Origin of the sequence: Achromobacter sp. ACRQX, assembly GCF_022346505.1 — a bacterium.
Lineage (GTDB): Bacteria > Pseudomonadota > Gammaproteobacteria > Burkholderiales > Burkholderiaceae_B > Achromobacter > Achromobacter animicus.
Map to the genome: position 1 here is coordinate 56,155 of NZ_JAKRML010000004.1, position 56,027 is coordinate 112,181.

At 66.7% G+C, this 56,027-nt stretch carries 53 protein-coding genes and 6 tRNA genes (2 of these 59 only partly in view); 42 read left to right on the plus strand and 17 right to left on the minus strand.

What is annotated here, in order from left to right:
* The 3 genes from ybeY to lnt form a co-directional block, all read left to right on the plus strand.
* Positions 1-25, plus strand: the 3' end of a protein-coding gene (ybeY, locus tag MHZ91_RS05565) for an rRNA maturation RNase YbeY (RefSeq protein ID WP_175124530.1). Its footprint begins 449 nt before the window's first position; the window shows 25 of its 474 coding nt (coding positions 450-474); its start codon lies off the left edge, out of view; it ends in the stop codon at positions 23-25.
* A gap of 170 nt (positions 26-195) precedes the next feature.
* Entirely contained in the window at positions 196-1,086 is an 891-nt protein-coding gene (locus MHZ91_RS05570; protein ID WP_175124529.1) for an HlyC/CorC family transporter, read from the plus strand.
* Entirely contained in the window at positions 1,083-2,711 is a 1,629-nt protein-coding gene (lnt, locus tag MHZ91_RS05575; protein WP_239212848.1) for an apolipoprotein N-acyltransferase, read from the plus strand. The genes MHZ91_RS05570 and lnt overlap by 4 nt, the downstream gene beginning before the upstream one ends.
* A gap of 73 nt (positions 2,712-2,784) precedes the next feature.
* Here the strand turns inward: lnt and MHZ91_RS05580 are convergent, their stop codons facing one another.
* Positions 2,785-3,792 (minus strand): aldo/keto reductase, encoded by a 1,008-nt coding sequence (locus tag MHZ91_RS05580; RefSeq protein ID WP_175186273.1) that lies wholly within the window; start codon positions 3,790-3,792, stop codon positions 2,785-2,787.
* 55 nt (positions 3,793-3,847) lie between these two features.
* On the minus strand, positions 3,848-4,078 hold the full coding sequence (locus MHZ91_RS05585) for a hypothetical protein (protein ID WP_239212849.1): 231 nt from the start codon (positions 4,076-4,078) through the stop codon (positions 3,848-3,850).
* Between the two features lie 146 nt (positions 4,079-4,224).
* On the opposite strand from MHZ91_RS05585, the gene MHZ91_RS05590 reads away from it, so the two are divergent.
* The 9 genes from MHZ91_RS05590 to MHZ91_RS05630 all read left to right on the plus strand — a co-directional run bounded on the left by MHZ91_RS05590 (position 4,225) and on the right by MHZ91_RS05630 (position 8,948).
* Positions 4,225-4,300 (plus strand) — tRNA-Ala (locus tag MHZ91_RS05590).
* A gap of 32 nt (positions 4,301-4,332) precedes the next feature.
* Positions 4,333-4,408, plus strand: a tRNA-Glu gene (locus MHZ91_RS05595).
* A 64-nt stretch (positions 4,409-4,472) separates the two neighbouring features.
* A tRNA-Asp gene (locus MHZ91_RS05600) sits at positions 4,473-4,549 on the plus strand.
* A 105-nt stretch (positions 4,550-4,654) separates the two neighbouring features.
* A tRNA-Ala gene (locus tag MHZ91_RS05605) sits at positions 4,655-4,730 on the plus strand.
* Between the two features lie 48 nt (positions 4,731-4,778).
* Positions 4,779-4,854 (plus strand) — tRNA-Glu (locus MHZ91_RS05610).
* Between the two features lie 80 nt (positions 4,855-4,934).
* A tRNA-Asp gene (locus MHZ91_RS05615) sits at positions 4,935-5,011 on the plus strand.
* A 257-nt stretch (positions 5,012-5,268) separates the two neighbouring features.
* Positions 5,269-6,804 (plus strand): helix-turn-helix transcriptional regulator, encoded by a 1,536-nt coding sequence (locus MHZ91_RS05620; RefSeq protein WP_239212850.1) that lies wholly within the window; start codon positions 5,269-5,271, stop codon positions 6,802-6,804.
* Between the two features lie 252 nt (positions 6,805-7,056).
* Complete coding sequence (gene bioB, locus MHZ91_RS05625) at positions 7,057-8,076, plus strand: biotin synthase BioB (protein ID WP_239212852.1); 1,020 nt, start codon at positions 7,057-7,059, stop codon at positions 8,074-8,076.
* A complete protein-coding gene (locus MHZ91_RS05630) occupies positions 8,073-8,948 on the plus strand; it encodes a DMT family transporter (protein WP_239213006.1) in 876 nt (291 codons plus the stop codon). Before bioB ends, MHZ91_RS05630 begins: the two co-directional genes overlap by 4 nt.
* A 7-nt stretch (positions 8,949-8,955) precedes the next feature.
* Here MHZ91_RS05630 and MHZ91_RS05635 read toward each other — a convergent pair whose 3' ends face one another.
* Positions 8,956-10,530 (minus strand): MFS transporter, encoded by a 1,575-nt coding sequence (locus MHZ91_RS05635; protein ID WP_239212854.1) that lies wholly within the window; start codon positions 10,528-10,530, stop codon positions 8,956-8,958.
* Between the two features lie 86 nt (positions 10,531-10,616).
* Positions 10,617-11,120 carry a peroxiredoxin gene (locus MHZ91_RS05640; protein WP_056326595.1) on the minus strand — a complete coding sequence of 168 codons (504 nt, stop codon included), beginning with the start codon at positions 11,118-11,120 and terminating at the stop codon, positions 10,617-10,619.
* A gap of 247 nt (positions 11,121-11,367) precedes the next feature.
* Here MHZ91_RS05640 and MHZ91_RS05645 point away from each other — a divergent pair, with 247 nt between their 5' ends.
* On the plus strand, positions 11,368-11,790 hold the full coding sequence (locus MHZ91_RS05645) for a hypothetical protein (protein ID WP_175138166.1): 423 nt from the start codon (positions 11,368-11,370) through the stop codon (positions 11,788-11,790).
* A gap of 400 nt (positions 11,791-12,190) precedes the next feature.
* On the opposite strand, the gene MHZ91_RS05650 is transcribed toward MHZ91_RS05645, so the two are convergent.
* Both MHZ91_RS05650 and MHZ91_RS05655 read right to left on the minus strand, forming a co-directional pair.
* A complete protein-coding gene (locus tag MHZ91_RS05650) occupies positions 12,191-13,072 on the minus strand; it encodes a dienelactone hydrolase family protein (RefSeq protein WP_191576051.1) in 882 nt (293 codons plus the stop codon).
* Between the two features lie 69 nt (positions 13,073-13,141).
* Positions 13,142-16,849, minus strand: a complete 3,708-nt coding sequence (locus tag MHZ91_RS05655; protein ID WP_239212856.1) for a DUF748 domain-containing protein — start codon at positions 16,847-16,849, stop codon at positions 13,142-13,144.
* A gap of 166 nt (positions 16,850-17,015) precedes the next feature.
* Between MHZ91_RS05655 and moaC the strand changes: the two genes are divergently transcribed.
* Genes moaC through glp form a run of 5 tightly spaced genes read left to right on the plus strand, consistent with a single transcriptional unit; the run spans position 17,016 to position 19,952 of the window.
* Positions 17,016-17,504 carry a cyclic pyranopterin monophosphate synthase MoaC gene (gene moaC, locus MHZ91_RS05660; RefSeq protein ID WP_175124515.1) on the plus strand — a complete coding sequence of 163 codons (489 nt, stop codon included), beginning with the start codon at positions 17,016-17,018 and terminating at the stop codon, positions 17,502-17,504.
* Positions 17,485-17,736, plus strand: coding sequence for a MoaD/ThiS family protein (locus MHZ91_RS05665; protein ID WP_239212857.1), 252 nt, complete (start codon positions 17,485-17,487; stop codon positions 17,734-17,736). Before moaC ends, MHZ91_RS05665 begins: the two co-directional genes overlap by 20 nt.
* A gap of 4 nt (positions 17,737-17,740) precedes the next feature.
* Entirely contained in the window at positions 17,741-18,223 is a 483-nt protein-coding gene (locus tag MHZ91_RS05670; protein WP_239212858.1) for a molybdenum cofactor biosynthesis protein MoaE, read from the plus strand.
* Complete coding sequence (moaB, locus tag MHZ91_RS05675; RefSeq protein WP_239212859.1) at positions 18,220-18,741, plus strand: molybdenum cofactor biosynthesis protein B; 522 nt, start codon at positions 18,220-18,222, stop codon at positions 18,739-18,741. Before MHZ91_RS05670 ends, moaB begins: the two co-directional genes overlap by 4 nt.
* A 5-nt stretch (positions 18,742-18,746) precedes the next feature.
* On the plus strand, positions 18,747-19,952 hold the full coding sequence (gene glp / locus MHZ91_RS05680; protein ID WP_175124511.1) for a gephyrin-like molybdotransferase Glp: 1,206 nt from the start codon (positions 18,747-18,749) through the stop codon (positions 19,950-19,952).
* On the opposite strand, the gene mobA is transcribed toward glp, so the two are convergent.
* Genes mobA through MHZ91_RS05695 form a run of 3 tightly spaced genes read right to left on the minus strand, consistent with a single transcriptional unit; the run spans position 19,937 to position 22,782 of the window.
* Complete coding sequence (gene mobA / locus MHZ91_RS05685) at positions 19,937-20,557, minus strand: molybdenum cofactor guanylyltransferase MobA (RefSeq protein WP_239213008.1); 621 nt, start codon at positions 20,555-20,557, stop codon at positions 19,937-19,939. The two genes, glp and mobA, sit on opposite strands and share 16 nt — an antisense overlap.
* Positions 20,558-20,564: 7 nt before the next feature.
* Positions 20,565-21,665, minus strand: a complete 1,101-nt coding sequence (gene moaA, locus MHZ91_RS05690) for a GTP 3',8-cyclase MoaA (protein WP_239212860.1) — start codon at positions 21,663-21,665, stop codon at positions 20,565-20,567.
* Positions 21,666-21,672: 7 nt separating this feature from the next.
* Positions 21,673-22,782 carry a substrate-binding domain-containing protein gene (locus MHZ91_RS05695; protein WP_239212861.1) on the minus strand — a complete coding sequence of 370 codons (1,110 nt, stop codon included), beginning with the start codon at positions 22,780-22,782 and terminating at the stop codon, positions 21,673-21,675.
* 158 nt (positions 22,783-22,940) lie between these two features.
* Here MHZ91_RS05695 and MHZ91_RS05700 point away from each other — a divergent pair, with 158 nt between their 5' ends.
* The 10 genes from MHZ91_RS05700 to MHZ91_RS05745 all read left to right on the plus strand — a co-directional run bounded on the left by MHZ91_RS05700 (position 22,941) and on the right by MHZ91_RS05745 (position 36,480).
* Complete coding sequence (locus MHZ91_RS05700) at positions 22,941-23,498, plus strand: formate dehydrogenase subunit gamma (protein WP_239212862.1); 558 nt, start codon at positions 22,941-22,943, stop codon at positions 23,496-23,498.
* Positions 23,495-25,075 (plus strand): NADH-quinone oxidoreductase subunit NuoF, encoded by a 1,581-nt coding sequence (locus MHZ91_RS05705; RefSeq protein WP_239212863.1) that lies wholly within the window; start codon positions 23,495-23,497, stop codon positions 25,073-25,075. The genes MHZ91_RS05700 and MHZ91_RS05705 overlap by 4 nt, the downstream gene beginning before the upstream one ends.
* Before the next feature lie 13 nt (positions 25,076-25,088).
* Positions 25,089-27,965 carry a formate dehydrogenase subunit alpha gene (gene fdhF / locus MHZ91_RS05710; RefSeq protein ID WP_175137748.1) on the plus strand — a complete coding sequence of 959 codons (2,877 nt, stop codon included), beginning with the start codon at positions 25,089-25,091 and terminating at the stop codon, positions 27,963-27,965.
* A 26-nt stretch (positions 27,966-27,991) separates the two neighbouring features.
* Entirely contained in the window at positions 27,992-28,813 is an 822-nt protein-coding gene (fdhD, locus tag MHZ91_RS05715) for a formate dehydrogenase accessory sulfurtransferase FdhD (protein ID WP_239212864.1), read from the plus strand.
* A 17-nt stretch (positions 28,814-28,830) separates the two neighbouring features.
* Positions 28,831-29,088, plus strand: coding sequence for a formate dehydrogenase subunit delta (locus MHZ91_RS05720; protein WP_239212866.1), 258 nt, complete (start codon positions 28,831-28,833; stop codon positions 29,086-29,088).
* A gap of 128 nt (positions 29,089-29,216) precedes the next feature.
* The gene (locus tag MHZ91_RS05725; protein ID WP_191576062.1) at positions 29,217-30,884 is read left to right on the plus strand and encodes an OFA family MFS transporter; all 1,668 of its coding nucleotides are present in this window, start codon (positions 29,217-29,219) and stop codon (positions 30,882-30,884) included.
* A gap of 141 nt (positions 30,885-31,025) precedes the next feature.
* A complete protein-coding gene (locus MHZ91_RS05730) occupies positions 31,026-32,150 on the plus strand; it encodes a class I SAM-dependent methyltransferase (RefSeq protein WP_239212868.1) in 1,125 nt (374 codons plus the stop codon).
* 180 nt (positions 32,151-32,330) lie between these two features.
* On the plus strand, positions 32,331-32,843 hold the full coding sequence (locus MHZ91_RS05735; protein WP_175137744.1) for a sigma-70 family RNA polymerase sigma factor: 513 nt from the start codon (positions 32,331-32,333) through the stop codon (positions 32,841-32,843).
* A complete protein-coding gene (locus MHZ91_RS05740; RefSeq protein WP_239212870.1) occupies positions 32,840-33,823 on the plus strand; it encodes a FecR domain-containing protein in 984 nt (327 codons plus the stop codon). The genes MHZ91_RS05735 and MHZ91_RS05740 overlap by 4 nt, the downstream gene beginning before the upstream one ends.
* A gap of 182 nt (positions 33,824-34,005) precedes the next feature.
* A complete protein-coding gene (locus MHZ91_RS05745) occupies positions 34,006-36,480 on the plus strand; it encodes a TonB-dependent receptor (RefSeq protein ID WP_239212872.1) in 2,475 nt (824 codons plus the stop codon).
* Positions 36,481-36,560: 80 nt separating this feature from the next.
* Here MHZ91_RS05745 and MHZ91_RS05750 read toward each other — a convergent pair whose 3' ends face one another.
* From MHZ91_RS05750 to MHZ91_RS05760, 3 genes are all read right to left on the minus strand, one after another.
* Positions 36,561-37,805, minus strand: a complete 1,245-nt coding sequence (locus MHZ91_RS05750; RefSeq protein ID WP_239212874.1) for an arsenic transporter — start codon at positions 37,803-37,805, stop codon at positions 36,561-36,563.
* 15 nt (positions 37,806-37,820) lie between these two features.
* Entirely contained in the window at positions 37,821-39,059 is a 1,239-nt protein-coding gene (locus tag MHZ91_RS05755; protein WP_239212876.1) for an MFS transporter, read from the minus strand.
* A gap of 210 nt (positions 39,060-39,269) precedes the next feature.
* Complete coding sequence (locus MHZ91_RS05760; RefSeq protein WP_239212878.1) at positions 39,270-40,208, minus strand: GlxA family transcriptional regulator; 939 nt, start codon at positions 40,206-40,208, stop codon at positions 39,270-39,272.
* Positions 40,209-40,472: 264 nt separating this feature from the next.
* On the opposite strand from MHZ91_RS05760, the gene MHZ91_RS05765 reads away from it, so the two are divergent.
* The gene (locus MHZ91_RS05765) at positions 40,473-41,231 is read left to right on the plus strand and encodes an SDR family oxidoreductase (protein WP_239212880.1); all 759 of its coding nucleotides are present in this window, start codon (positions 40,473-40,475) and stop codon (positions 41,229-41,231) included.
* A 52-nt stretch (positions 41,232-41,283) separates the two neighbouring features.
* Positions 41,284-42,513, plus strand: a complete 1,230-nt coding sequence (locus MHZ91_RS05770) for an MFS transporter (protein WP_239212882.1) — start codon at positions 41,284-41,286, stop codon at positions 42,511-42,513.
* 18 nt (positions 42,514-42,531) lie between these two features.
* Here MHZ91_RS05770 and MHZ91_RS05775 read toward each other — a convergent pair whose 3' ends face one another.
* From MHZ91_RS05775 to MHZ91_RS05785, 3 genes are all read right to left on the minus strand, one after another.
* Complete coding sequence (locus MHZ91_RS05775; RefSeq protein ID WP_239212884.1) at positions 42,532-43,320, minus strand: DUF1345 domain-containing protein; 789 nt, start codon at positions 43,318-43,320, stop codon at positions 42,532-42,534.
* A 69-nt stretch (positions 43,321-43,389) separates the two neighbouring features.
* Positions 43,390-43,914 carry a chromate transporter gene (locus tag MHZ91_RS05780; RefSeq protein ID WP_218343089.1) on the minus strand — a complete coding sequence of 175 codons (525 nt, stop codon included), beginning with the start codon at positions 43,912-43,914 and terminating at the stop codon, positions 43,390-43,392.
* Positions 43,911-44,486 (minus strand): chromate transporter, encoded by a 576-nt coding sequence (locus tag MHZ91_RS05785; protein WP_175186300.1) that lies wholly within the window; start codon positions 44,484-44,486, stop codon positions 43,911-43,913. The genes MHZ91_RS05780 and MHZ91_RS05785 overlap by 4 nt, the downstream gene beginning before the upstream one ends.
* 139 nt (positions 44,487-44,625) lie before the next feature.
* Between MHZ91_RS05785 and MHZ91_RS05790 the strand changes: the two genes are divergently transcribed.
* The 12 genes from MHZ91_RS05790 to MHZ91_RS05845 all read left to right on the plus strand — a co-directional run bounded on the left by MHZ91_RS05790 (position 44,626) and on the right by MHZ91_RS05845 (position 55,049).
* Positions 44,626-45,555, plus strand: coding sequence for a LysR substrate-binding domain-containing protein (locus MHZ91_RS05790; protein ID WP_175124492.1), 930 nt, complete (start codon positions 44,626-44,628; stop codon positions 45,553-45,555).
* Between the two features lie 149 nt (positions 45,556-45,704).
* Positions 45,705-46,523 carry a glutamate racemase gene (murI, locus tag MHZ91_RS05795; protein WP_239212886.1) on the plus strand — a complete coding sequence of 273 codons (819 nt, stop codon included), beginning with the start codon at positions 45,705-45,707 and terminating at the stop codon, positions 46,521-46,523.
* Positions 46,524-46,610: 87 nt separating this feature from the next.
* Positions 46,611-47,036: a universal stress protein gene (locus tag MHZ91_RS05800; RefSeq protein ID WP_175124490.1), complete on the plus strand. Its 426-nt coding sequence runs from the start codon at positions 46,611-46,613 to the stop codon at positions 47,034-47,036.
* Between the two features lie 9 nt (positions 47,037-47,045).
* A complete protein-coding gene (locus MHZ91_RS05805) occupies positions 47,046-47,474 on the plus strand; it encodes a universal stress protein (RefSeq protein WP_239212888.1) in 429 nt (142 codons plus the stop codon).
* A gap of 9 nt (positions 47,475-47,483) precedes the next feature.
* A complete protein-coding gene (locus MHZ91_RS05810) occupies positions 47,484-48,800 on the plus strand; it encodes a sorbosone dehydrogenase family protein (protein WP_239212891.1) in 1,317 nt (438 codons plus the stop codon).
* 79 nt (positions 48,801-48,879) lie between these two features.
* On the plus strand, positions 48,880-49,584 hold the full coding sequence (locus MHZ91_RS05815; RefSeq protein ID WP_239212893.1) for an SDR family oxidoreductase: 705 nt from the start codon (positions 48,880-48,882) through the stop codon (positions 49,582-49,584).
* 144 nt (positions 49,585-49,728) lie between these two features.
* Positions 49,729-51,279 carry a DUF1800 family protein gene (locus MHZ91_RS05820; RefSeq protein WP_239212895.1) on the plus strand — a complete coding sequence of 517 codons (1,551 nt, stop codon included), beginning with the start codon at positions 49,729-49,731 and terminating at the stop codon, positions 51,277-51,279.
* Entirely contained in the window at positions 51,276-52,652 is a 1,377-nt protein-coding gene (locus tag MHZ91_RS05825; protein ID WP_175137730.1) for a DUF1501 domain-containing protein, read from the plus strand. Before MHZ91_RS05820 ends, MHZ91_RS05825 begins: the two co-directional genes overlap by 4 nt.
* 95 nt (positions 52,653-52,747) lie before the next feature.
* Positions 52,748-53,212, plus strand: a complete 465-nt coding sequence (locus MHZ91_RS05830; protein WP_239212897.1) for a GNAT family N-acetyltransferase — start codon at positions 52,748-52,750, stop codon at positions 53,210-53,212.
* Between the two features lie 101 nt (positions 53,213-53,313).
* Positions 53,314-53,682, plus strand: coding sequence for a hypothetical protein (locus tag MHZ91_RS05835; RefSeq protein WP_239212899.1), 369 nt, complete (start codon positions 53,314-53,316; stop codon positions 53,680-53,682).
* 24 nt (positions 53,683-53,706) lie between these two features.
* A complete protein-coding gene (locus MHZ91_RS05840; RefSeq protein ID WP_175124480.1) occupies positions 53,707-54,237 on the plus strand; it encodes an RNA polymerase sigma factor in 531 nt (176 codons plus the stop codon).
* Positions 54,234-55,049, plus strand: coding sequence for an anti-sigma factor (locus MHZ91_RS05845; RefSeq protein WP_239212901.1), 816 nt, complete (start codon positions 54,234-54,236; stop codon positions 55,047-55,049). Before MHZ91_RS05840 ends, MHZ91_RS05845 begins: the two co-directional genes overlap by 4 nt.
* Positions 55,050-55,093: 44 nt before the next feature.
* Here the strand turns inward: MHZ91_RS05845 and MHZ91_RS05850 are convergent, their stop codons facing one another.
* A complete protein-coding gene (locus tag MHZ91_RS05850) occupies positions 55,094-55,822 on the minus strand; it encodes a GntR family transcriptional regulator (RefSeq protein WP_217481052.1) in 729 nt (242 codons plus the stop codon).
* On the minus strand, positions 55,819-56,027 hold the 3' end of the coding sequence (gene uca, locus MHZ91_RS05855; RefSeq protein WP_239212903.1) for an urea carboxylase. The gene runs 3,430 nt beyond the window's last position; 209 of the gene's 3,639 nt are visible here — the last part of the coding sequence; its start codon lies beyond the right edge, outside the window — the gene reads right to left on this strand; its stop codon occupies positions 55,819-55,821. Before uca ends, MHZ91_RS05850 begins: the two co-directional genes overlap by 4 nt.

Consider the following 56,027-nt stretch of genomic DNA (forward strand, 5'->3'; position numbering starts at 1 on the left):
TGCCGATCCGTACGTGGCCGACTGACCGCCGCCGCCCGCGTGCCGGCAGCCTCGGGACAACCCTGAGAAAATGCCGGCAAATGGCGTGCAGCAAGGCGCAGATCGCGTCCATTGCAGCCATTTTCCGGGCCGGCGTTAGAAACGAAGGGCCAGTATCGGTTATGCTGGCTCCTCCCTAACTTGTCCTCCCGGACGATGTCTGACCCTTACCCTGCTCCCGAAGCGACGCCTGCTCGCTCTACCAAACCCGCCACCAAATCCCTCCTAGACCGCCTGCTTTCCCTTGTGCGCAAAGAGCCCGAGGACCGCGAAGGCATCAAGGCCGTCCTCGAAGCCGCGCACGAACGCCAGTTGCTCGACGCGGAGTCGTACAAGATGATCAAGGGCGCGCTCGCCGTGTCCGAGGGCACTGTCGGCGACATCATGGTCCCGCGCTCGCGCATGGATCTGCTCGATGTCACGCAGCCCATCCCGTACCTGGTGGCTTCGGTGATCGAAACCGCGCATTCGCGGTTCCCCGTCTACGAGGGCGATCGCGACAACATCATCGGCATCCTGCTGGCCAAGGATCTGCTGCGCTGCATGCTCGAGCCCAACATCGAAATGCGCACGCTGGTCCGCCCCGCCGTCTTCATTCCCGAATCCAAACGCTTGAACGTGCTGCTGCACGAGTTCCGCGCCAGCCGCAACCACCAGGCCATCGTCATTGACGAGCATGGCGGCATTTCGGGCCTGGTGACGATGGAAGACGTGCTGGAACAGATCGTCGGCGACATCGAAGACGAGTTCGACGAGACTGAAGAAGATTCCATCTTCCCCGAAGGCGAGAACCAGTGGCGCGTGCTCGCGGCCACCGACATCTCGCACTTCAACGAAGTGTTCGGCTGCCAACTGCCCGACGACGAGTACGACAGCGTGGGCGGCTGGATGGGCGGCCAATTGGGCCGTATTCCGCGCCGCGGCGACCACGCCGATTTCGACGGCCTGCGCCTTGAAGTGGCGCGCGGCGACGCCCGCCGGGCCATCTGGCTGCGCGTCAAGCGCCTGGCCACACCCCAGACCGAAGCACCCGCCACCGACGCATGACCAGCACCCCGCGCGGCCGACTCCTGCGTGGCGCCGCCGGCCTCGTGCTGGCGGGCGCCGTCCACGCCCTGACCTTTGCCCCCGGCCCGCTGCCCGGGTGGGCGCTGGCGTTCACCCAGATCGCCGCGCTGGCCGTGCTGGCGCGCGTCACGCTGTATGCGCCGTCGGCGCGTCAGGCGTGGCTACGCGGCTGGCTGTTCAACTTTGCCAGCTACGCGCTCGGGTTGTATTGGATCTTCATCAGCCTGCACCGCTACGGCGATCTTGCCGCACCGCTGGCTGTCGCGGCCGTGCTGGCGCTGTCGGCATTCCTGGCCCTGTTTCCCGCGACCGCCAATGCGCTGGCGCGCCGCTACGCGCCGCTGTCCGCCGATTCCCCCCCGTCCCGCATCCTGGCCGCCACGCTGGCCTGGGCTGCGATGTGGGGCGCGTTCGAATGGCTGCGTTCGGTGCTGCTCACCGGCTTTCCGTGGCTGAACATCGGCTATGCGCAGGTCGACAGCCCCATTGCAGGCTGGGCGCCGCTGCTCGGCGTGCACGGCATGGCATTCCTGGCCGCATTCGTCGCGGCGGCGGCGGCAAGCCTGTGGCAGCCTTCGCGCACGGCCGGCATGGGTCCGCGCCACGCGCTGGCCGCTGGCGTCGCGGTGGCGCTCGCTGCGGCGGGCTGGCCGCTGTCCCGCATCGACTGGTCGGCGCCGGTAGGCGACCCGCTCAACGTGCGGCTCGTGCAGGGCAACATCGGACAATCGCAGAAATTCGATCCTGCGCTCCTCGAGCAAAGCCTGCGGCGCCATCTGGAGCTGACGGCCCTGCCCGCGGCGCCCGGCGTACCTGCGCCGCAATTGGTGATCCTGCCGGAAACAGTGGTGCCCATCTTCCAGGACCAGCTCGATCCGCGCGTCTGGGAAGTCTGGCGCGACCTGGCCGGCCAACGCAACACCGTCATCGCGATGGGCGTGCCGCTGCATGACCGCGTCAACGGCCGCGAGCGCTATACCAACAGTGTCATCGGTTTTGACGGCGCCACGCCCGTTGAACAGCTGGTGCGCGGCAACACTGCCATGCGCTACGACAAGCGCCACCTGGTGCCGTGGGGCGAATACGTGCCGCCCGGCTTTCACTGGTTTGTCGAAATGCTGAACATCCCGCTGGGCGACTTCGATCGTGGCGGCGAACGCCAGACCCCGTTTGCCGTCGGCGGCCAGCACATCGCGTTCAACATCTGCTACGAAGACCTCTTCGGTCCCGACCTGCTGCCCGCGTTGCAACCCGGCCCCAACGGCGAGCCCGGCGCGACCATCCTGGTCAACGTCAGCAACCTGGGCTGGTTCGGCGATAGCTGGGCGCTGCGGCAACATCTGCAGATCGGCCGGCTGCGCACCATCGAGACCGCGCGCCCGATGCTGACCGCCACCAACACCGGCATCACCGCCGCCATCGACGCAAAGGGCCAGGTTGCCGCCCAACTCGCGCCGTTGCAGGCGGGTGTGCTGCCGGTATCGGTGCAGGGCATGACGGGGCTCACGCCCTACGCGCGTTTTGGGGACAAGACCGCGCTGGCGCTGATCGGTCTGGCGCTGATCGCGGCCGTGGGCAGCGCCCGCCGCCCGCGCCGCGGCTGATTCCACTTCCCGGCTGATTCCACGCAGCACCGACGTCCCCGCGCGACTGATTTCCCGGCGCGGCTGACTTCCTTCAGGCAAACAGGTTCGCGGGCAGCGAGCCTGTTTCGTCGGGCGGGCGCAGCGGGCCGTTCCCCGCTCCCGTGACTTCAATCGCGTCTGCAATCGCCTGCATGTCGTCGGCATCCAACTCCAGCTCGGCCGCGCCAATCAGTCCGTCCACCTGCGATGCGCTGCGCGCCCCCAAAATGGCGCCCGTCACACCCGGCCACGCCAGCGTCCATGCCGCTGCGGCGGCGGCCACGGTGGCGCCGTGCCGCTCCGCAATGGGCTTGAAGGCATCGGCCAGCGCCAGGTTGCGCTCCAGCTCGGGCGACCGGAAATCCGCGTGCCGCGCCCGCCAATCGTCCGGCGGCAAGGCCCGTGCACGCTCGGCGCTGAACTTGCCGGTCAGCAAGCCCGAATTCATGGGGCTGTAGACGATCACGCCCGTGCCATTTGCCGCGCACCAGGGAATGAGGTCGATAGCCGCGGCGCGCTGGATCGCCGAGAACGGCGGCTGCAGGGTGTCTACATGCCCCAGGTGTTCCGCGGCCTGCAACTGCGCAAGGTTGTGGTTCGACAATCCCACCGCGCGGACTTTCCCGGCCTGCTTCAGATCCAGCAATTCCTGCCAGTACGCCTCCAGCGGCGTGCCGTCTCCCGCAGGCCAGTGCATCTGATAGAGGTCGATGCGCTCGACGCCTAATCGCCGCAACGACCCTTCAAGCTCTCGGCGAATGCTGGACGGCGCGCCGGTGCGCCGCGGCATCGCCTGTGGCTGCTCGGGCGACCAGGTCAGGCCGCATTTGGTAAACACGTACGGACGTTCGCTGGCGGGCATCTGGCCCAACGCCTGCCGCACGATGTCCTCGGAATGGCCCAGGCCGTAAACCGCGGCGGTGTCGATCCAGTTGATGCCGCGGTCGATCGCGTGCCGGATCGCCTTGATGGATTCGGCGTCGTCCTGCGGCCCCCAGCCCACCGCCCACCCATTGCCGCCCATGGCCCAAGCGCCCAGGCCGATGCGCGTGATGTTCATGTCCGTGCGCCCCAGGGCGACGGTGGGAAAGCCTGTGCTGCTCATGGAGAAGTGCTCATGTGTCGATTTCCTTGCCGATCCGCGTCAACTTTCCGCGCTGCCTTCGCGTGGAAATTTCCACACGCCGAAAAAATTTTTCCCATCCACGATAGCACCAGCACAAGTCTTTGATTTCATTGATTTCTGCATCAATCGAAGGCTCGCTCGGCAACCTATACAGCGCTAAATCCGCCCTCAAAATGCCCATCCAACCCTCTTTTTTCGCAACTTTTTTGCTTTTTGCCATGAAGCGACTTGCACGCCCAATTTAGTTCGTGCATAATCTCGTTTCTTCGCCAACGGCACTAAACAAAACCGGCAACGAAACAGCAAAAAACGCGCTCTAACCGGCGCGTTTCAAGCGAAAACGTTGAAGGAATTGATTAGAGAAACGGGGGTATAGCTCAGCTGGGAGAGCGCTTGCATGGCATGCAAGAGGTCAGCGGTTCGATCCCGCTTACCTCCACCAGTCCAAAGCGAAGAGCAGTACAGCAAGTCCAAGTCCCCTTCGTCTAGAGGCCTAGGACATCACCCTTTCACGGTGAGTACAGGGGTTCGAATCCCCTAGGGGACGCCAGTCTACTGGCATGCAGTATTAGTGATGCAGTTGAAGTGATTATGTAGTTGAGTTAAGCCGCTGCGGAGCGGTAGTTCAGTTGGTTAGAATACCGGCCTGTCACGCCGGGGGTCGCGGGTTCGAGTCCCGTCCGCTCCGCCAAAAGCTCTCTCGCTCAGAGTCTTTCAAGAGCTCCGTTTTCGGGGCTTTTTTGTTTTATAAGTGTGAGACCTTGTTGTTTGAAGTTTGGAAACAGCAGGACGCCCTGGGGGTATAGCTCAGCTGGGAGAGCGCTTGCATGGCATGCAAGAGGTCAGCGGTTCGATCCCGCTTACCTCCACCAGTGCAGTTCAGTAGTAACGCAGTACAGTAGTAAACTTGTTGGTTCCAGGTCCCCTTCGTCTAGAGGCCTAGGACATCACCCTTTCACGGTGAGTACAGGGGTTCGAATCCCCTAGGGGACGCCAGCTTCATCTGGCATGCAGTACAAGCTGTCTTGACACCACAGCCGTAGTGAAGAAAGTTGAAGTCATCAGTAAGCCGCTGCGGAGCGGTAGTTCAGTTGGTTAGAATACCGGCCTGTCACGCCGGGGGTCGCGGGTTCGAGCCCCGTCCGCTCCGCCAAGCACTTTGCGCTTACCGAACGCTGCTCGCAGCACGCACTTGAAATGCACGCATTTGAAGTACACGCATCTTAAGCTCCGGATTCCGGAGCTTTTTGCTTTTGTGCTTTTGATTTCTGCAATTTTGATTTTGCTTTCGCATATGCTTTTGCATGGGCTGTCCGGCGCCGCCATTCGCGCGGTGCAATCCCCTCTCGTTGTACCCCTTCCGCGAGACTCCTCCCTTTTGACCTCTGGACAGCACCGGCGCGCGGCTTCATGCTTGCGCGTACACGCCATGCGAAGAAAAAAGAGGCCTACGTGACCCCCAACGACGCCGCACCCCAAGCACATCGCCAACACCTGCAGAGCATCATCGCGGGCCTCAACGAAGGCATCATCCTGCTTGAGGCCGATGGCTCGATAGCCTGGGCCAACGCCAGCGCACTTGCGCTGCACGGCGCCGAATCAATGGAAGACCTGGGCGGCACGCCCGCGGGCTTTCGCAAGCGATATACGCTCACCTATCGCAACCATCATCGCGTGCCGGCGCGACAGTATCCCTTGGACCGGCTGGCGGCGGGCGAAGAATTCGAAGACCTGCTGCTCGATCTGACCCGTAAAGACGACGACGAATTCACGCGCAACCTGCTTGCGCGCGGCCTCAATCTGGACGATGGCGGCCCCATGCCCTATCGCGTCCTGATCCTGCACGACCAGACCGCGCAGATCAACGCCGAGGAACGCTTTGAACGCGCCTTCTCGGCCAATCCGGCTCCCGCGTTGATCTGCCGGCTGTCGGACCTGCGCTACGTCAAGGTGAACCAGGGGTTCCTGGAAATGACCGGCTACTCGCGCGACGCGGTGCTGGGCAAGTCGGCCTATGAAATCGATGTGCTGGACGGGAGCGACGACAAAGAAACGGCTGTGGCTCGGCTCAATGAAGGCGAGACCATTCCGCAGCGCGAGGGCGTGCTGAAGCTGCCCGATGGCACCTCCAAGTTCGTGGTGGTGGCAGGCCAGCCCATCGACATGCACGACGAGCCCTGCATGCTTTTCACGTTCATCGACCTGGAGGGCCGCAAGCGCACCGAAGAGGCCCTGCGCGAAAGCGAAGAGCGCTTCTCCAAAGCCTTCCAGCTTGCCCCGGTGCCGATGGCCGTCTGCGACGGCGTCACCTTGAACGTGCTGAACCTCAATGACGCCTTTGCCGCCGCCACGGGTCTGACGTTGGACGAGAAGGCAGAGCAGGACCTCGTCGAACTGGGATTGCGGCCGTACGAAGGCATGCTGGCCGCCCTGAAGCGTGGCGAAAGCGTGCGCAACCGCGAAGCCGTGATGATTGCGCGCGACGGCGGCGAGCTCGACTGCCTGGTGTCCGCCGAGCCCGTCATGATCGGCGGGCTGCGCCGCGTGTTGATCGTGATCCAGGACATCACCGAGCGCAAGCGGTCAGAGACCGAACTGCTGACGGCCATCGAGGCGGTCATGCAGGACACCTCGTGGTTCAGCCGCGGCATCATCGAAAAACTGGCGCAACTGCGCCAACCCGCTCCCGCGACGCGCGACGTGGCAGAACTGGCGCAGCTTACGTCGCGCGAGCGCGAGGTGCTGGGCCTGCTCTGCCAGGGTCACGATGACGACGGCATTGCCAAGGCGCTCAAGCTGTCGCGCAACACCGTGCGCAATCACGTGGCCACGATCTACAGCAAGATCGGCGTGCACCGACGCAGCGCCGCCATCGTCTGGGCTCGTGACCGCGGCATCACCGGTCACGAAAGCGCGCGCAACCGGGACAAGCAAGGCAAGTCCTGACTGGCTTGCTCCGGTTTTACAATTTGAATCAAAATATCCTGCATCTTCGCGTCGCCGAAGATGCCGCCGCGCTAGGACGACTGGCCGCTCAAAAGCGGCCATTTTCTTTGAATAGGTTCCCAACCGTCCGCTAAATCCGGCGATATCGAACGCATTGCGCAAATACGCCGCCCCTTCTTACGATCCGCCGATCCAGCCCAGGCCATCAGGCCAGCGGCGAGATCCCCGGCACGAACGAAGGAGCCACCGACCATGCAGACTGCGTACATTCCCGTCCCGACATCGCCCAAGCGCCTGCCGGCCTCGGCCTGGAGCGCCGACGCCATCATGGCGCTCTACGAGCTGCCGTTCATGGACCTGATGCACCGGGCGCAGCAAACGCATCGCGCCCATTTCGATCCGAACGTCATCCAGTTGTCGAGCCTGCTGTCGATCAAGACTGGCGGCTGTCCCGAAGACTGCGCGTATTGTCCGCAGTCGTCGCACTACAACACCGGCGTGGACGCCGACAAGCTGATGCCGCTGGAAGACGTGGTCGCCGCGGCCCGCGCGGCGCAGGCTGGCGGCGCGCAGCGCTTCTGCATGGGCGCCGCGTGGCGCAGTCCCAAGCCGCATCACCTGGACGCCGTGGCCGAAATGGTCAGCGCGGTCAAGGCGCTGGGCCTGGAGACCTGCGTGACGCTGGGCATGTTGCGGGACGGCCAGGCCGAGCAATTGAAGAACGCGGGCCTGGACTACTACAACCACAACCTGGATACCTCGCCGGAGTTCTACGGCAAGATCATCTCCACACGCACGTACCAGGACCGCCTGGACACGCTGGACCGCGTGCGCGACGCCGGCATCAGCGTGTGTTGCGGCGGCATCGTGGGCATGGGCGAATCGCGCCGCGAACGCGCCGGCCTGATCGCCCAGCTTGCCAGCATGGAGCCTTATCCCGAGTCCGTGCCGATCAACAACCTGGTGCAGGTGGAAGGCACGCCGTTGTCCGATGTCGAAGCCCTCGATCCCTTCGAGTTTGTGCGCACTATCGCCGTGGCGCGCATTGCAATGCCGCGCGCCGCCGTGCGGCTGTCGGCCGGGCGCGAGACCATGGACGATGCGATGCAGGCGCTGTGCTTTCTGGCGGGCGCCAATTCCATGTTCTACGGCGACGCGCTGCTGACCACCGCCAATCCGCAGATGGCGGCCGACCAGCGCCTGCTCGACCGATTGGGCATGCGGGTCGACGCCGCCGCGCACGACCGCCATGAGGAGGCGGCATGCCGTTGACGCCCGGTCTTCTGTATTTGACGGCCAGCGTGGCCTGCAGCGTCACGGTCGCCGTGATGCTCAAGCTGGCGCGACGTTGGCAGATCGACGTGCGCCAGGCGATCGCGATGAACTACGCCGTGGCCGCCCTGCTCTGCTGGCTGGTGCTGCGCCCCGATCCGGCGCGCCTGCTGGCGCCGCAAACGCCCTGGCTGGTGCTGGCCGCGCTGGGCGTGCTGCTGCCGAGCGTCTTTTTGGCGATGGCGGTCGCGTTGCGGCATGCCGGCATCGTGCGCAGCGACGCCGCGCAGCGCCTGTCGCTGTTCATTCCGCTGCTGGCCGCGTTCGCGCTGTTCGGCGAACCGGTCACGGGACGCAAATTGGCGGCCATCGCGCTGGCCTTCGCCGCCCTCTTCTGCCTGCTGCGCCAACCGCCGCGCATTCGTTTATCCGAAGCCACGGCGGCCGAGGACCGGCGCGCGATGTGGCTCTGGCCGCTGGTGGTCTGGGCGGGCTATGGCGTGATCGACATCCTGTTCAAGCAGGTTGCCCGCACGGGGACCGCATTTGCGGGCAGCCTGTTGCTGACGTTCCTGATGGCGGGCGCGCTGATGCTTGCGTATCTGTTGTGGCGCCGCGTACGCTGGCAGGCGCGGCATCTGGCCGCGGGGGTGGCGCTGGGGCTGGCCAACTTCGGCAACATCCTGACCTACGTGCGCGCGCACCAGTCGCTGCCCGAGCACCCCGCGCTGGTGTTCGCGTCGATGAATATGGGAGTGATCACGCTGGGCACCCTGGTGGGCGCCCTGGCGTTCCGTGAACCGCTCACGCGTGTGAACGTGCTGGGCATTGCGCTGGCGTTGTCCGCCATTTTGCTGATGACGCCCTGGTAGGGGCGCTTCAGGTGCCGGTGCGGCGCTGGCGTTCGGGGGGGTTCGCGTCTGATGCGGCGTCTGATGTGGAGTCCGATGTGGCGGTCGATGTGGCGGTTGATGCTGCGGTCGATGCAGCGTCCAATGCGGCAGTCGATGCGGAGCCCGACACACGGTCTGGTGTCTGGTCCGACATCGAATCCGGCATCGTGTCGGATCCGCCTCCCGCTCCCGCAGCCGTATCCGCCGTCTCGTCCATTCCGCCCTGCCCCGCCGCGGAATCCACCGATGCGCCCTCGGCCACCGGCTCCGGCGGCGCCGGCGCCGCGGACGGATCCGGCTGCACCATTTCCATGGCGATGTCGTTCTCGGGATCCACCCGCGGATCCAGCACCGCCGCCGCGGGCGAACTTTGCAGCGTGTCCGGCATCGGTACGAAATGCGTCGGCGCCTCGTCGACCTGGTGTGCGCCGGTGACGCGCGTGGGCCGCACCTGCCAGACCAGAATCACGGCGCACGCCGAGATGAACACGTAATACATGGCGGGTCCGCCCAGCGACATCATGAAGCCCGCGATCATCGGCCCCACACAGGCGCCCAGGCCATAGGTCATCAGCAACACCGCCGACAGACTGACTCGTCTTTCCGATTCAACGTGATCATTGGCAAAGGCCGCGCCCAACGGGTACAGCGTGAACTGCAGGATGCCGAAGACGCAGGACATGGCGACCAGCGCCCAGAACGGCAACGCGATCCAGCCCCACATGACGGCAGGCAGCAGGACCAGCAACAACGCGTTGAAGCGGATGAGGCCGGCGCGGTTGATGCGGTCGGACAGCCAGCCCATCGGCCACTGCGACAACAGACCCGCCGTCACGGCGGCCGCGACGAAGATGGCGGCCTGCGATGTGGACAGGCCATTCTTGGCGCCATACACCGCGGCCAGGCCGTAGAACGCGCCGGACAGATTGCCCGCTACGAAGAGCACGGTCATGGACAGCGGCACGCGCCGCATGAAGAACTTTACGTCCAGCGGCGCGGGCAGCGGCGTGGGCGGGTGGGACCGGGCTGTGACGGCAAGCGGCACCAGGCACAGCACGAGGCACATCGCGACGAGGGTAAGCGGGCGCAGGTCCAGCGTGGCGTAGGCGGTGAGCGCCAGTTGGCCCAGCACGGTGCCCAGGCCGGAGACGACCATGTAGACAGAGAAAACGCGGCCGCGCTGGTGGTTTTCGGTCTGTTCGTTGAGCCAGCTCTCGATTACCATGAACTCGGTCACCATGACGATGCCGGAGACGATACGGAACACCAGCCACAGGGGCATGAATTCGACCAGCGTCTGCGCCAGGATCATGCTGGTGGCGATGGCCGCGCAGGCGACGAACGCCCGGATGTGGCCGACGCGGATGATGAGCTTGTGCCCAAGCCGCGCGCCGCACACGAGCCCGAGGTAGTAGCCGGCGATCAAGGTGCCGATCCACACTTCGCTGACGGACTGGGCGGTCAGTTGCAGGCCCATGTAGGTGTTGAAGAGACCTGTGCCGATAAGCATCAGCAAGGTCGCAAAATAAAGCGACGAAAACGATGAGATCGTGGAGAGCATGGCGTCGACAACCGCTGCTGGCTTTCAGCGCCGCGGGCCGCCTGGGCGGCCCGCAACACTGGGGGTAAAACAGGAACCTGCGGGGATCAGGCTTGCGAGAGCATGGTGGCCGCGTCGCTGACTTCAAACTTGCCAGGCGCTTCCACGTTCAGTTGCTTCACAACGCCGTCGACGATCAGGGCGGAGTAGCGCTGCGAGCGCACGCCCATGCCGCGCTGGACGAGGTCCAGTTCCAGGCCGAGTTCCTTGGTCCACAGCGCGGAGCCGTCGGCCAGCATGCGGACTTTGCCGTCGGTCTTCTGTTCGCGTCCCCAGGCGCCCATGACGAAGGCGTCGTTGACGGACACGCACCAGATTTCGTCGATGCCCTTGGCCTTGAGGGCAGCGGCCTGTTCGACATAGCCGGGCAGATGCTTGGCCGAGCAGGTGGGCGTGAAGGCGCCCGGCACGGCAAACAGCGCAATCGTCTTGCCGCGGGTCAGGTCGGCGACCTGGAACGCGTTGGGACCGAGCGAGCAGCCGGCGGTTTCGGTTTCGATGAATTCGGTCAACGTGCCATCGGGCACGCGGTCGCCGACTTTGATCGTCATGTAGATCTCCAAAATGAAAGGGGGCAATGCATTGAGGCAGGACTGCCTCACAGCCCCCATCATAGTTCGAGCGCGGCCGGCTTGCTGCCTTTGGCGGAAGGCGAAAAGAAGATGAACAGTTCGAAACGACTCCACACGGCGAGCACATGGAGATGAAACGCGCGGTTGCCATAATGCCGTGGTAGACAACGCCCGCCGCAGCCGCGAGAGGCTGACCGCTGCGGAGGGCTTCACCGGGAGACTTTCGATGCGCAAATTCCTGACCGGTCTGGCATTGACGCTAGCCGCTGCTGCCCCGGCGTGGGCGGCTCCCGATGCGGCAGAGCAGGCCCAATACGACTCTTTCGTTATCGCCGCTGGCGCGTCCAATGGCGCGGCGCGTGCTTGTGGGGCTTCAGAGCCTGACTTGGCGCAGCATCAGGAGACGGCTCGGAAGAATCTCACGCGCTATGCCGAGGAATATGGATTCCCGACGGGCGGCTTCGATGCGGCCTTTGCAAAGGGGCAGGCCGATGGTACGACGATGATGGAGGAGATGAAGCGGTCTGGGGTGGATGGGTGCCGTGGGGTGCTGGGCGGGTTTCAGAGCGAGCGGGTGATGAAGTACGAGGACATGAAGCGGGCGCTGGCTGAGGTTAGTGATGGGCTGCCGGGGGAGAAGGCTCGGTAGGGCTTTGGTTCTTGTGCGGCGTGATTTGAGTTCTTTAGACGCCCGGCGCGCCGGCCACCTGGGGTGCGCGGGGCCACGATTGCGGTCCGGAGCCTTCGCTCCGGACTGCCCCGTCGTCATCTTCGTCACCGCCTTCGGCGATTCCTTCAGATTCCCTCGGGCTTATCGACGCCCCGCGCACCCCAGGCGGCCGGCACACCAGGCTGCATCTTTGAATCTTTGCGGTCGTCGGGCCGGGTTGGGTTCTTGAGGTTCTTCTCACGGGTGGTGCGTGATGGAAGATCTTGCGGTGCCCGCCCCCGGTCGGCCGCGCGGGCGGCCTTCGGGGGCTTACGCAGTGTCTTGCGTCGGCGTGTTGCCGCTGCGCGTGTAGGGAGCTTTGCCCGCGGGCTTGGGTCTTTTACAGCCCGTTTTGCTTGAACCAGTCCAGCATCCGCGTCCACGCCTGTTCGGCTTCCGCCTTGCGGTACGACGGGCGATAGTCGGCGTGGAAAGCGTGGCCCGCTTCGGGGTAGATGTCGATGCGAGACGCCTTGGCGGCCGCGGAGCCCTTGGCGAGTTCGACGCGCATGCGGTCGACGTCGGCCTGGGAGATGCCGGCGTCCTTGCCGCCGTAGGCGCCAAGCACCGGGGCCTTCAGGTCGTTGACGATGGCCAGGGCCGACTTGGGTTTCAGTTCGGTGGGGTCACCCGCCAACTGGCCGTACCAGGCGGCGCCGGCCTTGAGTTTGGGGTTGTGGGCGGCGTAGAGCCAGACCTGGCGGCCGCCCCAGCAGAAGCCCAGGATGCCCAGACGGTCGGGGTTGCCGCCGTTGGCGGCGGCCCAGGCGGCGGTGGCGTCCAGGTCGGCGATGACCTGTTTGTCGGGGACCTTGCTGACGATTTCGGCCTGCAGTTTGGGGATTTCGGTGTACTTGGACGGGTCGCCCTGGCGCGCATAGAGTTCCGGCGCGATGGCGAGGTAGCCCTGGTGGGCGAGGCGCCGGCAGACGTCCTGGATGTATTCGTGCACGCCGAAGATTTCCTGGACGACGATGATCGTGGGCAGGTTCTTCTTGCCATCCGGCGCGGCGCGGAACGCGGGGATCTTGCCGTCGGAGGTGGGGATTTCGATCCTGCCGGCCACGAGGCCCTTGGCGTCCGTGGTGATGGCGGTTTGCGCCACCACGGGGCCTGCTGCCAGCGAGAAACCTGCCGCCGCGGTGGTGGCAAGGAAGCCTCGCCGGTCCAGCCGCAAGGGCGGGAGCAGGCTGTCGAAATGCGCGTCGTCCTGGTCTTTCATCGAAAAATCTCCTGGTAAAAGACGGGCATGGCGGGACGCGCCTCGCGTCCCTGCCCTGGCCTGCCGAGTTCACTTCAGGGAGAAGTCCACGCGTGAGGGTTGCCCCTCGTCCTTGATGCCATCGGCGTCCAGCTGCGGCGCAACGATGAACACGCGGTCCGCGAGTCCTTCCTGGGCTTGCAACTTCTCATATACCGCCTGCGCGCGGGCATCGGCCAGTTGGCGCAGTTGATCCTCGCCGACCGGGGCGGCCGCGCGGAGCATTGCTTCCATCTGTGCGGCCGGGACGGACTTGGCCATGCCGATGAAATTGCGCGGTTTGTCCTTGAGGTCTGCGTCATCGTAGACGTCTTCGAGGTACTTGGCACGTTCGGCGGCGGAGACCGTGACACCCTTGGGGTCGGGCTTCTTGCCGCGCGGGGCGACGTCGGCGGCCTTGGCGGCGCGGATCTGGGCGTCGACCCAGGCCTGGCGCAGGCCTTCCGAGTCGGTCTTGGGGTCGGCGCGGCCGCTGATGTCCATCTTGAGGGCCGGGCGGTCGGTGAGCGCCTTGGTAAGGGTATCGATGCGCTGGATCGTGTTTTCGGTGAGAACGGCGCTGCCGGGCGCGAATTCGACGTAGGACAATTCTTCGCCCCCGCCGAACGCGGACGCGAGCAGGCTGAAGGGCGAGGTCACGGCTTTGACGACCAGGTTCATCAGCACGCGCACGACGATGCCGCCGACCGAGAACTCGGGGTCGTCGAGCGAGCCGGAGATGGGCAGGTTAATGTCGATGTTGCCGCGCGAGTCCTTGAGCAGCGCGACGGCCAGCAGCACGGGTAGCTTGGTGGCGTCGGGGCTGTTGGTCTTGTCGCCGAAGGTGAGCTGGTTGAGCACGACGTGGTTGGTGGCCTGCAAGGCGCGGTTCTTGATCTTGTATTCCAGGTCTACGGAGAGCTTGCCGCGCTTGATGGGGTAGCCGACGTACTTGGCCGAATAGGTGTTGAAGCGTGGCAGGTCGACGCCCTTGGCGGACGCCTTGAGGTCCAGGGTCAGGTATTGGGCGAAGGGCTGCACGACGCCGCTGATGGAGAGCGGCGCGGTGGTGTAGACCCGCCCCGTGACCTTGACCTTGGCGGGCTGCGGGTTGGAGGAAGAAACGGCGGTGATGCCGCCTTCGATGCTGGACAGCTCGGCGACGTAGTTGGGTTTGACGAAGCGGTCGGTGAAGGTCATGCGTCCGCGAGTCAGCGTGACGCTGTTGACCGAGATGTCCGGCATGGCGCTTGCCCGGCTGCCCTTGGCGGACGGCGCAGGCGCCGCGGGTGCAGGCGGCGCGGCGGGTATATCGGCGCTGCGGCCTGGGGTCTGCGTGTCCTGCGTGATGGAGCCGCCGGCCTGTCCAGGCGCGGCCACCAGGTCCATGACGTTGAGCCGGCCTTGCGCATTGAGCAGGATGCGGCCGTAGAAGTCTTCGAGCGCGATGTCGCCCAGTTTGGCGCCGATCTTGTCGCCCGCCACGGAGATGTCCATGCCGGTGAAGCCCAGGCGCTTCCAGTTCAGGAAGTCGTCCTTGTTGACGCGGTCTTGCAGATCCAGGTCGGTGACGTCGACGGCGCCCTTCCAGGCGGCCTTCATTGGGGCGTTGCCGGCGGCGGCAATGAATTCGGCGTTGCCCTTGGCGCCCAGCGTGACGGCGCGGACGGTGGCGTTCAGGCTGGAGGCGAAGTACGGCGCGAAGCTGGCGACGTTCAGGCCGGAGAGGTCGACGGCGGTCTTGAGGGTAAGCGGCTGCGGGGTGAAGACGCCTTTGAGGTCCAGCTTGCCGTCGCCCTGGACGCCGGCAGCGGCCAGGGTGAAGTTGCTTTGGCCGGGGCCCATGGCGAGGCGGTCGGCGGTGATGCGCAAGGACTGCATTGCGATGTCGAGCGCGGGCTTGAGCGATTCGTCACGGGCCTTGAACTGTGTCAGGTCGGCTTGCACGGCCGTGGCGGATGCGTCGATCGCGCCGCCTTTTTCGCGCACGTGGACCTGCGCGGTGGCGCCCAGTCGGCCGTCAAGCAGGCTGATCGGCGCAGCGCTACGCACGGCGGGCGCCAACGGCGCGAGCGCCACATTGCCCAGGCGCACGTTCATGTCGAGCGACAGCGGATTGATGACGAGCGGCCCTTTGGCGCGCAGCCAGCCGCCATCGGTGCTGTTGTCCATGGTCAGCCACAGGTTGATGGGCCGGTCCGGCTGCTGCGGCAGTTCGACGCCTTCAACAGTGGCGGCCAAGCCGGTCATCACGTAGTCGAGCTTGCTGACCGCGTCGGTGACGTAGACCTCGCCTTCGTGGAGGTTGAAGGCGTCGAGGGTGACTTGCCATTCGGCCGGTGCGGGGGTGGGCGCGCTAGCGGCGGCAGTGTCGGCGGCCGGGGCAGCGCCAGCCGTCGGGGTAGCGCCAGCCGTCGGGGTAGCGCCAGCCGTCGGGGCAGTGCCGGCCGGGTCAGCGGGGCGTGGCGCGCCTGACGCTGGTCCGGTGGGCGCTTGCGCCGTTGACCCCGTCCCGGCGTCTGCCTTGGCGACGGGGGCCGAGGTCGAAGGCGATTGCGTACCCGGCGCCTGCGCACCTGCCGCGGCAGGTGTCCCCGCCGATGCGGGCGCCCCGCCCGCAGCCAGCGGCTTCAGCCCGCTGGCCTTGCGCATTTCATCGCGGACAGGCGTGGCGGTCGGCTCCACGCCGCCCAGCGCCTTCAGTCCGGCGACGACATCCTGCCAGTTCAAGTGCTCATTCGCATGACGCCGCACGTGGATCTGCGGCGCCCACAGGCCGACCTCGCCGATATACACCTGCCGCGCGATCGGCTCCAGTTCCAGCCGGCTGACGGTCAACGCACTCCACGCGGCCAGACTGCCGCCGGACGGATCCCGCACGTCCAGACGGCGCAAGCCCAGATCGCCGACGACGCGGATCTTGGGCGGCGCGTCCTTGGGTTGTTCGAAAACGACCTGCAGGTTCGAATCCAGCAGCGCGCTCTCGACCTTGAACGGCAGCGGCATGGGCCAGACGTCCGCCCACTTTTCCAGTTGCAGGCCGTCAAAGGCCACGCGCAAGGTGGATGAAGGCACCACGTCAAACGGACGCGCCACGCCGGTCAGGTCGAACGGACTGCCATTGATGCGCAGGTGCAGGCGCGGCTGCACGTCGATGTCGGTGGCATAGCCGAAGGTCGAGATGAACGGGATGCCGATGGCGAACTCGTCGACAACCTGCTTGCGGCCGGTGACCTTGTCGTCCAGCGTGATCGTGCCGTTCTCGATCACCATGTTGTTCAGCGAAAAACGCGGCAGGCCTTCGTCCGGCTTGGGCGGCTCGTCAGGCTTGGCCGCGGCCAATTCGGCGACGCGTTGTTCTATGTCAGAGAAATTGAAGCGCAGGACGTCTTCGCGAACGATGGCGATGGTAGGCTGCCGCAGCGTCAGACGATCGACCACCGGTGCAAACCAGAACAGCGATGTCCACGATGCGCTGGCATCCAGTTCGGCCAAGGTCAGCAACGGCGTCTGCGCGCCGGGCTGCGCCACGGCCAGGTCTTGCGCGCGGACGGTCAGCGTGAAGGGATTGAAGGTGATCTTGCCGACGGAAACGTCGCGGCCGATCATCTTCGAGACATCGTCAGTCAGGACGCCGTGCAGCACCTTTGGCACTTGCCAGGCCGCAACGCCAAACAGAATCAGCACGAACGCCACAATACCCAGGAGAATCTTGCCGGCGCGTCGGGTGAACCGTAGCTTGGGCATCCGCACGGGCATTGAAAGTCTCCTGATACATATTGAAGGCGATCCAACCTTCCACTGACTGCAGGCGCGATTATCGCGCCCCCTTTACTGCTCGTCTATCATAGGCGGAACAGCAGACCCGGCCGGCTTGCCCGGCCCCGCTCTTTTCATTCATTAACAATTCTTGATCCCGATTTCCATGTCCGAGACCACCCCCACCTTGAGTCACCTGGACGAAGCCGGCCAGGTCCGCATGGTCGACGTCATCGCCAAGACGGACACCGAGCGCGTGGCGGTCGCCGCCGCCAGCATCCGCATGAACGCCGTGGCCTATGGCCTGCTGACCCAGCCGGGCCAGGGCAAGGGAGAGGTGCTGAACACGGCGCGCGTGGCCGCCATCCTGGCCGCCAAACGCTGCGCCGACATGATCCCTCTGTGCCACAGCCTGCCGCTGTCGTTCGTCGGCGTGGAATTCGCCCTGAACGACGCCGAGCATCGCATCGACATCCTGTCCACCTGCCGCACCAGCTACAAGACGGGCGTCGAGATGGAAGCCATGATGGCGTGCAGCGTGGCCGCGCTGACCATCTACGACATGTGCAAGGCGGCCGACAAAGGCATCGTGATCGAACAAGTTCGCCTTAAGTACAAGGCGGGAGGTAAAAGCGGTGAATGGCGCAACGATTAATCTGCTGTACTTCGCGCGCGTGGCCGAACTGGTCGGCAAGCGCACCGAAACCTGGCCCGTGCAGGGCGAATCCACCGGCGCGCGATTGCTGGCCGAGCTGGGCGAACGCTATCCCCAGCTGGAACCGGCCACGCGCCTGAAGCTGGCCATCAACCAGACGCACGCCAAGCCCACCGCCGCTATCCGCGCCGGCGACGAAGTCGCGGTGTTTGAACCGGTCACCGGAGGCTGACGCCATGATCCGCGTCCAGGAAGCCGACTTTGACAGCGCGGCGCTCACCGCCGCGCTGCGGGAATCAGCCGGCCCCGGCGTGGGCGGCATCGTCACATTCGTGGGCTACGTGCGCGACTATGCGCCGGACACGCCCACCGACACGCTGTTTCTTGAACACTATCCGGGCATGTGCGAGCGCGAGCTCGAAGACATTGCCGCCACCGCCCGCGCGCGCTGGAATCTGGCCGGCACGGTCATCGTCCACCGCGTCGGCGCGCTGCACCGCAACGCGCAGATCGTGTACGTGGCGGCGGCCAGCGCCCATCGCGGCGACGCCTTCCGCGGTTGCGAATACATCATCGACGCGCTCAAGACGCGCGCGCCCTTCTGGAAGCGCGAGACCCTGGCGGGCGGCGACAGCTTCTGGGTGGAACAGCGCCAATCCGACCAGGACCGCACGAACGCCTGGGACGAAGACACTGCCGACAAAAAGGAGAATCCATGAGCGAAGCCATCCCGGTCCCGTTGGGCTGCGGCGTACTGACGATCAGCGACACCCGCAGCGCGGGCGATGACACGTCCGGCAACCTGCTGGCGAACAGCCTGGCGCAGGCCGGTCATCAGTGCGTGCGGCGCGACATCGTGCGCGACGACATCTACCAGATCCGTCGCGTCATCAGCGACTGGATCGCCGACCCGGAAGTGCAGGTCATTCTGACCACCGGCGGCACGGGCTTCTCGCATCGCGATCACACGCCGCAGGCCATCCTGCCGCTGCTGGACTGCGAGATTCCGGGTTTCGGCGAACTCTTCCGCCAGATCTCTTACACCGAGATCGGCAGTTCCACGATCCAGTCGCGCGCGTTCGCGGGGTCGGCCAACCACACGCTGATCTTCTGCCTGCCCGGCTCGAACAACGCCTGCGAGACCGCCTGGACAAAGATCCTTCGCGAGCAGCTCGACAGTGGCCACCGCCCCTGCAATTTCGCCTCGCAATTCAAGAATCACGAAGAAGAAGCCTGACACCCATGCTGGATTTCGATCAAGCTCAGACCCTGCTGGCCAACGCCGCCGCCCCCCTCCAACGCACCGAGCACGTCGACCTGGCGAATGCCAGCGGCCGGGTGCTCGCCACCCATCTTGACGCCACGGTGGACATTCCGCCGGCCGACAACAGCGCCATGGACGGCTATGCGCTGCGCCTGGCCGACTGGAGTCCGGAAGCGCGACTGCCGATCCAGCAGCGCTGCTACGCCGGCGACGTGCCCGAGCCGCTCAAGCCCGGCCAAGCCATTCGCCTGTTCACCGGCAGCGTGATTCCCGCGGGCGCCGATGTGGTCGTCATGCAGGAAGACACGACCGAAGCCGACAACCACGTGCAGATTTCGCGCGAGCCGCGCCCGGGCCAGCACATCCGCCGCCGCGGCGAAGACACGATGGCAGGCGCCGCGCTGCTGCCGGCGGGTACGCTGCTGCAGGCCGCGCACGTTGCACTGCTGGCCTCGCAAGGCATGGCCACCGTGCCTGTTTACGGTCAGCTTCGCGTCGGCATCCTGACCACTGGCGACGAACTCGTCCTGCCGGGCCAGCCGCGCGCCACGGAACAGATCTACAACTCCAACGGCCCCATGCTGGCGGCGATGGTGCGCGGCATGAGCGCCCTGCCCGTCCACGTGCTGCATGCACGCGATACCGAGGCCGACCTGCTGGCCGCCTTCAAGACGCTGCTGGCCGATTGCGATCTGGTGCTGAGCGTGGGCGGCGTGTCGGTCGGCGAGCGCGATCTGGTCAAGCCGGCGCTGGCCGCGCTGGGCGGCGAGCTGTCGCTGTGGAAGGTGCGCATGAAGCCCGGCAAGCCGGTGGCGCTGGCGCAGATCGACGGCAAGCCCGTGGTCAGCCTGCCGGGCAATCCGGTGTCGGCCTATGCCGTCTTTGCCACGCTGGTGACGCCGCTGATGCGCCGCATGCAGGGCCGCGAAGAAATCTTCCCGCCGGTCAGCCAACTGCCGCTGCGCACCGCGCAGCCGCGCCAGGATGGCCGCGAGGAATTCCTGCGCGTGCAGTGCCGCGTAGCGGACGAAGGCGGCAGCGAGCTCGTGCCGTACGGCCATCAGGGGTCGGGCGTGATCAGCTCATTGCCGTGGTCCACTGGCTTGGCGCGCCTGCCGGCGGATGTGCTGGTGCAGGACAGGGATACGGTCTCGTACTACGACCTGCGTCACTGGCTGGCGTAGCGTTCCGCCAGCGCCAGATCTTCTGGCGTGTTGACGTTCATGAAGGCATGCGGCGGCGCGTCGTCGAAATTCGCTTCAACCGCGCCCGCCCTCGCCTGCCACAACCCGACCTTGCGGTCGCCGCCGCGCAGGTAGGTCAGCAATTCAGGTAGCAGCGCCGTGCGCAGCGCCATGCAGGCGGAATGCCGCTGGCCATGGGAGACTGCATAAGCCATTGGCGCATTTGCAGCAAGTGCCGCGCCGATCAGGCGCTGTGCCAGATCGGCGGGCACGAAAGGGGTGTCGCACGGCGAGACGACCAGCCACTGCGGCGCGGCGGTATCTTGCACGGAAACCGACGACAGCGCCGCCGCAATTCCCATCAACGGCCCTTGCCAGTCGCCCAGTTCAGGCTCATCGTCCGCGACCACCTCGCCATATTGCGCATACACCGCGGCATGCCGGTTCGCGCTGATGATCAAGCGTCCGACCTGCGGCGCCAGACAACGCGCCACGTGAGCCGCCATCGGTTCGCCGCGCAAGATGACCAGTCCCTTGTCCTGCCCGTTCATGCGGGAGCCCTGGCCGCCGGCCAGGATCAATCCAGCCACGTCGTCACGCGCCATTGACGATTCAGCCACCGATGTAGCTCATCTCGATCTTGCGCGACGGGTCAGCCATGTTCTGGCCGCGCAGTTCGGAATAGTTGTCGCCGCGCGCGGACCAGATGCCCGCCAGGATGCGCGCCATTTCCTCGTCCGTCGCGCCGTCGCGCAACGGGGCGCGCAGGTCGTGGCCTTCGTGGGCGAAGAGGCACATGTAGAGCTTGCCTTCGGGTGACAGGCGGGCCCGCGTACAGCCGCCGCAGAAGGCGTGCGTGACGCTGGAGATGACGCCGACTTCGCCACCACCATCCACGTAGCGCCAGCGTTCAGCCACGCGGCCCATTTCGACGGATTCCACGGGTTCCAGCGGATAGACCGCGCCGATGCGGTCCAGGACTTCGCGCGACGGCACCACTTCGTCGAGGTTCCAGCCGTTGCTGTTGCCCACGTCCATGTATTCGATGAAGCGCAGGATGTGGCCGCTGTGGCGGAAGCGCTCGGCCATCGGCAGGATCTGCCCGTCGTTCAGCCCCTTGCGCACCACCATGTTGACCTTGACGGGCGCCAAGCCCGCCTCTGCCGCGGCATCGATGCCGCGCAGCACGTCGTCCGGCGTGAAGCCGCTGTCGCTCATGCCCTGGAACATGGTCGCATCCAGCGCATCCAGGCTGACCGTCACGCGGGTGAGTCCGGCGCTTTTCAGCGCGGCGGCCTTGCGCGCGAGGACGCTGCCGTTGGTGGTGAGCGTCAGGTCCAGCGGCCGGCCCTGCGGCGTGCGCAGGTCGGCCAGCATGCCAACCAGGTTTTCGATGTGCTTGCGCAGCAGCGGCTCGCCGCCGGTCAGGCGGATTTTTTCGACGCCCAACTGCGTGAAGATGCCGGCCAGCCGGCTGATTTCCTCGAAGGACAGCAGCGCCGAATGCGGCATGAAGCTGTAGCTGCTGTCGAAGACCTCGCGCGGCATGCAGTAGGTGCAGCGGAAGTTGCAGCGGTCGGTGACGGAAATGCGCAGGTCGCGCAGCGGACGCGCGCGCTGGTCCAACGCGGGCTGTCCGGGCGGCGGCAGTTCCCCGGGCGGCACGGAAAGCGGCGCGCCGCGGTGATCGGCAAGGAAAATCACTTTGCTCATTGGCACATCATATCCCGGCGGATCGCGGTGCGCGTTCACGGGGGAACGCCTCGTCCAGGGTCTGCAGCCGGCCGGTATCGCGGGCGTCGTAGCCGATGAGCTGGCCCACGTAACCGACATAGTCCGGCCCGCGCATGATGGATAGCAGATCCTGCATGGCCGGCGTGTCCAACGACGCCTTGCGGATGGCGAAGAAATACCGCTCGCGCACCAAGGGGATGAAGTCCAGTCCGAAGCGGCAGGCCGCCGTCTCCACGCCGACCCCGGTGTCGGCCATGCCGCTGGCAATGTGCGCGGCGATCGCCATGTGGGTGAATTCGTTGGTCTCGTAGCCCTGCACTTCGCCGATCGATACGCCGGCGCGCTGCAGCATCAGGCCGACCAGATAGCGCGTGCTGGAACCGATCTGCCGGTTCACGAAGCGCACGTCGCGGCGCGCCAGGTCCGCCATGCCGCGTATTTGCTTGGGATTGCCGGCGGTGACGAACAGCCCCGTGTTGCGCACGGCCAGATGGATCAGCATGTAATCGTCCGCATGCAGCCACTGCGCGTAGCGTTCCATGATGGGGGATTCGAAATCGCCCAGCGGCACCTGGAAACCCGCAAGATCGCATTCGTGGCGTTCCAGCGACGCCAGCGCCTCGATCGCAGTGCGATAGCGCAGTTCCAGCCCGGGCGTGCGGCCGCTCATGTGCTGCATCAGCGATTCCACTGCAAAGCCGTGGCTGGCATGCAGGCGCAGGTGAGGACCGCTTTCGGGCAGCAGGCGTTCAAGTTCCTCTTGCAGTTCGGACGCCATGCTGTCCAGCGTGGGCATCAGCCGCGCCTCGATCCGCCGGTTGGCCCACAGCAGGCGCTCCGCAAAGGGCGACAACTGCGTGCCCTGGCGGCGATTGGTGAAGAGAAGTTGCGTGCCAAAGAGCGTCTCGAAGCGCCGCAACACGCCCCAGGCGTGCCGGTACGACAGCCCGCAAGCGCGACAGGCGCCGGCGATGTTGCCGGTGGCGTCGATGGCCGCCAGCAGCGCAAGCATGTCCTGCAACGGCACGGGGGTCGCCTCGTCGTCTCCGCCCAATGTCCATTGCGGCCGCAGGCCGATTCGGAACTTATATGTCATTTATTTCTTATTGAAGGCGTTCAAGTACCTCGTTAGAGTACACAAATAACGCGGCGGATGCGTGTTTTATATGTTTTTTTAAACATATTAATTTGCCCTCATCCGACCGCCACATAAGCCCCCGTTGACGGGGTCACGCAACACAGGAGGAGACCGACGTGCACCTGCGCGAGGCAAAATCCGATCTGGCATCCAGCGGTGGGGCCCGGGGCGGCAAGCTGGCCCTGGACGCCGCCCAGGCATCCACCACCCCGGCCATCGCGGCCACGGCCCGCATCATTGACCGGCTGCAAGACCAGCCCGGCCCGCTGCTCCCGGTGCTGCACGCGGTCCAGCACGAACTGGGCTGTATTCCGGCCGAGGCGGTGCAAACCATCGCCGAGGCCCTGAACCTCTCCCGCGCCGAAGTCCACGGCGTCATCACGTTCTATCCCCATTTCCGCACCGAGCCGGCCGCGCGCCACACGCTCGAGGTCTGCCGCGCCGAAGCCTGTCAGTCCATGGGCGGCGAACGCCTGGCCGCCCATGCGCGCACCGCGCTGGGCTGTGACTTCCACGGCAGCACGCCGGACGGCAACTTCACGCTGGAGCCGGTGTATTGCCTGGGCCTGTGTGCGCAGTCGCCCGCCGTCATGATCGACGGCCAGCCCCACGCCCGCGTCACCGAAGCCAAGCTTGATCGCCTGCTGGCCCGCACGCTGGAGGACACGCCATGAGCGCCCCGGTCGTCATCTACGTGCCGCGCGACGCCGCGGCGCTGGCCATGGACGCCGACACCGTGGCCCGCGACATCGAACGCATGGCCGACCAGCGCGGCCTGTCCGTGCAGGTGGTGCGCAACGGCTCGCGCGGCCTGCTGTGGCTGGAACCGCTGGTCGAAATCGCCACGCGGCAAGGCCGCGTCGCCTACGGCCCGGTGCAGCCGGAAGACGTGGCGTCGCTGTTCGACGCCGGCTGGCTCACGGGCGGCGACCACGCGCTGCGCCTGGGATTGACCGAGGAAATTCCCTACCTCAAGCATCAAGAGCGCCTGACGTTCGCCCGCGTCGGCGTGATCGATCCGCTGTCCTTGCAGGACTACGCCGCGCATGGCGGGCTGCAAGGCCTGAAGCGCGCGCTGGCCATGGCGCCCGCCCAGATCGTCGACGAAATGGTCGAATCCGGTCTGCGCGGCCGCGGCGGCGCAGCGTTCCCCACCGGCATCAAATGGAAGACCGTCGCGGGCACGCCCGGCGACACCAAGTACATCGTCTGCAACGCCGACGAAGGCGACTCGGGCACGTTTGCCGACCGCCTGCTGATGGAAGGCGATCCGTACGTCCTGATCGAAGGCATGACCATCGCCGGGCTGGCGGTGGGTGCGACGTACGGCTACATCTACGTCCGGTCCGAATACCCGCACGCCATCGCCACGCTCGAAGCCGCCATCGCGCGCGCCCGCAGCGTCGGCTGGCTGGGCGACGACGTGCACGGCAGCGGCCGCCGCTTCGACCTGGAGGTGCGCAAGGGCGCCGGCGCCTACATCTGCGGCGAAGAAACTTCGCTGCTGGAAAGCCTGGAAGGCAAGCGCGGCGTGGTGCGAGCCAAACCGCCGCTGCCCGCCATCTCGGGCCTGTTCGGCAAGCCAACCGTCATCAATAACGTCATCTCGCTGGCCACCGTGCCGATCATCCTGGCCAAAGGCGCGGCGTACTACCGCGACTACGGCGTGGGCCGTTCGCATGGCACGCTGCCGTTCCAGCTGGCCGGCAACCTGAAGCAAGGCGGGCTGGTGGAAAAGGCCTTTGGCCTCAGCCTGCGCGATCTGCTGTATGAATTCGGCGGCGGCAGCGCGTCCGGCAGGCCGCTGCGGGCGGTGCAGGTGGGCGGTCCGCTGGGCGCCTATCTGCCCGAATCGCAATGGGACGTGCCGCTGGATTACGAAGCCTATATCCAGATCTCGGCCATGATCGGCCACGGCGGCCTCGTCGCCTTCGACGACACCGTGGACATGGCGCGCATGGCGCGCTACGCCATGGAGTTCTGCGCCATCGAGTCCTGTGGCAAGTGCACGCCCTGTCGCATCGGTTCGACGCGCGGCATGGAAACCATCGACAAGATCGCCGCTGGCGGCCAGAGCCGCGACCAGCGCGAGCAGCAGGTGCATCTGCTGCGCGACCTGTGCGACACGATGCTTGGCGGTTCGCTGTGCGCGCTGGGGGGCATGGCGCCCTACCCGGTGCTGTCCGCGCTGAACCATTTTCCGCAGGACTTCGGCATCGAGTCCTCCCAGTCTGCCGCCCACGCGGCCTGAACCCGAGACCGCCATGCTAGAAACCGTCATCAAGCGCGATCGCGACATGGGCACGCCGGCGCGCGTGTCCGAAAAGACCGTCACCCTGACCATCGACGGCCAGGAGATCACCGTCCCCGAAGGCACGTCGCTGATGCGCGCGGCCGCGGATGCGGGCATCAACATTCCCAAGCTCTGCGCCACCGACAGCCTTGAACCCTTCGGCTCCTGCCGCCTGTGCCTGGTGCAGATCGAAGGCCGCCGCGGCTATCCGGCATCCTGTACGACGCCCGCCGAGAACGGCATGGTGGTCTTTACCGAAACCCCCAAGCTGCACGACCTGCGGCGCGGCGTGATGGAACTGTACATTTCGGACCATCCGCTCGACTGCCTGACCTGTCCGGCCAACGGCGACTGCGAACTGCAGGACATGGCGGGCGTGGTGGGCCTGCGCAACGTGCGCTACGGCTACGAGGGCGCCAACCACCTGAAGGCCGAAAAAGACGAGTCCAACCCGTACTTCACCTTCGACGCGTCCAAGTGCATCGTCTGCAACCGCTGCGTGCGCGCCTGCGAAGAAACCCAGGGCACGTTCGCGCTGACGATCTCCGGCAAGGGGTTCGATTCGCATGTGTCGGCCGGGCAGGACCAGCCCTTCCTCGATAGCGAATGCGTGTCCTGCGGCGCCTGCGTGCAGGCCTGCCCCACGTCCACCCTGCAGGAAAAGACCGTCATCATGATGGGCCAGGCCGAGCACTCGGTCGTGACCACCTGCGCCTACTGCGGCGTGGGCTGCGGCTTCAAGGCCGAAATGAAGGGACAGGAAGTCGTGCGCATGGTCCCCTGGAAGGACGGGCAAGCCAACCGCGGCCACTCCTGCGTGAAGGGGCGCTTCGCCTGGGGTTACGCCACGCACAAGGAACGCGTGCTCAAGCCCATGATCCGCAAGCACATCACGGATTCCTGGAAGGAAGTGTCCTGGGACGAAGCCATCAACTACGCGGCCTCGGAATTCCGCCGCATCCAGAGCCAGTACGGGCGCGACGCGGTGGGCGGCATCACGTCCTCGCGCTGCACCAACGAAGAAACGTGGCTGGTGCAAAAGCTGGTGCGCGCCGCCTTCGGCACGAACAACGTCGACACCTGCGCGCGCGTTTGCCATTCGCCCACCGGCTACGGCCTGAAGCAGACGCTGGGCGAATCGGCGGGCACGCAGACCTTTGACTCCGTCATGCATACCGACGTGGTCATCGTCATGGGCGCCAACCCCAGCAGCGGCCACCCCGTGTTCGCCTCGCGCCTGAAGCGGCGGCTGCGCGAAGGCGCGCGGCTCATCGTCATCGATCCGCGCCGCATCGAGCTCGTCAGCTCGCCGCACATCAAGGCCGACTTCCACCTGCAGGTGCGGCCCGGCACCAACACCGCGCTGCTGTCCTCGCTGGCGCACGTCATCGCCACCGAAGGCCTGATCGCCGAAGACTTTGTCGCCGAGCGCTGCGAGGAAAAGGCATTCCGGGAATGGCGCGATTTCGTCTCGCTGCCCGAGAACTCGCCGGAAGCCATGGAAGAAATCACCGGCGTGCCGGCGCAGGCGGTGCGCGGCGCGGCGCGCCTGTTTGCCACGGGCGGCAACGGCTCCATCTATTACGGCCTGGGCGTCACGGAGCACAGCCAGGGTTCGACCACCGTCATGGCGATCGCCAACCTGGCGATGGCCACCGGCAACATCGGCCGCGAAGGTGTGGGGGTCAATCCGCTGCGCGGCCAGAACAACGTGCAGGGCTCGTGCGACATGGGCTCGTTCCCGCACGAACTGCCCGGCTACCGCCACATCTCCGACAACACCGTGCGCGCGCAATTCGAAAAGGACTGGGGCGTCACGCTGCAGCCCGAGCCCGGCCTGCGCATCCCCAACATGTTCGAAGCCGCACTGGGCGGGTCGTTCAAGGGCCTGTACTGCCAGGGCGAGGACATCGTGCAGTCCGATCCCAACACGCAGCACGTGGCGGCGTCGCTGGCGGCAATGGAATGCATCGTCGTGCAGGACCTGTTCCTGAACGAGACCGCGAAGTACGCGCACGTGTTCCTGCCGGGTTCCTCGTTCCTGGAAAAGGACGGCACCTTCACCAATGCCGAGCGCCGCATTTCCCGGGTGCGCAAGGTGATGGAACCCAAGAACGGCAAGTCCGACTGGGAAGTGACCGTGGCGCTGTCCAACGCGCTGGGTTACCCCATGAACTACAAGCACCCGCGCGAGATCATGGAAGAGATCGCGCGGCTGACGCCCACGTTCGCCGGCGTCACGTACGACAAGCTCGACAAGCTGGGCAGCCTGCAATGGCCGTGCAACGACGACGCGCCGGACGGCACGCCCATCATGCACATCGACCAGTTCGTGCGCGGCAAGGGCCGCTTCATGATCACCAAGTACGTGCCCACCGATGAACGCAGCACGCGCCGCTTCCCGTTGCTGTTGACCACGGGCCGAATCCTGTCGCAATACAACGTGGGCGCGCAGACGCGCCGTACGCCCAATGTCATGTGGCACGGCGAGGATGTGCTGGAAATTCATCCGCAGGACGCCGAGGACCGGGGCGTGGCCGAGGGCGACTGGGTCGGCATCCAGAGCCGCGCCGGTGAAACCGTGCTGCGCGCCACGCTGACCGACCGCGTGCAGCCGGGCGTGGTATACACCACGTTCCACTTTCCCGAGTCCGGCGCCAACGTCGTCACCACCGACAGCTCCGACTGGGCGACCAACTGCCCCGAGTACAAGGTCACGGCCGTGCAGGTGACGCGCGTGTCGCAGCCGTCGGAATGGCAGCGGCAATGGTCGCGATTTGCGGATATCCAGCAAAAGCTCCTGCGCGAACGCTCGCGCGAGTCCGAGGCGGCGCTGACCGGGAAGTAACCGACAGCCAGCACGCCAGGGATCCCATGCCTACGCCGACCACCGCCCGCCCCGACTGCACGCCGACCCAGGTCATCCGCGTGCGATCGGGGGCCATCGCCCCCGACGCCGAGACTGACTTCGTCGCCGAGGAAACGCCGGTGGCGCTGGAATACAACGGCATCAGCCACGCCACCATGCTGGCCACGCCGGCGGACCTGGAAGACTTTGCCGTCGGGTTTTCGTTGTCCGAAGGCATCATTGGCAGCGTCAGCGACGTGCGCGGCATCGACCTGCTGCCGCAATGCGGCGGCATCGTCGTGCAGCTGGAGATCTCGTCCGCCTGTGAAATGCAGCTGAAAACGCGGCGCCGCGCCATGGCCGGACGCACCGGCTGCGGCCTGTGCGGCGTCGAAACCCTGCCCGAAGTGCTGCGGCCGGTGGCCCCGGTGACCAACGGCGCACCCGTGCGCATCGAGGCCGTGCTGGCCGCCATGCGCGACATGCGCGCGCGCCAGACGCTGCACGACATCACCGGCGCCACGCACGCGGCGGGCTGGGCGGGCGCCGATGGCGCCGTCGCTTTGGTACGCGAAGACGTGGGCCGCCACAACGCGCTGGACAAGCTGGCCGGTGCGTTGGCGCGCCAGGCGGTCAATGGCAGCGACGGCATCGTCGTGGTGTCCAGCCGGGCCAGCTTCGAGATGGTGCAAAAGACGGCATCCGCCGGCGTCGCCGTGCTGGCCTCGGTCTCCGCCCCCACCGCCCTGGCCATCCGCCTGGCCACCGACGCCAACGTGACGCTCTTGGGCTTCACGCGCGATGGCGACGCCGCCATCTACACCCACCCCGAACGCATTCTTACCTGAACCGGACGCCAGACAGCATGGAAATCGTCAACCTGATCCGCATGGCCAACCGCATCGGCCAGTTCTTCGACGCCATGCCGGACCGGCCCGAGGCGTTGGAAGGCGTCACCAATCACATCCAGAAATTCTGGGAACCGCGCATGCGGAACGAGTTGCTGGACTTCCTGGCGCGCAGCCCCGACGGCGACGCCGGCCAAGAACAGCTGCATCCGCTGGTGCTGCAGGCGGTCACCCAGCATCGCGAGCGTCTTACCCCGCTTGCGCGCGTCGCATAGCGCACCCGGGCCGCCGCATGACGGCCCGCCCCGAAGTGGCAGGACAGCAACAGATCCATAAAAGAGGCGGCGTCACCGGGCTTTTCCGGGCAACGCACGCTATAAAGCCGCACCCCTGAGGAGACATCATGGAAAGTAGCGCCACCCTGGACCTGCCCGGCTCAAGGCCGGGATTTTTCGACAAAGAACGCACCATCGCGGGGCCGGGCTTCTCGCGCTGGCTGGTGCCTCCGGCCGCCCTGGCCATCCACCTGTGCATCGGCATGGCCTACGGCTTTTCCGTGTTCTGGCTGCCGTTGTCCAAGGTGGTGGGCGGCGCGAAGCCGCTGGCCTGCCCGCCGGACATGAGCCTCGTAGCCGAGCTCTTCACCACGAGCTGTGACTGGAAGATCTCGACGATGGGGTGGATGTACACCCTGTTCTTCGTGCTGCTGGGGTGTTCGGCCGCGCTGTGGGGCGGCTGGCTGGAACGCGCGGGCCCGCGCAAGGCAGGCGTCGTGTCGGCGCTGTGCTGGTGCGGCGGCCTGGTCATTTCGGCCATCGGCATCTACCTGCACCAGATGTGGATGCTGTGGCTGGGGTCGGGCGTGATCGGGGGCATCGGGCTGGGGCTGGGGTATATCTCGCCGGTGAGCACGCTGATCAAGTGGTTCCCGGACCGCCGCGGCATGGCGACCGGCATGGCCATCATGGGCTTTGGCGGCGGCGCCATGATCGGTGCGCCGCTGGCCGACCTGCTGATGCGTCACTTCGCCACGCCGACCTCGCCGGGCGTCTGGCAGACCTTTCTGACCATGGCGCTGGTGTACTTCATCTTCATGATGTCGGGCGCCCTGGGCTACCGCGTGCCGCCCACCGGCTGGAAACCCGCCGGCTGGACGCCGCCCGCCAAGCAGGTCAATAACGTGATGATCACGCAGCGCCACGTCCACGTGAAGCGCGTGTGGGGCGTGCCGCAGTTCTGGCTGGTCTGGTGGGCGCTGTGCCTGAACGTCACCGCGGGCATCGGCATTCTGGGGATGGCCTCGCCGCTGCTGCAAGAAGTGTTCGGCGGCGGGCTCATCGACAAGCCTGAACTGGGTTTCGGCCAGCTCGACAAGGACCAGCTCGCAGCCATCGCCGCCATTGCCGCCGGCTTCACCGGTCTGCTCAGCCTCTTCAACATTGGCGGCCGCTTCTTCTGGGCCAGCCTGTCGGACAAGCTGGGCCGCAAAATGACGTACTTCGTCTTCTTCGTGCTGGGCTTCTTTTTGTACGCCGCCATCCCCTGGACCGCGCACATCGGCGCCCTGGCGCTCTTCGTGGCGGCCTTCTGCGTCATCCTGTCGATGTACGGCGGCGGCTTTGCCACGGTGCCGGCCTACCTGGCCGACCTGTTCGGCACCCAGATGGTGGGCGCCATCCATGGCCGGCTGCTGACCGCGTGGTCGGCGGCGGGCATCTTCGGCCCGGTTCTCGTCAACTACATCCGCGAGTACCAGTTGTCCATCGGCGTGCCGCGCGCCCAGGTGTACGACATCACCATGTACATCCTGGCCGGCATGCTGGTCGTGGGCTTTTTGTGCAACCTGGCCATCCGCCCGGTCAACGCCAAGTACTTCATGACCGACGAGGAACTGGCCAAGGAAAAGGCGCTGGCGCACGAGCGCGCCGTCGCCTCTGAAACCCACGGCGTGGGCAAGTCCAACTTCCGCACCCCGCCCGCGCTGATCGCCTTTGCGTGGGCGTGCGTCGGCATCCCGCTCGCCTGGGGCATCTGGATCACGCTGCAAAAGGCCGTCGTCCTGTTCCATTGACCCCATCCTGTCGCGGCGCCGCATGCGCCGCGCGGCAGTTCCAGGGCGCGAAGCTGCTACATTGGCAGCCCGCGCCCTTATCTTTTATGTGCCATTTCCCATGATCCTGCCCTTCCCCCTTTTCCCCACCGGAGCGACCTCTTGAACGCGCCTGAACTGCATTGGGAGGAAAACGGCGTCGCCCGCTCGGCCCGCTGGCACTCGGAAACCGGCGCCACGCCGCCCAAGCGCGTCATCGTCGCCGACGACACGCTGACCGCCGACATGGCCTACCGCCACGCCTGCGAAGGCGTCGGCCTGCTGTGGCGCGGCGACTTCCAGAACGCGCGCCAGCTGTTGCACGCCATCACGCGCCGCGTCGACAAGCGCCCGCGCAAACCGGTCGAAACCCAGCTCGAAGCCTTCAACCAACATCGGCAGGTCCAGTCGCAGCGCGCCCGCATCCTGGGCATGCTGCTGATTCCCTTCGATGCCGGCCACACGATCCCCCTGCGCCGCGCGCCCGACGCGCATCCGGCCTGCGAAGCCGCGAACGTGCCGGGCGATGCGCCATTCGTGGCGTCGCTGCGCGAGCTGCTGGGCCTGATCGGCGCCTATGAATGGCGCAGGAAGGGCGTGGAGATTCCCGCGCTGAACAACCGAATCCACCCGCACTACGGCGTGTTCTCGCCCGTGCGCGGCGAATATGTGGACCTGGTCGCCAACACCCCCATGCCGCGCGGCAGCGTGGCGTTTGATATCGGCACGGGCACCGGTGTTCTGGCCGCAGTGATTGCCCGCCGTGGCGGCAAGCGCGTCATCGCCACTGATACGGATGCCCGCGCCATCGCCTGCGCGCACGAGAACCTGGAACGTCTGGGCCTGTCGGGACAGGTCGAGGTCGAACAGACCGACCTGTTCCCCGAAGGCCGCGTGTCGCTGATCGTCTGCAACCCGCCGTGGCTGCCCGCGCGGCCCAGCTCGCCGCTGGAACATGCTGTGTACGACCCGGACAGCCGCATGCTGCGCGGGTTTCTGAATGGATTGAAGGATCATCTGACACCAAACGGCGAAGGCTGGCTGATTCTGTCGGACCTGGCCGAGCACCTGGGGTTGCGTACGCGCGAGCAGTTGCTGGAGATGATCGAAACCGCCGGGCTGCGCGTGATTGACAAGCTGGATACGCGGCCGGTGCACGGCAAGGCGCGGGACGCGTCGGATCCGTTGTTTGCGGCGCGGTCGAAGGAAATGACGTCGCTGTGGAGATTGGGCGCAGCCGACGCCTGAAGGGCTTAAGGGTGCGGGGCTCTCGACGCCGGGCGGGAGCCCCTTTCAACCCCAGATAGCGGAAGGCCGCGACCGCGGCTTGGGCGCAGCGGGAATGAGCGGGCGTGAAAAGAAATAGCCACGCGCCGCTGATTGGCTACAATTAGCAATCATTCCCATTAGCATCTGACCAGCAGACCCGTGCCGCCCGCCCCTTTTGCGTCCTCCGCCGAATTCGTCAGTCTGTACCGCGAGCACCATGGCTGGCTTGTGCAGATGCTGCGCCGCCGGCTTGCCGGCAATGCCGACAACGCCGCCGATCTGGCGCACGACACGTTCGAACGCATCATGCGCAGCGAGTCTCGCGCCGCGTTTGCCGAGCCGCGCGGCTTTTTGACCACGGTTGCCAAGCGTCTGCTGATCGACCAATCGCGCCGCCGGGCGATCGAACAAGCCTATCTTGAGACGCTCGCCGCGCGCAGCGAAGACGTGGCGCCCAGTCCCGAGACGCATGCGTTGGTGGTCGAGGCGCTGGATGCCGTGTGCCGCATGATGGAGCAGTTGCCGGCGCGGGTGCGCCGGGTTTTCGTGCTGGCGCAGGTCGAAGGCCTGCCCTATCTGGACGTGGCGCGCGAGCTGGGCATTTCGGTGGCGGCCGTGCAGCGCGACATGATCAAGGCGTGGGAACACTGCTACACGGTGCTGTACGCATGAGCGCCGCGCACACCGAGCGGGTGCATCCCGACATCATCCGGCAGGCGGCGCAGTGGATGATGCGCGCCGGCGACGCCCCGGACGCCGCCACGCAGGCCGCCTGTACGCAATGGCGCGAAGCAGATGCGCGCCACGAACTGGCCTGGCAGCGCCTGCAGGGCATCAGCCAGGATCTGAAGGCTGCCACCACCGCCAACGTGTCCACCGCCGCAGCGGGGCAGACCATCCTGCGCTATTGCGACCAACGCTCGCGCCGCGGCGCACTCAAATGGATGGCGGCCGGCGTCGGCCTGGGCGCGCTGAGCTGGATGGGCGCGCGCGAAGGGTTGTGGGACGGCAGCACGGTCTATCGCACCGCGACGGGCGAGCAGCGCGTCGTGCACCTGGCCGACGGCACCGTGCTGACCCTGAACACCGATTCGGCCGTGGCGATGCGCTATGACGCGCACCAGCGCCGCATCGAACTGCGCAGCGGCGAGATCCTGATCGCTACAGGCACCGACGACGCGGGCCGGCCTTTCGGCGTAAGAACGCCAAACGGCCTGCTGACGCCGCTGGGCACGCGCTTTTCCGTGCGCCAGATGGACGACAGCCGGGGCGCCACGCACCTCGCGGTGTTCGAAGGCGCCGTGCAGGTGGAGCCGGACGCGCAAGCGCAGGCGCGCCGGGTCGTGCATGCGGGCGAGCAGGCCGAGTTCGACCGCCGCAGCCTGTCGCCCGTGACCGCGGTGGACGAAACGGCGCCGGCCTGGACCGGCGGCATGCTGGTTGCGAACCGCATGCGGCTTGACCGGTTTGTGGCCGAACTGGGCCGCTATCGCACCGGCATCGTGCGCTGCGACGCCGACGTGGCGCATCGCGAAGTCACCGGCGCGTTCCGGATCGACGACACCGACAAGGCGCTCGAGGTGCTTGCCGGCGTATTGGACCTGAGGCTGCGCTATCGCACGCGCTACTGGGTCAGCGTGGGCCGGGCATGAAGGCGCTGATTCGCGCCGATTCGTCGCCCGATTCCCCCCCGATTTCGCCGGCCACCCGCGGCGCATCCCGACTATTTTGTAACAACGCCGCAGATTTTCATTTCTGGTTCGTTAGACCAAGAGAAGGCCCCGAGGCGCCCGCGGGCCGCGCTTTTCAATCGACGAATCAGGAACCTCCAGCCATGGCACGACGCCATTCCCCTTCTCCCCTTGCCTTGTCATCGTCTCCGCGCATGCGCTTGCGCCTTGCCGTCCACCTTGCCCTGACGGCGGCCGCCACATTCGCCGTCCCCGCCGCGTCGTGGGCGCAGGCCGCGTCGTCCGGCGAAGTCGCCTTTGCCATCGCACCCACCACGTTGGATGTGGCGCTGGGCCAGTTCGGCGTGGCCGCCAAGGTCACCGTGGCCGCTTCGCCCGCCCTGACGCGCGGCGTGCAGACGCAAGGCTTGTCGGGCCGGTACACCGCGGAACAGGGCCTGTCCCGATTGCTGGCCGGCACCGGCCTGCAGGCGGTCCCCAACGCCAACGGCGAGGGTTATCACCTGCGGCGCATCCCGCAGGACACGCCGGGCGTGTCCACGCTGGCGCCGGTGACGGTGACCGGCATGACCAACGATCCCGTCACCGAAGGCACCGGCAGCTACACCAGCCGCGTCGTCACCATCGGCAAGGGCCGCCAGACGCTGAAGGAAATTCCCCAGTCGGTCACGGTCGTGACCCGCCAGCGCATGGACGACCAGAACGCCAACACGCTGGACGAGGTGCTGGCCAACAGCACCGGCATGACGCTCTACAAGAGCCCGATGGGCGGCAGCTACGTGTATTCGCGCGGCTTTCGCGTGGACAGCTACCAGTTCGACGGCGTCAACCGCGCCTTCTACTATCCCCAGGCCGACAGCTTCACCACCGAAACCGTGACGCTGGACCGCGTGGAGATCATCCGCGGCGCCACCGGGCTGCTGCAAGGCGCCGGCTCGCCAAGCGCGGCCGTCAACCTGGTGCGCAAGCGCCCGCTGGCCGAAACCCAGGTGCAGATGCTGGCCAGCGGCGGCTCGTGGAACAACTATCGCGCCGACATCGACGCCAGCGCGCCGCTCAACGAAGCCGGCACGCTGCGCGCCCGCGGCGTGGCCAGCTACAACGACCGCGAATACTTCTACGACACCGCGAAAAGCCGCACCGGCGTGCTGTACGGCGTGCTGAGCTATGACTTCACGCCGGACACCACCCTGACCGGCGGCGTCAGCTACGAGGAACTGCGCTCCACGCCCTTCTTCCACGGCCTGCCGCATTACAGCAACGGCGACGACATCGGTTTGAAGCGGTCAACCTCGCTTGGCCAGGACTGGAACCGCTGGAACGGCAAGCAGACCACCGTCTTTGCCGAGCTGGCGCATCGCTTCAACAAGGACTGGTCGCTCAAGCTGACCGGCACGTCCACCCAGGAATCCAACGATTCGAAGTACGCGTTCACGGAAGGCGCCGTGAATCCCGTGACCGGCCTGGGGCCCATGCTGTACGCAGGCCTGTTCGACATGTCCACGCACAACAAGGCGTTGAACCTGGATGTGGACGGCGCCTTCGAGGCGCTGGGCCGCAAGCACTCGGTGACCTTCGGCGCCAGTATCAACGAACTGACCAGCAAAAACGATTTCGCGCTGGACCGCCTGAACCGCGCCGTGAACGTGTGGAGCCCGGATCACCATGTGCCGGAACCCACCGACGACTGGATGCGCGAGAACGCCTACCGCAGCGCCGCGACCATCGTGAAGATGAAGCAGACCGGCGTGTACGGCGTCGGCCGCTTCAGCCTGGCCGACCCGCTGACGCTGGTGGCCGGCGCGCGCGTGAGCTGGTACGAGAACACCAGCCGCTACCGCGACAGCGGCGAGCAGTATGTCGATCCCTACAAGGACAACGGCGTCGTCACGCCCTATGGCGGCCTGATCTACGCGTTCAATCCGCAGTGGTCCGGTTATGTCAGCTACGCGCAGATCTTCGAACCGCAGAACGCGGTGGACGCATCGGGCAAGGTGCTGGACCCCATCGTGGGCAAGAACTACGAGATCGGCCTGAAGGGCGAGCTGATGGATGGGCGCCTGAACACCTCCATCGCGCTCTTCCGCGTCGATCAGAAGAACCGCGCGCAAGAGGATCTGACCAGCGTGTGCTCGACGGGCGACATCTGCTACCTGTCGAGCGGCAAGGTGCGCAGCCAGGGTCTGGACGCCGAGATCAGCGGCGAAGTGGCCCCGGGCTGGCAACTGTTTGCGGGCTACACGTTCAACACGCTGAAGTTCCTGGACGACACCTCGGTCACCAACACCAACTTCGCGCGCACCGTTACGCCCAAGCACATCCTGCGCCTGTGGTCCGACTACCGGCTGCCGGGTGAATTGTCGGCATGGTCGCTGGGCGGCGGCGTGAACTACCAGACGGGCAGCTACACGGAAACGCGTTCGGTGCGGGTCTCGCAGGGGTCTTACGCGGTGTGGAATGCGCGCGTCGCGTACCAGATCAACAAGAACTGGTCGGCGGCGTTGAACGTGAACAACATCTTCGACAAGACCTACTACCAGACCATCGGCGCGCCGGGCTGGGGCAGCTTCTATGGCGATCCGCGCAACGCGACGCTGACGGTCCGCGGCACGTTCTGACGCGGGGCCGGAAAGGCGCGCGGCGCGCTGGCCATCGCCAGGCCTGCGCCGCGCGCCGCGTCAATTCAAGACGTGCGGCGTCAACTGAAGACGTGCAGCGCGCCCAACGCCAGAATCAGCGCAGGCGGCATCACCAAGACGCCCAGCCGCAGAAAGCTCAGCGCGCTGATGTGCATGCCTTCGCGGCGGACGGCCAGCAGCCACAGCAAGGTGGCGAGCGAGCCGCTGACCGACAGATTGGGGCCCAGGTCGATGCCGATCAGCAGCGCGGCATTAGCCGTGCTGGACAGGTCGGCCATGCGCGCCAGCGTGCCCGCCATCAACCCCGCGGGCAGATTGTTGATGACGTTGCCCGACAGCGCGGCGCCCACGCCGCCAGCCCAAAGCGCGGCGTCCGCGGACAGGCCGCGCATCAGGTCCGCCAGATCCTGCAGCACGCCGCTGGCGGCCATGCCTTCGACCAGCACGAACAGCCCGGCCACCAGGGGCAGCACGCCCCACGCGACACCTTTGATGAGCCGCAGCGGGCCCGACCGCGATACCGCCAGCACCAGCGCCGCCGACACGCAGCCGGCGATCAACGTCGGCAAGCCCAGGCGATGGCCGAGCGCCGACGTAATCAGCAGCGTCCCCGCCGTGATGGCCACGCCCAGCGCGGCCATGCGCAGCGGCCATGTCATGGGCGGCAACGGCGGCGAAGCTTTCAACGGCTGCCGCAGATCATCGCGAAACACCAGCCGAAGCGTCACGTACGTGGAGCCGATGGCCAAGACGGAGGGCAGCGCAAAGTGCGCCAGCCATGGCCCCAGCGCGGGCATGCGGTCGCCGAACACGACCAGATTGGCCGGATTGGAGATCGGCAGGACGAAGCTGGCCGCGTTGGCGATGAAGGCGCAGACGTACAGGTACGGCAACGGCGGCGCGCCAACGACGCGCGCCACCGCATACACGGCGGGCGTCAGCACGACCGCGGTGGCATCGTTGGACAGCAGCACGGTGACCACCGTGCCCACCAGGAACACCAGATCGAAGAGCCGCCGGGCGGACCCGGCCGCATGATCGGCAGCCGCCACCGCCACCCAGTCGAACAGGCCTGCCTGCCGGGCAACTTCGGCCACCAGCATCATGCCGATCAGGAACAGGTAGACGTCAGTGCCTTCCAGAATGGCGCTGCCCGCCTTGGCGGCCGGCAGCAAGCCCAGCGCCACCAGCGCGACCGCGCCGGCGGTGGCCCACACGTACTCGGGGAGCCGCCATGGACGAAAAAGAATGGCCATGGTGGTCGCGGCGGCAATCAACCAGATCACGGCGTTGGATAGCGACATGCTTTCAGAAGAGGATCAAGGAAGGGAATTGGAAGCCGGCGCGGCGGTCGCCGGGGCGGCCACGCGCGTTTCCGGCAACACCAGCAAGGTCATGCAAGCCAGGCCGGCAATGCCTGCCAGCGCCAGAAACGCTGCACTGTAACCCGCGTGCTGCACGATCAGGCCGGCGAGCCCGTTGCTGAGCGCCGCGCCGATACCGAACACCGTGGTGACGGCGCCCAGGCTGGCGTTGAACCGGCCGCTGCCCTGGGTCAGGTCCAGCACCATCAGGGGCAGGACAGCGCCGAAGATGCCCGCGCCGATGCCGTCGAGCAACTGCACGCCCACCAGCCACGCCGTGTCATCCGAAAACGTGTAGAGCACGCCGCGCAGCGGCAGGATGAGGAAACCGAACAGCAGCAGCGGTTTGCGCCCCCACTGGTCCGCATAGCGCCCCACGGCCATGGCGGCGGGAATCATGACGAACTGCGCGGCGACGATGCAGACCGCCGTGAGCGGCGTGGCAAGCGCGGGGTTCGCCAGAGCAAGCTTCTGCCCGACCAGCGGCAGCATGGCTGCGTTGGCCAGGTGGAACAGCGCGCAGCTCAGCGCCAGCAGCACGAGCGGCCGGTTGGACAGCAACTGGCGCAGCGGCACGGGCTGCGCATGCGCGGCGGCATCGTGGCCGGGCTCCAACCCGCGCGCCTTGTCCAGATCGATATGCGCGGGAAGACGCATCGTGGCGGCCAGGCTGGCCAGCGCCATCGCCGCCATCAGGTAGAACACCGCGACCGGCCCCCACACATACGCCAGCCCGCCCGCAAGCAGCGCCGCGAAACCGTTGCCCGCGTGGTTGAACGACTCGTTGCGCGCGATGCGTTCCGTGAAGGCGTGCGCGGTGGTCAGTCCCAGGGTGATGCCCGCAATCGCGGGCGCGAACACCGATGACGCGACGCCTGCCACCGCCTGCGTCAGCGTGACCCAGACAAAGTTCGGGCTGGCCAGGACCGCCATGCACGCCACCGTCACGAGCACGGCGGCGGCGATCAGCAACGCGCGCTTGTTGGAGGCGCGGTCCACCAGCGCGCCGGCCGGCGTCTGGGCTGCCAGCGCCGCCAGCCCGGATATCGTCATGACGAGCCCGATGCTGTCAGGGCGCCAGTGATGGACGGCAAGCAGATAGATGGCGAGATAGGGGCCAAGCCCGTCCCGCACATCGGCCACGAAGAAGTTCAGCCAATCGAGAGGACGCGTTGCGGGCGATGGAGAGTGCAAGGCAGACGTGGAAAGCGTGGATGTCGATCGGTGTCGGCCTGAAATCGGCGCGAGGCTTGCCTCGATGTGCCGGATTCGCCGGGGCCGCGCCAGGCATGCGCCAGCGTTCGGATGGCGCATCTTAGATCACAACGATCCGGGCGTCAGCGACAATGCGCTACAGCGGCGCGGCGTTCAACGCCCTGTCAGTTTCAGGTCTGCAATGAGGCGTCATGCGCCGGCAGGTTGCACCCCGCGCCTCACTTCGCTTGGGGGCTGGCCGTACGCGCGCAGGAACGCCCGCCGCATGCGATTGCGGTCCGCGAAGCCGGTATCGCGCGCCACGACATCCAGGGAATGCCGCCCTTCTTCCAGCATCCCGCGGGCCGCTTCCAGCCTCAGCAGCTCCACCACCTTGGCGGGGGAATGCCCGGTCTCGTCACGGAACACCCGGCTGAACTGGCGTGGCGACAAGCTGGCCGCCTCGGCCAGTTCCTCCACTGTCAACGGATTGCGCAGATGCTCCTTGGCATAGACCAGCGCCCGTTGCACGCGGTCGGAGCGCGGTTCCAGTTCGAGCAAGGCGGAGAACTGCGATTGGCCGCCCGGCCTGCGGTGATAGACCACCAGCCGGCGCGCGACGTCGCGGGCCAGTGCCGCGCCGTGGTCGTCTTCGATCAAGGCCAGCGCCAGGTCGATGGCGGCCGACATGCCGGCCGACGTCCAGATGTTGCCGTCGCGCACGAAGATGCGGTCAGGGTCGACGCGCACTTCGGGAAAGCGTTCCTGCAGGCTGCGCGCATGTGCCCAGTGGGTGGTGGCGGTGCGGCCGTTCAACAGGCCGGCCTGCGCGAGGACGAACGCGCCCGTGCAGACGCCCGCGACACGGCGCGCTTCGGTGGCGGCGCGCGCCACGTAGCGGGCAAGGCCGGGCGAGATGGGCCCTGGCATCAGTTCGCCCGCCACGATCAGGGTGTCGGGCATCACGCCCAGGGCGACAGTCTCGATGCCGGCGTTCATGGTGGACCGGATGAGGCCGCCGCCTTCCGACAGGATGGTGACGCGGTAGCCGTCGCGGTCCAGGGCGATGTTGGCGAATTCAAACGCCGCCAGCGCAGCCAGGCCCATCACCTGGAAACCGTCTTCGAGAATGAGGCCGATCTGGCGCATGTTTAACACCCGTGTCTGTAAATGACGCGTACAGGCTATTGAAGCCATTGGCGTTAGTCAACGGAAATTCGCGTCTTCCTACAGAAAGACGCGCCTGTCCGCTGGATTTTGCGCACCCACCCTGTCGACTCCGGTAGGACGTGACAAAGCCAATGTCCTAAAACGACGCTTTATTGACATTTGAGACGAACTCGAACTGCCTCATAGTTCCCACACCGCGATCTGAAACGAACCCAGATGCTCACCAACCAACGAGGCACCGACATGCAACTGACCCAAAACACCATCTTCATCACTGGCGGCACTTCCGGCATCGGCCGCGCGCTGGCCGTCGCTTTCCACGACCTGGGCAACAAGGTCATCATCGCCGGCCGCCGGCAGGCGCTGCTGGACGAAATCGCCGCGGCGCATCCGGGCATCGAAGGCATCCAGCTCGACGTCTCAGACGCTCAGGACATCGACCGCGTCGCCAAGACCCTGATCGCCAAGTACCCGTCGCTGAACGTGCTGATCAACAATGCGGGCATCATGCCGTTCGATGACCCGTCGGCCACGATCGACGACGCCGTGTCGCAGCAGATCCTGGAAACGAACCTGCTGGGTCCGATCCGCCTCACGTCCGCCTTGATCGGTCATTTGAAGGCGCAGCCTCGCGCGACGATCATCCATAACACGTCGATCCTTGCCTACGTGCCGATCGCCTCGAACGCCGTCTATTCCGCATCCAAGGCCGCACTGCATTCGTACGCGTTGTCGCAGCGGTTCATGCTGCGCGACACCAACGTGACGGTCCAGGAAATCGCGCCGCCGTGGGTCGACACGGACCTCATCAAGAAAAGCGGCGATCCGCGCGCCATGCCGCTGGATGCGTTCATCGCCGAGACGATGCAGAAGCTGGCGACGGACGCGCCCGAGGTGCTGGTCGACGCCATCCGCGATCTGCGCGACAACCCCGGCTCGAACGAGCATGGGTTCGTGAATGCCTTCAATCAAAGCCTGGTCGACAATCCGATCCCGGTCTGAGGCAACGAAAACGCGGCGCCCTGCGGGCGCCGTCTCACTTTGGATAGACGTCATGACAACGAACGCTGACACGGCAGGCGCGGCGCCTGCCCGTGCATCCACGGCGGCAAGCGGTGACGCCGGACTGCTGCCCGCCGGCTTCCTGGCGCTGGGCACCTTCGCCATCGGCACGGAAGGCTTCATGATTGCGCCGCTGCTGCCGACGATGGCGGCGGACTTCGGGATGACCGTGCCGCAGATGGCATCGCTCATCGTGGTGTTCACGCTGACGCTGGCGTTGAGTTCGCCGGTCATGACGGTCCTGACCGCGCGCTGGAATCGCCGCGCCGCCCTGCAGCTTGCCATGGGGTTGTTTGCGCTGGGCAACGTGCTGGCGGCCTGGTCTCCCGCTTTCTGGACATTGATGGCGGCGCGTGTCGTCATGGCGGTGGCGGCGGGCTTGTATGTGCCCAACGCCAACGCCCTGGCAGGCGTGATCGTGGCGCCTGAGCGGCGCGGCAAGGCGCTGGCCATCGTCAGCGCCGGCATGACGCTGGCGATCGCGCTCGGCCTGCCGCTGGGCGCGATGACCGGACACTTCTTCGGCTGGCGCGCCACGTTTTCGATTGTCGCGGTGATGAGCCTTGTGGCCATCGCCGGCATCCGCGCCGGCATCGCAGCGGACGCGGGCGCCGGAATTCCGGTGGCGACGCTTCGGCAACGGCTTGCCGTCGTGCGACAACCGGCGATTGTCCGGCTGCTGTCGGTCAGCCTGTTCTGGGCGATCGGGGCGTTCACGGCCTACCCGTTTCTCGCGCCGTATCTGGCGAGTGTGCTGGGGTTTGACGAGACCGGCATCAGCGCGACGGTGTCCCTATGGGGCGTTGCGGCTGCGCTGGGCGTGACGACGGGCGGCGCCTTGTCCGACAGAATGGGCGCGAACCGCGTCGTGCGGATGTCGCTGACCGTGCTGGGGCTGGCGTTCCTAGGCTTGTCGCTGGCGACGGCGCTGGCCGCATCGAACGCCTTGGCGCCCGTGCTGTTCGCCGTGTTCCTGTGGGGCTTTACCGTCTGGTCGTTCTTTCCCGCACAAATGGCCCGCCTCATCGGGGCCGGTTCGCCGGGACAGGCGCCGGTGGCGCTGGCGCTGAACACGTCGACCATGTACTTCGGTTTTTCGGTCGGCAGCGCGCTGGGCGCCGCGATCCTCGGCGCGGGCGCGATCTGGGGCATCGGACTCGCGGCCGCGATCGCGCAGGCAGCCGCGTTCGGACTGGACCGGCGCGTCCGGACGCAGGGCTAGTTGCGCCCCCGCCCTGTCCTAGGCCCGCCCCGCCGCCACGTTCACGCTGATCGCGATGATGAACACGTTGAAGAAGAACGCGATGACGCCATGCGTCATCGCCATCCGCCGCAGCCGCCGGTTGACGATCTGCACGTCTGACACCTGGAACGTCATGCCCAGCACCAGCGAGAAATACGCGAAGTCCCAATAGTCGGGGTCGTCCGAACCTGGAAAATCCAGGCCCTTGCGCATGGCGTTCTTATGGCCGTAGTACCCGTGCGCATAGTGCAGCGCGAAGATCATGTTCATGTAAAGCCACGACAGCACGATGGTCACGGCGGCGGCCAGCGTGTCCACCAGGGCACCGACGCTGCTTTGCGCATGCAGCTCCACCCACAACGCGACCAGCACCATGCAGGACAGCGCGACGCTGCTCCACAGGACGCCGGTGCGGCCCACATCGTGCTGGCGGGCGTGCAGGCGCATGGAAGCAGCGCTGGTGCGGCTGAACACGCGCACGGTCAGGATCAGGAAGACCAGCGCGCCGGCGTCAAAGCCCAGCAGGAGGGCGAGGCTGGGCGTCAGGCCTGCGGCGTATAACCCGCCCGCGACGACGAGCAGCAGGCCGGCGCACAGCATCAGCCGGCGATGGGCGTCGAAGAACGGCAGCGGCTCGGCATTCGACGCCGCGCCGGCGCCGGCATCGCGGGGCGTGTCTTGCTCGGCGCGGTCATTCGGGGCGCTGCGGCCCCGGGCGCTTTCATCTGAAGCGTTTTCGTCTGAAGCGTTTTCGTCTGAAGCGTTTTCGTCGCTGAGCGGCTGCATGGCGGGCTCCTGTCCGCAGTGCGCACCCGTGGCGCTTATCGCGCGCTGGGCTCGCAAGAGTTCCCTACGCTAACTGATACCGAGCAAACCGGCCAGCGCGCCCGCGAACAGCAGCCACAACGGGTGAATCCGCGTGACGCTGCCCAGGATCGCCACGATGGCGGCGATGGCGCCCAGCAACCACGTATGGACAGACGCCTCGGTGATGAGCGAGGCGCTGGCCGCGACCAGGCCCACGGTCATCGGGAAGATGCCCGCCTGAATGACCCCGCGCCACGGGCGGTCCTTGAATCTTTCCCACAGGCCCAGCGCGATGACGGTGATGATCGACGACGGGCCGAATTTGGCGATGGTCGTGGCAAGCACGCCCGGCAACCCCGCGACGTGCCAGCCGACCAGCGTGACGACCATCAGATTGGGCCCCGGTGCGGCCTGGCCCAGCGCGAAGAGCGCGGAAAAGTCGGCGGCGGTCATCCAGCCGTGCACCTCCACGACCTGGCGCTGCATCTCGGGCAGGATGGTGTTGCCGCCGCCGAAGGCCAGCACGGACAGCTGGGTGAAGATCAGGACGAGCGCGATCAGTGTGTGGATCATCGACGTTGCCTCCAGACCATCAGGATGCTGAGCGGCGTCAGGACCGCCATGGTGGGCAGCAACGGAATGCGCAACACGGCAATCGCAATGAAACAGGCGGTGGCGACCACGCCCGCCAGCCAGTCGCGGCGCTTGATGACCGGCATGCCGATCTTCACCGCCATCGAGATCAGCAACCCGGCCGCGGCGGCGGCCAGGCCGGCGAACAGGTGCTGGATGTCGGGATCGTTCTGGAACCGGTCGTAGACCATGCCCAGCATGATGACGATGATGGACGGCGCCAGGATCAGGCCCATCAGCGCGGCAAAGGCGCCGCGCGGACCGCGGAATTTCATGCCCAGGGCGACGGACAGGTTGATGATGTTGCCGCCCGGCAGGAACTGGCACAGGCCCAGCAGTTCGGTGAATTCGGCGCCGGTCAGCCAGCGGTGCTTTTCGACGACCATGCGGCGGGCCAGGGGCAAGGCGCCGCCAAAGGCGGTCAGGCCCAGCACGAGGAATCCGTAGAACAACTGGCCGCAAGTGGGGGGAGGCCGTACGCCGGCCTCGTCAAGGGGAAGTGCTGCGTTCATTTTTTTGGTGGCCGGCGCAAGGCCGGCGATGGGAGCTGGCGGGGGGGCCGCGCCAGAGGTGGATAACGAACTTGCAGCGTACGCTTCGCCTTGAATAATGTCTAATATATGACAAGTTCAAAACTCATATCGAACACATATGGCAAGCGTAGATTTACGGCTCCTGCGTTATTTCCTGGCGGTTGCCGAGGAATCCCACCTGACCAAGGCCGCCGCCCGGCTCGGCATTCGTCAGCCCCCACTCAGCCAGCAGATCCGGGTGCTGGAGGCTGAGCTAGGCGTGACCCTGTTCCACCGCCTGCCGCGCGGCATGGAACTCACGGAAAGCGGCCGCGCGCTGCTGGATGACGCGCGCAACATCATCGCGATGGTGGACCAGGCCGTGGACGGTGTGCGGCGGGTATCGCAGGGCGAGGCGGGCCGCTTGACGGTGGGGTTCACGGGGTCGGCGGCATTTCATCCGTTCGTGCCGTCGGTCATCCGCCGTTTCCGCGAAAGCGCGCCGCACGTGCATCTGGTGCTGGAAGAGAGCAGCACCGGGGAACTGCGCGAGGCCGTGGCCGAAGGACGCATCGATGTCGCCTTCATCCGTGGCGCGCACGCGGACCCGGGCGTACAGATGGAAACCGTGCTTGAAGAGGCCATGCTGGCGGCCTTTCCGGCCGACCATCCCGCCGTCAAGGGCCGCACGCGCAAGCGCATCGCGCTGTCGGAACTGGCGGACGAATCGCTGATCCTGTACCGGCGTCACAGCGGCCCGGGTCTGTACGATGCGATCATTGCGGCCTGCAGCGCCGAAGGCTTCAGCCCGCGCGTCACGCAGGAAGCGCCGCGCATGCTGTCCACGCTGAGTTTTGTTGCCGCGGGGCTGGGCGTGTCGCTGGTGCCGGCGTCGCTGCGCCGCGTGAACATCGAAGGCGTGGTGTACGTCAGCGTGACGCACCCGAAAGCCCTGCGCGCGCCGCTGAACCTGATCTGGCGCGATGCGCCGCTGTCGGGCGCCGCGCGCAAGCTGATCGACGAGGCACGGCGGCAGCGGGACGCATCGCCGGCGGCGGAAAGCCAATAGACCCGCCAGTAAACCCGCCAATAAACCCGCCAGTAAACCCGCCGGTAAACCCGCCGCTGGACCCGCCGCTGAACCCCGCCGGCAGAACGCCAGTAGGCCCCGGCGCTACACTTGCCGCCACCGCATCCTGCATAGACCAACGTCTTTCCATGCTTTCCGAATCCCCCATCGGCGTGTACGACTCCGGCGTCGGCGGGCTGAGCGTCCTGCGCGCGATCCGCGACGCGCTGCCCGACGAGTCCCTGCTCTACGTCGCCGACTCCGCCCATGTGCCCTACGGGGAAAAGACCCAGGCGTTCGTCGAGCGCCGCGCCTGCGCCATCGCCGACTATTTCGTGTCGCAGGGCGCCCGCGCCATGGTGGTGGCCTGCAACACCGCCACCGCCGCGGCGATCGCGTTGCTGCGCAAGCGTCATCCCGAACTCATCATCATCGGCGTCGAACCCGCCATCAAACCCGCGGCGCACCTGACGCACACGGGTGTGGTCGGCGTCTTTGCCACGACGGGGACGCTGGCCAGCCCCAAGTTCGCCGCGCTCGTGCAGCGCGAGGCGCCCGAGGTGCGCATCCTGCTGCGCCCTTGCCCGCAGTGGGTCCGGCTGGTCGAGCAAGGCGTGCTGTCGGGCCCCGAGGCCGTTGAGGCCGTACGCGCACCGGTGGCCGAATTGCGCGAGGCCGGCGCGGACGTGCTGGTGCTGGGCTGCACGCACTTTCCCTTCCTGCGCGACGTGATCCAGGACGCCGCCGGCGCTGGCGTGCCGCTGCTGGAAACGGGCGCGCCGGTGGCGCGCTGGCTGCGCCACCAACTGCAGGAACGCGGCCTGCTGAGGGAACGCGGTCCGGGCGGCCTGCGCTTGCAGACCACCGGCGAAGCGCCCGCGCTGGCGCAGCAGGCCAGCCTGCTGCTAAGCACCGCAATGACGGCGGAGACGGTGCCCGACGCGTGGCGGGGAACGCCCTCCCCTTGATCCGACGCATCGCCGGGGCGCCGCCGGCGGGGCGAATGTGGGATACAGTGGAACGCACGCCCCCCCACGGTTCGCAAGGAGACGCTCATGAAACGCATCCTGATTCCCGTCGACGGTTCGGAACCCGCTCTGAACGCGGTCAAGGCGCTGCTCGACGCGCGCCGCTACGATCCCGTCGAACGCGTGGACCTGCTGACAGTCCAGATTCCCTTGAAGGCCGGCGCGTTCGGCAGCGGCCTGTCGCAGGAAGAGATCGACGCCTATCACCAGGAAGAAGGCGAGGCCGCGGTTGAGGCCGCGCGCGCACTGCTGACGCAGGCCGGCGTGCCGTTCGAGACCCACATCCAGGGCGGCGCAGCCGCCGAGACAATCGTGCGCGTGGCCGAGGAAACCGGCGCAAACGAGATCTTCATGGGGACACGGGGGCTGGGGTCCGTGTCGGCGCTTTTCATGGGGTCGGTCGCCACGGGCGTGCTGTCCCTGACCGAACTGCCGGTCACGCTGGTCAAGTAAGGAGCTGCGATGCTGAATATCCTTGTTCCCGTCGACGGCTCCGAAAACGCCGATCGCGCCGTCATGTACGCCCGCCGCCTCGCGCAGGGCGCCAAATCAGCGCGCATCCATCTCATCAACATCCAGACCCCGCCACGCGGACGCGCCGGGGTGTCGCGCCTGATCACGCAGGACATGATCAATGACTTCTACGCCCGCGAAGGCCGCGAAGCGTCAGAAGAGGCGCGCAAGCAGCTGGATTCGGCCGGCGTGGACTATGTCAGTCATGTCGTCTTTGGCAACGCGCCGGCGGAAATCGCGGGTTATGCGCTGGACCATGGCTGCGCGCGCATCGTCATGGGCACGCGCGGCAATGGCAAGCTGACCAACATCCTGATCGGGTCGGTCGCCAATCAGGTCGTGCAGTTGGCGCACGTGCCGGTCACGCTGGTGAAGTAGGCGCGCGTCATGCCTGACCTGCGCATCCTGCCGGCGGCCGTCCTGGCGTTGACGCTGCTCAGCGCCTGCGGCGAGGTTGCCAAGCTGCCCGTCGAAGCGGGCATGGGTCCTGATCCCCAACTGCCGCCGCCCAACACCACGCTCATTCCCACGGTGAACACGGCCAAGGCCGTGGGCTGGCAGGACGGCGCGCAGCCGACGCCCGCCGCCGGCCTTGCCGTCACCGCCTACGCCAGCGGACTGGACCATCCGCGCTGGCTGTACGTGCTGCCCAACGGCGATGTGCTGGTCGCCGAGACCAACGCGCCGCCTAAGCCCGAGGACGCGCCGGGCGGCATCAAGGCGTGGGCCACGGGGTTGGTGATGAAGCGGGCCGGCGCCAAGACCGTCAGCGCAAATCGCATCACGTTGCTGCGCGACGCCGACCACGACGGCGTCGCCGAAACGCGGACCGTCCTGCTGCAAGACCTGAATTCACCGTTCGGCATGGCGCTCGTCGGCAGCCATCTTTATGTCGCGAATGCGGATGCACTCGTGCGCTTTCCCTTTACGCCGGGGCAGACGCACATCACCGCCCCCGCCGAGAAGGTCACCGACCTGCCTGCGGGCCTGAACCATCACTGGACCAAGAACCTCATCGCCAGCCCGGACGGGTCGCGGCTGTACGTGTCCGTCGGCTCGAACAGCAACGTGGGCGAAAACAGCATGGACATCGAGGAGGGCCGCGCCGCCATCTGGGAGCTGGACGTGGCCAGCGGCCAGAAGCGCCTCTTTGCGACGGGGTTGCGCAATCCGGTCGGCATGGCGTGGGGGCCGGACGGCAAGACGCTGTGGACGGCGGTCAACGAGCGCGATGAACTGGGCAGCGACCTCGTTCCCGACTACATGACCTCTGTGCGCGACGGCGGCTTCTATGGCTGGCCGTACAGCTATTTCGGCCAGCACGTCGATACGCGTGTGACGCCGCAGCGGCCGGATCTCGTGGCGCAGGCCATCGTGCCCGATTACGCGCTGGGCCCGCACACCGCCTCGTTGGGCTTGGCGTGGTCCGGCGGCGCCAAGCTGCCGGCGCCCTTCGTTCACGGCATGTTCGTCGGCCAGCACGGGTCTTGGAACCGCGATCCGCGCAGCGGCTACAAGGTGATCTTCGTGCCCTTCGACCAGAACCAGCCCGCCGGTCCGGCCCTGGACGTGCTGACCGGATTTCTCAATGACGCCGGCCAGGCGCAGGGCCGGCCGGTTGGCGTGGCCATCGACGCGCAGGGCAGCCTGCTGGTGGCGGACGACGTGGGCAACGTGATCTGGCGCGTGGGGTCCAAGCCGTAGCCGTCCGCGTCCGGCGTCTTGGGCCGCACGCCCACCCGCCCCTACAATGGCCGCTCCCGAATTCCAGACTGGAGCGAGCATGAGCACGGAAAAAGTGGCGATCCTCACGGCGGCCGGCAGCGGCATGGGTGCGGCGGCGGCGCGCAAGCTGGTGGCGGACGGCTACCGCGTGGCCATCCTGTCCTCGTCCGGCAAGGGCGCGGCGCTGGCGCAGGAACTGGGCGGCCTGGGCGTCACCGGGTCCAACCGCTCGACCGAAGACCTGTCCCGCCTGGTTGAAGCCACCCTGCAGAAGTGGGGCCGCGTCGATGCGGTGGTCAACAGCGCCGGCCACGGTCCCAAGGGCCCGCTGCTGGAGATCAGCGACGACGACTGGCATCTGGGCATGGAGTTCTATCTGCTGAACGTCGTGCGCATCACCCGCCTGGTCGCGCCGGTGATGAAGCAGCAGCAGTCCGGCGCCATCGTCAACATTTCCACCTACGCCACCTTCGAGCCGGAAGCGCTGTTTCCGACGTCGGGCGTGTTCCCCGCGGGCCTGGCCGCCTTCACCAAGGTCTTTACCGACGAATACGCGCAGCACAATGTGCGCATGAACAACGTGCTGCCCGGCTTCATCGACAGCCTGCCCGAAAAGGAAGACCGCCGCGTGCGCATTCCGATGGGCCGCTACGGCACGGCGCAGGAAGTGGCGGACCTGATCGCGTTCCTGGCCTCCGATGCGTCGTCCTACATCACCGGCCAGAACATCCGCATCGACGGCGGCATAACGCGCTCCGTGTGACCCGTGCGGTATGACGCGTGCGCGACGCGTCATATCCGCCTGATCTCATGCGTTTGGTGTAGTCCCTCGTCCGAATGACGGTATTGAAGGCCCCGCCGGGCTTTTAGTACCGTAAGTTTTTGCATTCGATGAGGTGCCCGGCGCATGACCGCTACGCCGTCAGCGGCTGCGCAGCAGTCCGCATCCCCTACCCCCGGCCAGGCCTCGCGCTTTCTGGCGCAGGCGACGTTCGGCCCCACGCCGGCCGACATCGACGCCGTCGTGCGCGGCGGCTACGCGGCGTGGCTGGACGCGCAACTGGCGATGCCGCCGTCGCAGACGCACTTCGACTGGCTGCTGCAAAAGAACCGGAACACCGAGGCTTTCAAGGGCAACGGCATCAACGCGCCGCTGGAATCGACGTTGTGGCGCAAGTTCATCAGTGCGCCCGATCAGGTGCGCACGCGGGTTGCGTTCTCGCTGTCGGAGATCTTCGTCGTCGGCGTTTCGTCCATCACGGCGTCGTGGCCGCTTTTTGGCGCGGCGGGCTTCATGGACCTCTTGGCCAAGCACGCGCTGGGCAACTACCAGGACCTGCTGACCGCCGTGACGCAGAACCTGTCGATGGGCTGCATGCTGACCTATCGCGGCAACCGCAAGGAAGATCCCAAGACCGGCCGCCACCCCGACGAAAACTATGCGCGCGAGGTGATGCAGCTGTTCAGCATCGGCCTGCTGGTGCTGAACCAGGACGGCACGGTGAAGATGGTGAACGGCGCGCCCGTCGAAACCTACACCAATGCGGACGTGCAGGGGCTGGCCAAGGTCTTCACGGGCTGGGACATCAACGGTCCGGAGACGAACGTGGAGTTTCATCGCCGTCCCATGGCGCTGAACAACGCGTTGCACTCGATGTCGGAAAAGCGCTTCCTGGGCGCGGTCATCCCGCCCGGCACCGACGGCCACCTGTCGCTCAAGCGCGCCATGGAGGTCATCAGCGCCCATCCCAACGTCGGGCCTTTCATCGGCATGCAGCTCATCCAGCGCATGGTGACCAGCAATCCCAGTCCCGCGTATGTCGGCCGGGTGTCGGCCGCGTTCAACGACGACGGCACGGGCCAGCGCGGCAATTTGAAGGCCGTGGTGCGCGCCATTCTGCTGGACCCCGAGGCGCGCCAGCCGGACCTGTCTTCGCCCCATTGGGGCAAGGTGCGCGAGCCCATCCTGCGCTTTTCGGGCTGGGCCCGCGCATTTGGGGCCACGTCCACCAACGGCGAATGGGCCATGCCGGACACCACGGACAACACGATCCGGTTGGCGCAGAGTCCCATGCGGTCGGCCACGGTGTTCAACTTCTTCCGGCCCCGCTACGTGCCGCCGGTCACCGAACTGGCCCGCCGCCATCTGGTCGCCCCGGAACTGCAGATCACGGACGAGACCAGCATCGCGGGCTACCTGAACTTCCTGGCGATCTACGCGGACCGCGGCTGGGAGGATCTGCAGACGAGCTATACGCCCGAGATCGCGCTGGCCAAGGATCCTGAAGCACTCGTGGCGCGCGTCGTGCTGCTGCTGGCGGGCGACGCCTTCAGCGCACGCACGGCGGCGTCCATCGCCAAGGCCGTGGCCACGCTGCCGCCGGACCGCCCGCGCGACCGGGTTCGCGCCGCGATCATGCTGGTGGCCGCCACGCCTGAATACCTGGTGCAGAAATGACAGACCGCCGCGACCTTGACCGCCGTGCCTTCCTGCTGCGCGCCTTTGCGCTGGGCGCGACCCGCGCGGCCGCCCCGCTGGCGCTGAACCTGGCCGCCATCGGCGCCGCCGCCGCGCAATCCGCCCCGCCCTCGTACAAGGCGCTCGTGTGCGTCTTCCTGTACGGCGGCAATGATCCCTACAACACGCTGGTTCCGTACGATCCGTCGTCGTACCGCGCGTATTCCACGGCGCGCAGCGATATCGCGCTGCCCCGCGACGCGCTGCGCGCCACCCTGCTGCGCGGCAAGGCCGACACGCAGGGCGGCATGCAGTTTGCGCTGGCCCCCGCGCTGGCGCCGCTGGCCCCGCTGTACGAACGTGGCGACATGGCGGCGCTGCTCAACGTGGGACCGCTGATCGTGCCCACGACCAAGGCCGAATACATCGGGGCGCGCGTGCCCCTGCCGCCCAAACTGTTCTCGCACAATGACCAGCAATCGGTCTGGCAGGCACTGGCGCCGGAGGGCGCATCGTCGGGTTGGGCCGGCCGCCTGACGGATCTGTTCGCGGGCGCCAACGCGCAGCGCACCTTCACCGGCATCACGGCGGGCGGCAGCACGGTGCTGCTGGCCGGGCGCAAGGTGGCCGGTTATCGCGTGGGCATCAACGGCTCGACACAGATCGACCTGCTGCATCGCGACATGTACGGTTCCAGCGCCTGCACCGCGCTGCTGCGAGACCTGATCACCGAGCCGCGCGAACACCTGATGGAACGCGAGATGTCGCGCATCGCCGCGCAATCCATCTCGGCCGACACGCGCCTGCGGGCCGCCTTGGCGGACGTCGCCGTGCCGGGGGATTTTTCCACGCCGCTCGCGCAGCAACTGCGGATCGTGGCGCGCATCATCGCCGCCCGCGACACGCTGGGCGCGCGGCGTCAGGTGTTTTTCGTGTCGCAGAACGGCTATGACAACCACACCGGACTGAACGACACGCACCCGGCACTGCTGAAGGAGATGGGCCAGGCGCTGGCGGTGTTCCAGAGCGCGCTGGCAGAGATGGGCGTAGCCGATCAGGTCACCACCTTCACGGCCTCCGAGTTCGGCCGCACGCTGGGTTCCAACGGCAACGGCTCGGATCACGGTTGGGGCTCGCATCACTTTGTGCTTGGCGGCGCGGTCAACGGCGGCCGCTGCTACGGCGCCCACCCGGAAATCGCGCTGAATGGGCCTGGATTCGTCGACAACGGCCGGCTGCTGCCCACTACGTCGGTGGATCAGTTGGGCGCAGACCTGGGCGCGTGGTTCGGCGCCAGCCGGGACGATCTGCGGACGGTGTTCCCGAATCTGCGGCATTTCGGGCCGGAGCCGTTGGGGATGTTGAAGGGTTAGGCACTGGCGCCCACCGCGCAACCGATCTATAACGTCAGGCAACCCGCCCGCCATCCGGCGGCGCCCGCGTTCCCCCCTTCCCTTCGCACCGCAACATGAGCCTCACCCCCGATCTGGCGTTGCAGCCCGCCACCGAAGAAGACGTGCCGTTCCTGCTGTCCCTGCGCAAGCGCACGATGACGGCGTATCTGGAGCGTGCCGGCATTCCGGTGGACGATGCCGAGCACCTGGCGCGCATCCACTACCACTTTGACGACGCCCAGATCGTCTGGCTGGCCGGCCGTCCTGCCGGCCTGTTCAAGCATTACCGCGATCCAGCGGGCTGGCGCATCGTGCAGATCCAGATCGATCCCGACTTCCAGGGTCAGGGGCTGGGCCGCCGGCTGCTCGCCAAGGTGCTGGACCGGGCGGACAAGGAAGGCGCGCCAGTCACCCTGAGCGTCCTGAAAGGCAATCCCGCCCGGCGGCTGTACGAGGCGCTGGGCTTCACTTCCGTGGAGGAGACCGAGCTGGAGCATGAAATGCGGTATGACCCCGGCGCGGTCCGGCCGGGCGCTTGAACCCTTCGCGGCAGCTTTTTTCCGGACCGCTGGAATAAAGCGGCCCCGGCCGGCGTCCGTAGAGGGCAGTCCCCCAATCCTTTCCCTCTACGAGGCACACCATGCGCAAACACACCGCTGCGGCCCTGGCTCTTGCCTGCGCCGCCCTGTTCTCGGCCGGCGCCCACGCCCAGGCCATCAAGACCCAGAACGGCATTCTGGTCGATAGCGCCGGCATGACGCTGTACACCTTCGACAAGGACACCGCGGGCAAGAGCGCCTGCGTTGACCAGTGCGCCAAGGCCTGGCCGCCCGCCATGGCCACCGGCGACGCCAAGCCGATGGGCGACCTGACGGTCATCACCCGCCCCGACGGCAGCAAGCAATGGGCCTACAAGAACAAGCCGCTGTACCTGTTCGCCAAGGACACCAAGCCGGGTGACAAGACCGGCGACAACTTCAAGGAAATCTGGCACGTCGTCAAACCCTGATCCGGACTGCTGCCCGATCAGACCATGCGCGCCGAAGACGAAGCCCAGATCCTGGCCTGCATCCCCAGCCTGCGGCGTTACGCGCGCGGGCTGACGGGTGACCCCGACCGGGCCGACGACCTCGTTCAGGACACGCTGGAGCGCGCATGGAGCCGCTATTCCCGCTGGCAGCGGCGCGGCGAACTGCGCGCCTGGATGTTCGGCATCATGCACAACCATTTCATCGACGGTGTGCGCGCCGCCAGCCGGCGCACCGACCAGACGGCGCCGGGCGACCTGCCCGACGCGCCGGTGCGCGCCACCCAGACCGATCAGCTTGAAGTGCGCGACCTGGACCGCTGCCTGCAGGCCCTGCCGGCCGAGCAGCGCGAGGTCCTGCTGCTGATTGCGGTCGAAGACCTTTCCTACCAGGAGACCGCACGCATCCTGTCGGTGCCCATCGGCACCGTCATGTCGCGCCTGTCGCGCGCCCGCGAAAAGCTCGGCGCACTGATGCGCGGCCGCGATGCCGCGCCGCGCCTGCGGCCCGTTCCCACCCCGCGTGAAATGCCATGACCGACAAACGCCTCCACCCGGTTCCCGCCGCGGGCACGCCGATCACCGAAGCCGATCTGCATGGCTACGCGGACGGCCAGCTCTCCGCCGCGCGTCATGCCGAGGTGGCCGCCTTTCTGGCCGCGCATCCGCAGGACCAGACGCGTGTGGACGACTGGCAGGCGCAACGGCGCGCGCTGCATGCCTTGCTGGACCCCGTGCTGGACGAACCGCTGCCGCTGCGCCTGCCGCTGCGCGCCCCGGCACGGACGTGGCCGTGGCGCGCGATGGCGGCCAGCGTGGCGATTGCCGCGGTCAGCGCCAGCCTGGCGTGGTTCGCGCGCGGCGCCGTCGACGCGCGTCATCTGCAAGCCGCGCTGGCCACCGCCAGTCCCGAGCGCGCGGCGGGCGGCTACGCCCAGCGCGCCGCCATCGCCCACGCCGTGTTTGCGCCCGACATGGGCCGGCCCGTTGAAGTCAGCGGCGAGAACGAGAAGGCGCTGGTGACCTGGCTGACCAAACGCATGGGCGCGCCGATGCGCGCACCGTCGCTGTCGAAAACGGGTTACGAACTGATCGGCGGACGCCTCCTGCCCGGCGGCGCGGGGCCCGTCGCGCAGTTCATGTACGGCGCTGCCGATGGGCAGCGCCTGACCTTATATGTGACGCGGGAAGCGGCAGGCGGGCAGACCGCCTTCCAGTTCACGCAGGAAGGGCCCGTCCGCGTGTTCTATTGGGTCGAAGGCGAGTTCGGCTACGCGCTGTCCGGCGCGGTCAGCCGTGATGAGTTGCAGCGCGTGTCGCAGGAGGTCTACCGGCAGCTTCAGGGCTGAAGACAGGGGCTGGGAACCGAAACCCGCCAACTGCCCTCGACCAGTCAACCGGCGCTGGCGCGCGCCTCGTGCAGCATGTGCAGCGTGATCTTGCGCACCTCGGCCTTGCTCATGTCGATATGGGATCGCAGCAAGCGCGCAGCCTCATCGGTGCGGCGCGCCAGCACCGCACGCAGGATGGCCGCGTGTTCGTCGTACGTGGCGTCCACCCGGAAGTCCTTCGTGAAATCCAGCCGCCGCACGATGCGGATCTTTTCCGTCACGTCGCGGTGGATCTGCGCCATCTCGGGGTTGCCGGCCGCGGCGACCAGCGCGCAATGAAACGCCTCGTCCAGCTGCCCCACCAGCCGGCCGTCCAGGATGCGCTGCGCGGGCGGCACCAGCCACACGTCGGTCAGCGCGCCCAGCATCCCCGCCCGGTCCATGTCTTGCCGCGCGCACAGCTTGTCCACCGCCGCCAGCTCCAGCACCACGCGCACGTCGTACAGCGCCTCGAAGCGCTCGAAATCGAACGGCCGCACCTGCCAGCCGCTGCGCGGCCGCGCCAGCACGAAGCCTTCGCGTTCCAGCCGCGCCAGACCCAGCCGCACCGGCGTGCGGCTCACGCCAAGCCGCGCCACCAGATCGGCCTCCGTGAAGCGTTCGCCGGGCAGCATCCGGAAGCCGAACAGGTCGTCCTTGATGCGCTGGTAGACCTGATCGGCCAGCGAGCCCGCCAACGCCGGCGACTGACGGATGGCCGGACCGGCCTGGACGGCTTCCAGCCGCATCATCCGGTCACGACGCACGTGGCGTCTTCGGTGATCACGACGAGCGGATCGCCCGCGTTGACGGGCTTGCCGGGCACGCACCGGATGGCGGACACCGTGCCGGACGCCGGCGCGATGACGGACAGTTCCATCTTCATGGCCTCGACCACCACCAGCGTGTCGCCGGCCGACACGCTCTGCCCCACCTGGACCGGGATCTTCCAGATGT

Bases quoted from the DNA above. Each gene is read 5' to 3' on its own strand.
- MHZ91_RS05570 (WP_175124529.1), top strand. From the start codon at position 196: ATGTCTGACCCTTACCCTGCTCCCGAAGCGACGCCTGCTCGCTCTACC.
- lnt (WP_239212848.1), top strand. From the start codon at position 1,083: ATGACCAGCACCCCGCGCGGCCGACTCCTGCGTGGCGCCGCCGGCCTC.
- MHZ91_RS05580 (WP_175186273.1), bottom strand. From the start codon at position 3,792: ATGAACATCACGCGCATCGGCCTGGGCGCTTGGGCCATGGGCGGCAAT.
- MHZ91_RS05585 (WP_239212849.1), bottom strand. From the start codon at position 4,078: ATGGCAAAAAGCAAAAAAGTTGCGAAAAAAGAGGGTTGGATGGGCATT.
- MHZ91_RS05620 (WP_239212850.1), top strand. From the start codon at position 5,269: ATGCTTGCGCGTACACGCCATGCGAAGAAAAAAGAGGCCTACGTGACC.
- bioB (WP_239212852.1), top strand. From the start codon at position 7,057: ATGCAGACTGCGTACATTCCCGTCCCGACATCGCCCAAGCGCCTGCCG.
- MHZ91_RS05635 (WP_239212854.1), bottom strand. From the start codon at position 10,530: ATGCTCTCCACGATCTCATCGTTTTCGTCGCTTTATTTTGCGACCTTG.
- MHZ91_RS05640 (WP_056326595.1), bottom strand. From the start codon at position 11,120: ATGACGATCAAAGTCGGCGACCGCGTGCCCGATGGCACGTTGACCGAA.
- MHZ91_RS05645 (WP_175138166.1), top strand. From the start codon at position 11,368: ATGCGCAAATTCCTGACCGGTCTGGCATTGACGCTAGCCGCTGCTGCC.
- MHZ91_RS05650 (WP_191576051.1), bottom strand. From the start codon at position 13,072: ATGAAAGACCAGGACGACGCGCATTTCGACAGCCTGCTCCCGCCCTTG.
- MHZ91_RS05655 (WP_239212856.1), bottom strand. From the start codon at position 16,849: ATGCCCGTGCGGATGCCCAAGCTACGGTTCACCCGACGCGCCGGCAAG.
- moaC (WP_175124515.1), top strand. From the start codon at position 17,016: ATGTCCGAGACCACCCCCACCTTGAGTCACCTGGACGAAGCCGGCCAG.
- MHZ91_RS05670 (WP_239212858.1), top strand. From the start codon at position 17,741: ATGATCCGCGTCCAGGAAGCCGACTTTGACAGCGCGGCGCTCACCGCC.
- moaB (WP_239212859.1), top strand. From the start codon at position 18,220: ATGAGCGAAGCCATCCCGGTCCCGTTGGGCTGCGGCGTACTGACGATC.
- glp (WP_175124511.1), top strand. From the start codon at position 18,747: ATGCTGGATTTCGATCAAGCTCAGACCCTGCTGGCCAACGCCGCCGCC.
- mobA (WP_239213008.1), bottom strand. From the start codon at position 20,557: ATGGCGCGTGACGACGTGGCTGGATTGATCCTGGCCGGCGGCCAGGGC.
- moaA (WP_239212860.1), bottom strand. From the start codon at position 21,665: ATGAGCAAAGTGATTTTCCTTGCCGATCACCGCGGCGCGCCGCTTTCC.
- MHZ91_RS05695 (WP_239212861.1), bottom strand. From the start codon at position 22,782: ATGACATATAAGTTCCGAATCGGCCTGCGGCCGCAATGGACATTGGGC.
- MHZ91_RS05705 (WP_239212863.1), top strand. From the start codon at position 23,495: ATGAGCGCCCCGGTCGTCATCTACGTGCCGCGCGACGCCGCGGCGCTG.
- fdhF (WP_175137748.1), top strand. From the start codon at position 25,089: ATGCTAGAAACCGTCATCAAGCGCGATCGCGACATGGGCACGCCGGCG.
- fdhD (WP_239212864.1), top strand. From the start codon at position 27,992: ATGCCTACGCCGACCACCGCCCGCCCCGACTGCACGCCGACCCAGGTC.
- MHZ91_RS05720 (WP_239212866.1), top strand. From the start codon at position 28,831: ATGGAAATCGTCAACCTGATCCGCATGGCCAACCGCATCGGCCAGTTC.
- MHZ91_RS05725 (WP_191576062.1), top strand. From the start codon at position 29,217: ATGGAAAGTAGCGCCACCCTGGACCTGCCCGGCTCAAGGCCGGGATTT.
- MHZ91_RS05740 (WP_239212870.1), top strand. From the start codon at position 32,840: ATGAGCGCCGCGCACACCGAGCGGGTGCATCCCGACATCATCCGGCAG.
- MHZ91_RS05745 (WP_239212872.1), top strand. From the start codon at position 34,006: ATGGCACGACGCCATTCCCCTTCTCCCCTTGCCTTGTCATCGTCTCCG.
- MHZ91_RS05750 (WP_239212874.1), bottom strand. From the start codon at position 37,805: ATGTCGCTATCCAACGCCGTGATCTGGTTGATTGCCGCCGCGACCACC.
- MHZ91_RS05760 (WP_239212878.1), bottom strand. From the start codon at position 40,208: ATGCGCCAGATCGGCCTCATTCTCGAAGACGGTTTCCAGGTGATGGGC.
- MHZ91_RS05765 (WP_239212880.1), top strand. From the start codon at position 40,473: ATGCAACTGACCCAAAACACCATCTTCATCACTGGCGGCACTTCCGGC.
- MHZ91_RS05770 (WP_239212882.1), top strand. From the start codon at position 41,284: ATGACAACGAACGCTGACACGGCAGGCGCGGCGCCTGCCCGTGCATCC.
- MHZ91_RS05775 (WP_239212884.1), bottom strand. From the start codon at position 43,320: ATGCAGCCGCTCAGCGACGAAAACGCTTCAGACGAAAACGCTTCAGAC.
- MHZ91_RS05780 (WP_218343089.1), bottom strand. From the start codon at position 43,914: ATGATCCACACACTGATCGCGCTCGTCCTGATCTTCACCCAGCTGTCC.
- MHZ91_RS05785 (WP_175186300.1), bottom strand. From the start codon at position 44,486: ATGAACGCAGCACTTCCCCTTGACGAGGCCGGCGTACGGCCTCCCCCC.
- MHZ91_RS05790 (WP_175124492.1), top strand. From the start codon at position 44,626: ATGGCAAGCGTAGATTTACGGCTCCTGCGTTATTTCCTGGCGGTTGCC.
- murI (WP_239212886.1), top strand. From the start codon at position 45,705: ATGCTTTCCGAATCCCCCATCGGCGTGTACGACTCCGGCGTCGGCGGG.
- MHZ91_RS05800 (WP_175124490.1), top strand. From the start codon at position 46,611: ATGAAACGCATCCTGATTCCCGTCGACGGTTCGGAACCCGCTCTGAAC.
- MHZ91_RS05805 (WP_239212888.1), top strand. From the start codon at position 47,046: ATGCTGAATATCCTTGTTCCCGTCGACGGCTCCGAAAACGCCGATCGC.
- MHZ91_RS05810 (WP_239212891.1), top strand. From the start codon at position 47,484: ATGCCTGACCTGCGCATCCTGCCGGCGGCCGTCCTGGCGTTGACGCTG.
- MHZ91_RS05815 (WP_239212893.1), top strand. From the start codon at position 48,880: ATGAGCACGGAAAAAGTGGCGATCCTCACGGCGGCCGGCAGCGGCATG.
- MHZ91_RS05820 (WP_239212895.1), top strand. From the start codon at position 49,729: ATGACCGCTACGCCGTCAGCGGCTGCGCAGCAGTCCGCATCCCCTACC.
- MHZ91_RS05825 (WP_175137730.1), top strand. From the start codon at position 51,276: ATGACAGACCGCCGCGACCTTGACCGCCGTGCCTTCCTGCTGCGCGCC.
- MHZ91_RS05830 (WP_239212897.1), top strand. From the start codon at position 52,748: ATGAGCCTCACCCCCGATCTGGCGTTGCAGCCCGCCACCGAAGAAGAC.
- MHZ91_RS05835 (WP_239212899.1), top strand. From the start codon at position 53,314: ATGCGCAAACACACCGCTGCGGCCCTGGCTCTTGCCTGCGCCGCCCTG.
- MHZ91_RS05840 (WP_175124480.1), top strand. From the start codon at position 53,707: ATGCGCGCCGAAGACGAAGCCCAGATCCTGGCCTGCATCCCCAGCCTG.
- MHZ91_RS05845 (WP_239212901.1), top strand. From the start codon at position 54,234: ATGACCGACAAACGCCTCCACCCGGTTCCCGCCGCGGGCACGCCGATC.
- MHZ91_RS05850 (WP_217481052.1), bottom strand. From the start codon at position 55,822: ATGATGCGGCTGGAAGCCGTCCAGGCCGGTCCGGCCATCCGTCAGTCG.